Raw genomic sequence first — 57,671 nt, forward strand, 5'->3', positions numbered from 1 at the left:
AGCTCGGCACCGAACTGCGCGAGGTGCCGACCGAGCGGATCACCACCCTCACCGTCCCGGTGGACAGTGCCAAGAGCGATCCGGACCGGCTGGAGCTCAGGCAGCCGGACACCGACCAGATATGGAAGCTGCTGCTGGCCGACCGTCCCTTCGACGACAAGGGCCCGGCGCCCAGCGCGGCCCCGCAGAGCCCGGCCCCGCAGAGCCCGGCCCCCACCCCCACGCCCGACCCCACGCCGAGCGTCCCGGTGGCCAAGGGCGAGATCGAGCTCACCGTGCAGAACGCCTCCGGTACCGAGGGCCGGGCCAAGGAGATCAGCACCGCCCTCGGCCACCTCGGCTTCACCGGCGCCACCGCGATCGCCGGCGGCGGCACCCGGCCGGCCACCCAGCTCAGCTACCCCGCGACCCGGTCCGCCCAGGCCCACGCGGTCGCCGCCGCCCTCGGCCTGCCGGCCACCGCCCTCAAGGAGACCGGCACCGGCCGGACCCTGACCCTGGTGCTCGGCGCGGACTGGCCGACCGGCGCCACCTTCCCGGTCACGGCCGCTCCGACCCAACTGCCCAAGTCCGCCGAGGCGGTCACCGCCGACGACGACAAGTCCTGCATGACCGTGAATCCCCAGGGCCGCATCTACACCTACTGAGACCCTCCGTCGGTTGGGGGGGGCGGCGTCGCGTCGCCGGGGCACGCACCTCGCCGGCTTCTCGTCAGTCGCCGATGCTCCGCATGGACTCCTTCCTCGGCGCCGCCGAGGCACGCACCCCAACGCCGCTCCTTCATCCGCCCCCCAACCGACGGAGGGTCTGATCGGCGTAGGGTGCACCCCGGAGAGGTGGTGCGAGATGCCGGGCGCGGTGCGACGCTGGCGGCCGGGGTTCCCGCTGGACCTCGGGCGGACCTTGCTGCCGCTGCGGCGCGGGCCCGCCGACCCGGCGTACCGGACGGATCCGGAGGGCGGGATCTGGCGCGCCTCCCGGACGCCGGGCGGGATCGGTACGCTCCGGCTGACCGTCCGGGCCGGGGAGGTCGAGGGGCGGGCCTGGGGCCCCGGCGCGGATTGGCTGCTGGAGCGGCTGCCGACGCTGCTGGGCGAGGGTGACGACCCGTCAGGACTGGTGCTGCCGCCGGGACCGCTGCGCGAGGCACAGCGCACCCACGCGGGTGTCCGGCTGGTCAGGACCGGGCTGGTGCTGGAGTCGCTGGTCCCCTCGATCCTGGAACAGAAGGTCACCACCGACGAGGCCTACCGCGCCTGGCGCACCCTGCTGCGCGACTTCGGCACCCCGGCGCCCGGCCCGGCCCCCGGCCTGTGGGTGGCGCCGTCCGCCCGGGAGTGGGTGCTGATCCCGAGCTGGGAGTGGCACCGCGCGGGCGTCGACCCCCGGCGGTCCGCCACCGTGGTCCGTGCCGCCCGGCTGGCCCCCCGGCTGGAGGAGGCCTCGGCCCTCCCGCACGACGAGGCCTTCGCCCGCCTGACCACCGTGCCCGGCATCGGCCACTGGACCGCCGCGGAGACGCTGCAGCGCAGCAACGGCGACCCGGACGCCGTCTCGGTCGGCGACTACCACCTCCCCAACCTGGTCGGCTGGGCCCTCGCCGGCCGCCCCCGCAGCGACGACGACCAGATGCTCGCCCTGCTCGCCCCGTACGCGGGCCACCGCCACCGCGTCTGCCGCCTGCTCGCCCTGTCCGGCGCCCGAGCTCCCCGCTACGGTCCCCGCCTCACCCCCGAGGATCACCGCCGGCGCTGACCCGGCCGGGCCGCGGCCAATTGGGGGCGAATTCGCTTGACCATTCAAGAGCTGCCAGGGGGTTGCCATTCACCTGGCCCCGAGCGCAGGGTTAATGTATAGCCGCAAATCCAGGCGTGCCCTCAGGTGCGGCCAGTCCCTACTGTCATGCGATCTGAAATGCCGCACGCCTTTTTTGCGTACCGCTCTCGTCGCTGCCCGGGTTTCGCCAGGGAACCGCCGGGCGGGTAAGGGGTTGCCATGAATGTCAATGAGCTGAGATCCCTGGCGGAACAGGCCGGCTTCTCCGGTCAGGATGTCGGGATCGCCGCCGCCGTGGCCATGGCGGAGTCCGGGGGAAACCCGGACATCCTCGGTGACACTGCTCTGGTGGACGACAAGTGGGGGCCTTCCGTCGGGCTCTGGCAGATCCGCTCACTGCGGAAGCCCCAGGCCTACGGATATCCCGACACCCTCCGGGTGGAGTCCGCCTTGCACGACCCGAGGAAGAACGCTGACGCTGCCTACGCCATCTTCAAGAGCGGTGGCGGGTGGCAGCAGTGGAGCACCTTCACGAATGGCGCCTACAAGGCCCACCTCCAGCCGACAACAGGAGCATCGGGCATGTACGAGCGAGATCTCGTCATCAACAAAGCGAAATCGTACATCGGCCTCCAGGAGACCGACGACAATCGGACGGAGTTCGGCAAGGAATTCGGCGAGGACGGTGTCGCCTGGTGCGACATCTTCGTCTGGTGCATCTTCAACCGGGTCGGCTTGGTGGGCCTGCTCCCCGGGAAGTTCGACAACTGCGCCAGGTCCACCGAGGCATGGAAGAGCGAGGGTCGCTTCTCGGAGTACCCGGGCCTGGGGGCACAGGTGGTCTTCGGCCCGGGCGGCGGTGAACACACCGGCATCGTCGTGAGCTACACCGAGACCACCGTCACCTCCGTGGAGGGCAACTGGAACGACCAGGTCTCCCTGGTCACCCGTCAGCGCAGGGACGACTACGTCTACGGGTACGGATATCCCAGGTTCGCGGAGGGCATTCGCAGTGCGGACCCCGCCTACCAGCCCCAGGACGGCCAAGGGGGCAGTGCCGAGGAGCCGCTGCCCGACGTGCTGTACGTCGGCCAGGTCAACCACGCGGCGTCCTGGGACCCGCCCGCCGAGCAGGGCCACCGCTCCTACTCCTGGCCGCAGGTGCTCCGCCTGGAGAAGGCGCTGGAGTCCGAGGGGCTGCTGGACCATCCGTACGTGGACGGCTCCTACGGGACGGTGACCATCGACGCGTACCGGCAGCTCCAGCTCAACCTCGGATACAGCGGCCCGGACGACGCCAACGGCAAGCCGGGCATCGAGTCGCTGTCCTGGCTCGGCCGCAGGCACGGCTTCCGCGTCGAACCCTGATCCGGCCGTACCGTAGTTCCCGACCCGCGCCGCTCGGACCTGACCGGACGGCGCGTCTGCCGGTCAACGTACCGTCACGAATGCTTCGGCCGAGCGGGCCTGACGTTCCTTCGGTCCCTCCGCCGGCCGCCCCACCGCGATGGCCCCCATCGGGTCCCAGCCCTCCGGCAGGTCGAGCACGTCGCGCACGGTGTCCCGGCAGAACATCGTGGAGGAGACCCACGCGGAGCCGTAGCCCTCCCCGGTCAGCGTGACCAGCAGGTTCTGCACGGCGGCGCCGATCGCGACGGTGAACATCTCCCGTTCGGCGGCGGCCCGGCGGGCGTCCGGGTAGTCGTGCGAGCCGTCCATCACCAGGCAGGGGACCACCAGGTACGGGGCGTCCCGCAGGACGTCGCCCCGGGCGGTGCGGCGGGCCACCTTGGCGTCGTCCCAGCCGTCCAGCTCGCGCAGGTCGCGCTGCCAGGCGGCGAGCATCGCGTCGAGCAGCCGGGTCCGTACCTCGGGGGTCTCCAGCAGCACGAACCGCCAGGGCGTGGTGTGGTGCGGGGCCGGGGCGGTGACGGCGGCGGCGACCGCGCGGCGGACGGCGGCCGGGTCGACCGGCTCGGGGGTGAAGGAGCGGATGGTGCGCCGCAGCGTGACGGCCTGACGGAGCGCCTCGGAGGTGCCGAGCCGGAACATGTCGTCCGCGGCCGGCCGGATCAACGGGCGGATCCCCTCGCCGTCCTCGGCCGTCACCAGCTCACCCAGGCCGCGGACCACGGCGACCGGTACGCCGCTGGTCTTGCCCTTCACCAGGTCACCGGCGGCGGCCAGTTCGTCGGCGGTGGCGGTGACCGTGAGGGCCAGCTCGTTGCCGTGGCTGTCCTGACGGCCCCGGTGGTCGTCGAGGACGGCCAGCCCGGCGGCGCCGATCGCCACGTCGGTCAGGCCGTTGCGCCAGGGGCGGCCGAAGGTGTCGGTGACCAGCACGGCCAGCCGACGGCCGGTCAGCTGCTGGAGCCCGGCCCGCAGGGCGCGCGCCGAGGCGTCGGGGTCGAGCGGCAGCAGCAGGACGGTGCCGGGGGCGGTGTTGGAGGCGTCCACGCCCGCCGCCGCCATCACCAGCCCGTTCCGGTTCTCGACGATCCGGGCCGGGCCGCGCCGGGCGACCACCCGGACGGTCTCGGCGTCGATCGCCGCCTCCCGGTCGGCGGCCCGCAGCAGCCGGCCCTCGGCCTTGCTGACGATCTTCGAGGTGACCAGCAGGATGTCACCGTCCTCGAACGTCCCGGCCTTGGCGATCAGTTCGGCCAGGTCGGCGTCGGCGGTGATCTCCGGCAGTCCCGCCACCGGCAGGACCGAGATCACGACCGGACCTGCTCGGCCAGCTCCAGCGCGGCGCGGGCCATCTCGGCGGTGGCCGGGACGTCGGTCATCAGCAGCGGGATCGCCCGGCAGCTGATCCCGGCGGCCTCGACCGCGGCCACGGCCTCGGCGTCGGCGGTGTCCACCAGCCACCCGTCGAGCAGTCCGGAGCCGTAGTGCAGCGCCACCGCCTCGGCGGTGGCCTCGACGCCGACCGCCGCCAGCACCTTGTCGGCCATGCCGCGCACCGGCGCCCCGCCGATGATCGGGGAGAGCCCGACCACGGGGGCGGCGGCGTCGCTGACGGCCTGTCGGATGCCGGGGACGGCCAGGATGGTGCCGATGGAGACCACCGGGTTGGACGGCGGGAGCAGGATCACGTCCGCCGCGGCGATCGCCTCCAGCACGCCGGGGGCGGGCTTGGCGGTCTCGGCGCCGACCGGGACGATCGCCTCGGCGGCCACGGCGGCGTGCAGCTTGACCCAGTACTCCTGGAAGTGCACCACCCGGGGCCCGGACTCATCGGTGATCTTGACGTGCGTCTCGACCCGGTCGTCGGTCATCGGCAGCAGCCGCACCCCGGGCTGCCAGCGGTCGCAGAGCGCCTCGGTGACGGCGCTCAGCGGGTAGCCCGCGCCGAGCATCTGGGTCCGCACGATGTGGGTGGCGAAGTCCCGGTCGCCGAGGCCGAACCACTCGGGCCCGACGCCGTACGCCTTCAGCTCCTCCTTGACCGACCAGGTCTCGTCGGCCCGGCCCCAGCCCTGTTCCTCGTGGATGCCACCGCCGAGGGTGTACATCACGGTGTCCAGGTCGGGGCAGACCTTGAGACCGAAGAGGTGGATGTCGTCGCCGGTGTTGCCGATGACGGTGATCTCGTCCTGAGGGCCGGTCAGCTCACGGAGTCCGCGCAGGAAACGCGCTCCACCGATCCCGCCTGCCAGTGCCACGATGCGCATGCGCTCATCCTGCCAGGCGGGCCGGTGGCTCCGGGCCGGGGCCCGGTCGTAGGGCGAGGGTCAGTGCGTCTCGACGCGGGCCTCGGGGGCGACCGCGCCGCCGTACTGGTTCATCTCGACCAGGCCGGGGGAGTACAGGTGGATCGAGACGGCGGGTTCCAGCGAGGCGTTGACCACCTCGTGCAGGTACCCGGCCGAGAACACCCGCTGGCCGCCCGGGCGGAGCGGGCGGGTGCCCTCACCGGCGTGCGTGAGGGAGCGCTCGACCAGCTCGCCCTGAAGCACCGTCATCACACCGGAGGACTGGCCGTGGTCGTGGAACCCGCTGCTCTGGCCGGGCAGCCAGCTGAGCAGCCAGACCTCGTAGCCGGGGCCGGTCTCCAGCCGGGCGTACCAGCGGGTGAGCGCGTCGTAGCGGACCAGCGGCTCCCAGCGGGAGCGGTCGGCCGCGATCTCGCGGACCAGCTGGGCGTAGCCGGCCACGGTGCTGGGGTGCTGCGGCAGGTCGGTGCGGGCCAGGTGCGGGAAGGCCAGCGGGTCGCCGGCGATGGAGACGTCGCTCAGCCCGTCGGTCCACCGGGGGGCCGGTACGGCCACGGTGGCGAGGGCGGAGTGCTTGGCACGGTCTCGGTTGCGCTTGCGGAAGCGGGGCATTCGCATGGGAGGAATCCTCGGAGCGGCTGGTCGGCGGGAGATTCAGCCGAACCGCGGGATTCAGGGGGGACTGTCGCGCGGGCGGCCTCGATGTTCCTGGGCGGCGCGCGGTGGGACGCGAGCGCCTAGATACAGGAACAGAGGCGACAACAGAGCGAGCTCGCGGCAGCACCGAGCAGCGCCTGGCGGCGGCTCCGGGTGATGGCGAACTCTGACATGCGTGCAAGGAGACCGCACGAGGGGTCCGAGTGTCAAGCCAACTCTGGGACATTCAGGGCAGATCACTCCTGAACTACCGGATGGGGTGATAAATCACCCTTGATGTTTCGATGTGAAGATCGCCGGGAAGGCAGCCGGTGACCAGGCAACCAGCGCGATCCGTTCCGGCGTCCCCCCGTTCGGGGGGTGGTCGGGGCGACGGTGTGTCAGGTTGACTGCCTGTCAGGCGGTGGGTGGTTCCGGATGATTGAGGCCCATCAGGGCGGGAAATCCTGGATGTCCGGATATGTACACTTATCGTAGTGCCTTGGTTCCGGGGAGTGAATCCTCGGCCCAATACCAGAGCTCGGCTTGACTGGGCCAGAGTGACGCACATGTAATTTCACTCGTGTCGTTCCGCCGCTCCAGGCAACGGCAACACCACGGGGACGCCAAAAGGGGCAGAGGAGGCGCGCCAGATGAGCGAGCTCTTTGAGCTGTTGATCGGTGAGGGCATCGAAGAGGACGAAGAGGAACTCGGTTGGCAGGAGCGCGCGCTGTGCGCTCAGACCGACCCGGAGTCCTTCTTCCCGGAGAAGGGCGGCTCCACCCGCGAGGCGAAGAAGGTCTGCCTCGCCTGCGAGGTCCGGTCCGAGTGCCTCGAGTACGCGCTGAACAACGACGAGCGTTTCGGTATCTGGGGTGGCCTCTCCGAGCGCGAGCGCCGTCGGCTCAAGAAGAGCGCGGTCTGACCGGGCCGTCATCCACTGGTCCCACACCAGTTCTGTGCAGCGCCTCACCGACGACGGTGGGGCGCTTTCGCATTCTCCCGAGCCGTCTCCACACACTCCGGGCGCGAGCCCGCCACCTGGAGCCGTTAGTGTGGTGCGCCACCTGACTTCGCCGTTCTCGGCCGCGTCCACTGAGAAGCTTGGGGCCCACGCACTCGATGACCGTCTACAGCCACCAGAGCGGCTTCTCCGCAACCCGGCCGCCCGCGTACCCGCGCCACCTGGTCACCGCCGTGATCGTCTCGCACGACGGCGCCCGCTGGCTCCCGCAGGCCCTCGCCGGGCTGCTCGGCCAGGACCGGCAGGTGCAGCGGATCCTCGCCGTGGACACCGGCTCCACCGACACCTCGCCGCAGCTGCTCCAGGACACCCTCGGTGACTGGCTGCCCGAGAGCGGGCCGCTGATCCTCGGCCGCCGCTCCGGCTTCGGCAACGCCGTCGGCCAGGCCGTCTTCAACAGCCCGCCGCTGCGCCCCGAGGACCTCCCGTACAGCCTCGACCCGTCCGGCTACGACCCGGTCACCGGTGGCTGGGACGACTTCGGCGACCCGCTCGGCGCCGAGGACGACCTCGGCCGGGGCGGCCCGCGCGAGACCCAGCCGGTCGAGTGGCTCTGGCTGCTGCACGACGACTGCGAGCCGCAGACCGACGCCCTGCGCCGGCTGCTCCAGGTCGCCGACTCCACCCCGACCGCCGCGGTGGTCGGCCCCAAGCTGCGCAGCTGGTACGACCGCCGGCAGCTGCTCGAAGTGGGCGTCACCATCGCCCGCTCCGGCCGCCGTTGGACCGGCCTGGACCGCCGCGAGCAGGACCAGGGCCAGCACGACCAGGTCCGTCCGGTGCTCGCCGTCTCCACCGCGGGCATGCTGGTCCGGCGCGACGTCTTCGAGGAGCTCGGCGGCTTCGACAAGGCGCTGCCGCTGATGCGCGACGACACCGACTTCTGCTGGCGGGTCAACGCGGCCGGCCACCGGGTGGTGGTCGCCCCCGACGCGGTGCTCCGGCACGCCGAGGCGGCCAGCCGCGAGCGCCGCGCGATCGACTGCGGCGCCGCCCACCCGCACCGGGTCGACAAGGCCGGCGCGGTCTACACCCTGCTGGCCAACTCCAAGGGCCTGCTGTTCCCGTACGTCCTGCTCCGGCTGGTGCTCGGCACGCTGTTCCGGGTGCTGGTCAACGTGGTCGGCAAGGACCCCAAGCAGGCCTTCGACGAACTCGCCGGGCTCAGCCACGAACTGGTCCGACTGCCCCGCCTGCTGCTGGCCCGCAAACGCCGGGCCAGGACCAGGGTCGGGGACGCGCTGGACGACCGCACCCTCTTCCCGGCCCCCGGCGCGACCGCCAGGCTCGCCATCGAGGGCCTGATCGGCTCGCTCGGCATCGGCGGCGGCGACGACTCCGGCGCCGGCCGGCACGGCTCGGTCGAGTCGGGCCCCGGTGACGAGGACGCCGACGACCTGGTGGTCGAGCAGTTCACCCTGCTCAAGAAGCTCGCCAAGCGCCCCGCTCCGCTGCTCTTCACCGCCCTGCTGATCTTCGCCCTGATCGCCTGCCGCGACCTGCTCGGCAGCGGCAACCTGCTCGGCGGCGCGCTGCTGCCCGCCTCCGACGGGGCGTCAGGTCTCTGGTCGATGTACGCCGACGGCTGGCACCCGGTCGGCAGCGGCTCCACCGCCACCGCACCGCCGTACCTGGCCGTGCTCGCCGTGCTGTCCGGACTGACCTTCGGCAACGCCGACCTCGCGGTCGGCCTGCTGCTGGTGCTGGCCATCCCGCTCGCCGCGGTCAGCGCGTACCTGGTCTCCCGCCCGCTGATCGAGTCCAAGCTGGTCCGCGCCTGGGCCAGCGCCGGGTACGCGCTGCTGCCCGCCGCCACCGGTGCGCTCGCCCAGGGCCGGATCGGCACCGCCGTACTCGCCGTACTGCTGCCGCCGCTGGCCCGGGCCGCCGCGATCAGCGCCGGGCTCGGCATCCGCGCCGAGACCGCCGCCAAGGGCGCCCGCCCCGGCTGGCGGTCCAGCTGGATGGCCGTGCTGATGCTCACGGTCTGCACCGCCTTCGTCCCGCTCACCTGGGCCATCGCCGTCCCGCTCTGCCTGGCCGCGCTCACCCACGCGGTGCTCCGCGGCGGGGCGTACGGCTCCGGTGCCGAGGCGCTGCGCCTGCTCGGTCTGCGCGTCCTGGTGATCCTCGGCGCCCCCGTGCTGGTGCTCGCCCCCTGGTCGCTGCACGTGCTCGCGCACCCGTCCCGGCTGCTGCTCGAAGCGGGCCTGCCCGGTCTCAACGGCGCCGCTCCCGAGCCGCTTGGCCTGATCCTGGTCAACCCCGGCGGCGCCGGGGTCCCGCCGGTCTGGCTCTCCGCCGGTGTGGTGCTCGCCGCGCTCGCCGCGCTGCTCCGGGCCGACCGCCGACGCGCCGTGCTGGCCGCCTGGGGTGCCGCCTTCGCCGGTCTGCTGTTCACCGTCGTGGTGGCCGGCACCGCCGTCACCCCCGCCTCCGGCGGCGCCCCGGTGGCCGCCTGGGCCGGGCCCGCCACCCTGCTGACCGGTGTCGCCCTGCTGGCCGCCGCCGCGATCGGCGCCGACGGCGCCAACACCCGGGTCGCCGGGATCGCCTTCGGCTGGCGTCAGCCGGTCGCCGCCCTGGTGGTCGCCACCGCGGTGCTCGCCCCGGTGGGCACCGCCGTCTGGTGGGCCGCCACTGGCGCCCAGGGTCCGCTCCGCCGGACCGAGACGGACCAGGTCCCCGCCTTCATCGCGGAGGAGTCCGGCACCACCGACCGCTCCCGCACCCTGGTGATCAGCGGTGACGCCCAGGCCGCCACCGTCCACTACGCGCTGGTCCGCGGCGCGGGCCTGACCCTCGGTCAGGCCGAGGGCACGGTGGCCGCCGCCGACGACCCGCAGGGCCGGCTGACCGGCCTGGTCGGCCGGCTGCTGGCCGGCTCCGGCGGCGAACAGGCCAAGGAGCTGGCCGGCCAGGGCATCGGCTACGTCGAGGTCAAGGACCCGCTGACCCCCAAGGTCAAGGACGTCCTGGACACCACCCCCGGCCTGACCAAGCTCAGCCAGGAGAACGGCATCGCGCTCTGGCAGGTCACCGGCGCCCCCGCCACCCGGGCCGTGATCATCGACGCCCAGGGCACCGCCACCCCGCTCCCGTCCGGCGTGCACGACATCTACCGCGAGCTCCCGGCCGGCCCAGCCGGACGGGTCCTGCGACTGGCCGAACAGGCCGACCCCCAGTGGACCGCCACCCTGGACGGCACCGCCCTGGAGCCGGTCACCCTGGACGGCTGGGCACAGGGCTTCAAGCTCCCCGCCACCGCCGGCCGACTGGACGTCACCCACGAGTCCGGCCTGCTGCACACCGGCTGGATCTGGGTCCAGCTCCTGCTCGGCGCCACCGTCCTGGTGCTCGCCCTGCCCGGCCGGCGCAACCACAACGACGACGACCTGCCCGAGGAGGTGGTGGCCGCCGCCGCGCTGGCCGCCGCCGCCCAGGCCCAGGCACCCGTCCCCGGCAGCCGCCGGGCCCGCCGCCTGGCCGAACGCGGCGAGGGCGAGACCGAAGGGACCGAGCAGGAGAACGGCGTCTACGCCGCCATCCCGCAGCAGTCCGTCACCGAACCGGACCCGGCGCCCGAGCCCCCGGCCGAGCAGTACCAGGACCCGTACCAGCAGGCCGACCCCTACAGCTGGGACCAGTACGCCGTCCAGCAGCAGCCCGCCGCCCCGTACGGCTACGAGCAGCAGCCGCAGTACGGCTACGACCAGTACGCCGGCTACGACCAGCAGCAGTACCAGGGGTACGAGCAGCAGCCGCAGGCCCAGCAGACCGACCAGCAGGTCTGGATGCCGGAGCAGCCGCAGCAGGAGCCGTACTACGACCCCAATGACCCGTACGGCCAGCCGTACCGGCCCGGATCGGGGAGCTGACCCACCGTCATGAAGAAGCCCACGCTCAAGACCCCCAGCTTCAAGGCCCCCGAGCTCAAGGCGCCCGCCCTCAAGGCGCTCGGCGGCAGCCGTACCGGCACCTCCCTGCTCGCCGGGGCCGTCGTGCTCGGCGTGGTGTTCGGCATCGCCGAGCTGCGCCCGCCGGTGGACCCGGCCGGCGCGGTGACCGGCGGCGCGACCTCCGCCCAGGTCGAACGGACCGTCAAGGTCTGCCCGCAGCCGCTGCACGGCCTCACCGGCACCACCCAGCTCTCGCTGTTCACCCCGACGGGCGGCACCGCCACCGGCGGGTACGGCGCGCTGCTGGACGTCGCCCCGCGCACCCCGGCCGCCGCCCCGGCGCCCGCCGCGCCCGCGAGCCCGTCGGCCGGCCCGAGCGCCAACCCCGCCAACGTCGCCCCCAGCGATGCCAAGGTCGCGCTGGCCAAGGTCGGCACGCCGGTCTTCGGCCCGGCCCAGAACGGTGACATCGCCCCCGGCACCACCGCGACCGGCACCGGCGGGTACGCCCCCGGCTTCGCGGTCGGCCAGACCACCACGGTCACCGACCAGCAGGGCCTCGGCCTCTCCGGCATCGACTGCACCCCCTCGGACACCAGCTTCTGGTTCTCCGGGGCCAGCACGGCGGGGGACCGGGTCGACTACGTCAGCCTGGTCAACGCCGAGTCGATCGGGGCCGTGGTCGACCTCAAGTTCTACGGCGACAAGGGCCCGATCGCGGTCGAGGCCGCCGACGGCATCGCGCTCGCCCCCGGCACCTCACAGGCCCTCCGGCTGCCGTCCCTGATCAAGGATCAGAAGGACCTGGCCATCCACGTGGTGGCCCGCAGCGGCCGGGTCGGCGCCGGGCTGCACGCGGCCGACGGCAACAAGGGCGCCGACTGGGTGCCCGCCTCCGCCGACCCCGCACCCACCCAGGTGCTCCCCGGCCTGATGCTCGGCGAGGGCAACACCGCCCGCCTGGTGGTGGCCGCCCCGGGCGAGGACGACGCCGACCTCAAGGTCCAGGTCTCCGGCAAGAACGGCTGGTTCACCCCGGCCGGGTTCGAGACCGTCCACGTCAAGGCGGGCATGGTCACCGCACTCGACCTCGACAAGATCACCCGCGGCGAGCCCGGCGCACTTCGGCTCAGCCCCTCCGACCCCGCCCACCCGACCCCGGTGATCGCCACCGTCCGGGTCGACAAGAGTCAGAACGGCAAGTCCGACGCCGCCTGGATCACCGGCGCGACCCCGATCGGCAAGCGCGGCAGCCTCGCCGACAACCGCGGCGGCGGCGCCACCACCCTCTTCCTGACCTCCACCGGCGACGCCGCCAAGGTCAAGGTCACCAGCTCGGCCGGCAGCGCCGCCGGCACCCCCGCCACCAAGGACGTCGACATCCCGGCCGGCGCCACCGTCGCCCTCCCCGCCCCTGAACCGGCCGGCCTCAACGGCATCTTCGGCCTCACCGTGGAAACCGTCTCCGGCGGCCCCGTGGCAGCGGCCCGCATGCTCGTGCTCCCGCACAAGGACGTCCCGATGTTCACCATCCAGTCCATCCACGACGACCACAACACCGTCAGCGTCCCCCACGCCGACCCCGACCCGGCAGTCCTGCTCCGCTAGGCCCTCCGGGGCTCGGGGCTCTGCGCTCCGGGCATCAGCCATCAGGGGCTCGGGCACTGTGCTCCGGGCATCAGCCACAGGGGCTCGGGGAACTGCGACGCCGACCTCGTAAAAGGTGATCCGTGCGTGGGCGGTCAGGCACTTTCGCAGTGACCCGAACGCCAGACCTCCTCGCAGTTCCCCGAGCCCCTGGACCGTAAGACCAAGCGCCCTGCAAAAAAGCTGAGCCCCTACTCCTCGTCGTACCGAGGATCGATCGCGTCCGGCGAAAGCCCCAACAGATCCGCGACCTGCTCGATCAGGATCTCGTGCACCAACGCGGCCCGGTCGTCCCGAGTCTTCACCCGGATCTCCACCGGCCGCCGGTACACGATGATGCGACTCTTCCGCCCCTGCGCAGCCGCGATCACCCGCCCGAGCGGCACCGCCTCCGGCTCCGGCGCCCCCGCGTCGGCGAGCGGCACCTCCTGCACGGCGAACTCCACGTCGATCAGCTGCGGCCACCGCCGTTCCAGCCGTTCCACCGACTCGCGCACGTAGTCGTCGAACAGCTCGGACCTGGTGAGCGAGATGGGCACCTGAGGAGGCGCCAGCGGTCCTCGCAGGCCGCGGCCGTGGCGGTCCCGATGCCTGCGGCGCCGAGGCTGCTCGGCCGGTGATTGGGGTGCGGAGCTGTCCATATCAGTGTCGAGCGTAGCCCTTGGCAGCCCGGAAGTGGACCACCCCGGCCGGGCCCATGTCGGCGACACGTGACACTCGGTGGGGGAGGGTCTTCGCGGCCTGGTCAGGAGTGCGGTACCGTCCACCCTCGTGAGCTCTGTACGTCGTTGTTCGCGGACCGCGTGCGGCCGACCGGCCGTCGCGACGCTGACGTACGTCTACGCGGACTCCACCGCCGTCCTCGGCCCGCTCGCGACGTACGCCGAGCCGCACTGTTACGACCTGTGCGCCGAGCACGCCGAGCGCCTGACCGCCCCGCGCGGCTGGGAGGTGGTCCGGCTGGCGGCCGAGGTCGGCCCGCTCCGGCGCTCCAGCGACGACCTCGAGGCCCTGGCCAACGCGGTCCGCGAGGCGGCCCGTCCCCAGACGCCCCGTCAGACCCGGATGCCCGAGCCCGACCCCACCGAGGCGGGCCGCCGCGGCCACCTGCGCGTGCTCCGCTCACCTGACAACTGACCGCACCGAACCGGTCATCACCTGCGGGTACGCTGCCCTCCTCTGAGGACCCAACAGGTGTGGAGTGGCAGTGCGGGACTTGAAGCAGCTGGTGAAGGCGTACGACGTGCGTGGTGTGGTGCCGGATCAGTGGGACGAGTCGTTGTCGTTCGCGTTGGGTGCGGCGTTCGTGCGGGTGGTGGGCGCGTCGGCGATCGTGGTGGGTCATGACATGCGGCCGTCGTCGCCGTCGCTGTCGCGGGCGTTCGCGCAGGGTGCTGCGGCTTCGGGTGCGGATGTGGTGGAGATCGGGCTGTGCTCCACCGACCAGCTGTACTACGCGTCGGGGTCGCTGGATCTGCCGGGTGCGATGTTCACGGCTTCCCACAATCCGGCGCAGTACAACGGCATCAAGCTGTGCCGTGCGGGCGCCTCACCGGTGGGGCAGGACACCGGGCTGGCGGAGATCCGTGAGCTGGTGGAGTCCTGGACCGGGCCGGACGACAGCGTGACCGTGCCGGCGCTGGACGTAACCCCGGGCACGCTGTCGGCGAAGGACACCCTGGGTGGGTACGTGGGGCATCTGCTGGGGCTGGTGGACCTGGGCGGGATCCGGCCGCTGAAGGTCGTCGTCGACGCGGGCAACGGGATGGGCGGGCACACGGTGCCGACCGTCTTCGCGGGGCTGCCCATCGACCTGGTGGAGCTGTACTTCGAGCTGGACGGCACGTTCCCCAACCACGAGGCGAACCCGCTGGACCCGGCCAACCTGGTCGACCTGCAGGCCAAGGTCACCGAGTGCGGCGCCGACCTGGGCCTTGCGTTCGACGGCGACGCGGACCGCTGCTTCGTCATCGACGAGCGCGGCCAGGCGGTGTCGCCGTCGGCGATCACCGCGCTGGTCGCCGCCCGCGAGATCACCCGCGCACAAGCGAACGGTGAGGCCAACCCGGTGGTGATCCACAACCTCATCACCTCCCACACCGTCCCCGAGGTCGTCCGCGAACTCGGCGCCACCCCCGTGCGCACCCGCGTCGGCCACTCCTTCATCAAGCAGGAAATGGCCACCACAAACGCGGTATTCGGCGGCGAACACTCCGCCCACTACTACTTCCGCGACTTCTGGCGCGCCGACACCGGCATGCTCGCCGCCCTCCACGTCCTGGCCGCCCTCGGCCACCAGAGCCAGCCTCTCTCCACCCTCACCACCCAGTACGACCGCTACGCCGCCTCCGGTGAGATCAACTCCACCGTCACCGACCAGCAGGCGGCCACCGACAAGGTCCGCACCCACTACGCCACCTTTGAGGGCGCCACCACCGACACCCTCGACGGGTTGACCATCACCACCCCCACCTGGTGGCTCAACCTCCGCGCCTCCAACACCGAACCCCTGCTGCGCCTCAACGTCGAAGCCGACGACCCCGCCACCATGGCCACCGTCCGCGACACCGTCCTCACCCTCATCCGCGCCTGACACCCGCACTCGTATCCCCGGCCGGTAGGGTGGCCACCGGCCGGGGCACCGTTGTACCGGCGCACCGCGTACCGACTTCTGGAGCCTGACGACCCATGAGCAGCCTGCCGTCCTTCCTGCTGGAGATCCTGGTCTGCCCCGAGTGCCACTCCGCGCTCGCCGAGGAGAGCAAGGGCGAGGAGCGCGAGCTGCGCTGCACCGGCGAGAGCTGCGGCCTGGTCTACCCGGTCCGCGACGGCATCCCGGTGCTCCTGGTGGACGAGGCCCGCCGCCCCTCCTGATCTTGGCCGGAGGCCAGCCGCATGATCGACGACAGCCTGCTCGACGACCCGGCCGCCCTCCAGCGCGCCGACCGGGACCACGCCCTGCTCGCCCTGGCGGGTGCCGGGGCCCGGGTGCGGACCGCACTGCGGCTCGCCGACGACGCCGGGCTCGCGGCGCTGCGGCCGGACGGCCGCCCGCGCACCCTGCTGGTCGCGGGCCACGGCAGCGTGCTGGCCGCCGGCGGTGCGCTGGCCGTGCTGGCCGCCGGGACCACCCAGGTGCTCCCGCTGCCGCCGACCGACGCCGAGCCGGTGCGACGTGACCGGACGGCCGCCGACCCGGTCTTCTCGGCCGGGATGAGCTGGCAACTGCCGGGCTGGGTCGGCCCGATCGACCTGCTGGTGATCGCCTCCATCGACGGCACCGAGCAGGGCCTGATCGGCCTCGCCCAGCAGGCGTACGCGCGCGGCTGCTCGGTGGTGGTGATCGCCCCGACGACGAGCCCGCTGACCGAGGCCGCGCACCAGGTCCGCGGCCTGCCGCTGCCGTACGCGCCGTCCGCGGTGGACCCGGCCGATCAGGCCGCCGACGCCGAGCCCGACCTGCCCGCGCTGGACCCGGGCGCGCTCTGGGCGCTGCTGGCCCCGCTGCTGGCGCTCACCGAGAAGCTCGGGGTGACCCAACTGCCGCCGGGATCGCTGCAGGCCACCGCCGACCGGCTGGACGAGGCCGCGGTCCGCTGCCGCCCGGACGCCGGCGCGTACGTGAACCCGGCCAAGGACCTGGCGGCCAAGCTCTCCGGCACCGTGCCGCTGCTCTGGGCCGAGGGCCCGGTGGCGACGGCGGTGGCGGAGCGGTTCGCCACCATGCTGGCCGACCGGGCCGGCCGTCCGGCACTGGCTGGGGCGCTGCCGCAGGTGCTGACCGCCCATCGGGGCATGTTCGTCGGCCAGCTCGGCTCGGGCGCCGACCCCGACGACTTCTTCCGGGACCGGGTGGACGAGCCCGACCCGCTGCTGCTCCAGGTGCTGCTGCTCCGTCAGACCCCGGGCCGCGCCGCCGAACCGGCCGAGGAGGACCAGGCCGAGGTGCCGGAGCCGAGCTACCCGGTCCGCCGCGCGCACCGGCTGGCCGAGGCGCACGAGGTCCGGCTGACCGAGTACCGCAGCGCGCTGGCCGATCCGCTCCAGGCCCTGGCCGAGCTCACCGCGCTCACCGACTTCGCCGCCGTCTACCTCGGACTGGCCGCCACGCGGGACTGACCGGCGCTCAGCCTCCGTACCCCACCGGGATACTGTGTGCGGTCGGCAAGCTGAGCGTCGGCCGGTGCGGTGCACCGGCCCAGTCGGAGGGACACCACCCCAGCATGAGCACCGAAGGCGGCACCAAGGCACTGGTTGCGGCGCTGTCCGCGAACCTGGCGATCGCCGCGAGCAAGTTCACGGCCTTCGCCTTCACCGGCTCGTCCTCGATGCTGGCCGAAGGCGTGCACTCGGTGGCGGACTCGGGCAACCAGGTGCTGCTGCTGGTGGGCAGCAAGCGGGCGGCCCGCGAGGCCGACGAGGAGCACCCGTTCGGGTACGGCCGCGAGCGGTACATCTACGCCTTCGTGGTCTCCATCGTGCTGTTCAGTGTCGGTGGCCTGTTCGCGGTGTACGAGGGCGTGGAGAAGATCCGCCACCCGCACGAGCTGCACGGCTGGTACTGGGCGGTCGGTGTGCTGGCCTTCGCGATCATCGCCGAGAGCTGGTCCTTCTACACGGCGATCACCGAGGGCAGGAAGGCCAAGGGAACCCTCGGCTGGGTGGAGTACATCCGCCGGGCCAAGGCGCCCGAACTGCCGGTGGTCCTGCTGGAGGACTTCGGCGCGCTGATCGGTCTGGTGCTCGCGCTGCTCGGCGTCGGGCTCACCGTCATCACGGGTGACGGGGTGTGGGACGGCGTCGGCACCCTCTCCATCGGCGTGCTGCTGGTGGCCATCGCGGTGGTGCTCGCACTGGAGACCCGCAGCCTGCTGATCGGCGAGTCCGCCGACAAGAACGACGTCCAGAAGATCCGCGCGGCGCTGGTCGACCACGACTCGGTGACCCGGATCATCCACATGCGCACCCTGCACCTCGGCCCGGAGGAGCTGCTGGTCGCCGCGAAGATCGGCGTCAACGCGGAGGACAGCGCCGTTCAGGTGGCCGAGGCGATCGACCTGGCCGAGGCCCGGGTCCGCAAGGCGGTCCCGATCGCCCGGGTGATCTACCTGGAGCCGGACATCTACAGCGCCGAGAAGGAGGCCCAGGGCCTCGACCCGGCGGCCACCCCCGGCGGCCCCACGCACTGACGCACCGTCGGATCGGGGCACGGATCTCGGCCGAAACCACCCGTACGAATCCCGTGCGATTACGCCGTCGGTGTAGATTCGTCAGCAGTGCCAAACGTCGCTGCTGATGGCGGTCGATCGACGGCGTCCGGTAGACCCGGGCGCGGGCGGTCGAGGGAGAGAGGTCCTCCGACGGATTGTGCCGCAGGAGCAGTACGCCGTGCAGTCGGGCGTCCTGCCACTGAGCACACCCGTAAGACAGGCCAGCACCACCCCACGCAGCTGAGGAGCACTACCGCATGTCGACCAACCTCAACGGTGACTTCAAGGTCGCCGACCTCTCGCTTGCCGCCTTCGGTCGCAAGGAGATCCAGCTCGCCGAGCACGAGATGCCGGGTCTGATGTCGATCCGCAAGGAGTTCTCGGCCACCAAGCCGCTGGCCGGCGCCCGGATCACCGGTTCGCTGCACATGACCGTGCAGACCGCCGTCCTGATCGAGACCCTGGTCGCCCTCGGCGCCGAGGTCCGCTGGTGCTCCTGCAACATCTTCTCCACCCAGGACCACGCGGCCGCCGCCATCGCGGTCGGCCCGGAGGGCACCCCCGAGAACCCGTCCGGTGTCCCGGTGTACGCCTGGAAGGGCGAGACGCTGGAGGAGTACTGGTGGTGCACCGAGCAGGCGCTGACCTGGCCGAACGGTCAGACCCCGAACATGATCCTGGACGACGGCGGCGACGCGACGCTCCTGATCCACAAGGGCGTCGAGTTCGAGAAGGCCGGTGCCGCTCCGGACCCGTCCACCGCGGACAACGACGAGTACCGCCTCATCCTCGAGGTGCTCAACCGCACCCTCAAGGACGCCCCCGGCAAGTGGACCGAGATGGCCGCCACGATCAAGGGCGTCACCGAGGAGACCACCACCGGTGTCCACCGTCTCTACGAGATGCACCGTGACGGCAACCTGCTGTTCCCGGCGATCAACGTCAACGACGCCGTCACCAAGTCGAAGTTCGACAACAAGTACGGCTGCCGGCACTCGCTGATCGACGGCATCAACCGCGCCACCGACGTGCTGATCGGCGGCAAGGTCGCGGTGGTCTGCGGCTACGGCGACGTGGGCAAGGGCTCGGCGGAGTCGCTGCGCGGCCAGGGCGCCCGCGTGATCATCACCGAGATCGACCCGATCTGCGCGCTGCAGGCGGCGATGGACGGCTACCAGGTGACCACCCTGGAGGAGGTCGTCTCCATCGCGGACATCTTCATCACCACCACGGGCAACAAGGACATCATCCTTGCCAAGCACATGGAGCAGATGAAGCACCAGGCGATCGTCGGCAACATCGGCCACTTCGACAACGAGATCGACATCGCCGGTCTGTCGAAGCTGCCGGGCATCGTGCGGACCGAGGTCAAGCCGCAGGTCCACGAGTGGCGCTTCGCCGACGGCCACACGATCATCATGCTGTCCGAGGGCCGTCTGCTGAACCTCGGCAACGCGACCGGTCACCCGTCGTTCGTGATGTCGAACTCCTTCGCGAACCAGACGATCGCGCAGATCGAGCTGTTCACCAAGACCGAGGAGTACCCGGTCGGCGTCTACGTGCTGCCCAAGCACCTGGACGAGAAGGTGGCCCGCCTCCACCTGGACGCCCTGGGCGTCAAGCTCACCGTCCTGAGCCAGGAGCAGGCCGACTACATCGGCGTCCCGGTCGAGGGCCCGTACAAGGCCGAGCAGTACCGCTACTGATCGCGCCTCAGTAACGAACCGTGCGGCCGGTGCCCCCGTGGCACCGGCCGCACGGCCGTTCCCGCTACTTGAAGTCGGGGTTCACCGTGACCCCGTCCAGCACCTTCAGGATCAGTGCTCGCTCGTCAGGCGTCAGTTCCCTGGATACGCCCGCGTCCGAGCTGAGGCAGAGTTCGACGCTGTCCTTCCACAGGCACTCGCCGTTGGCCGGCACGATCCGGTCGAGGGAGGGCTGCCCCTTCGAGATCGTCACGGTCGGCGCGGTGGCGCGCCAGTCGGCGCTGAGTGACATCCGCTGCCCCTCGACCTCGACCGCGATCCCCAGCCGCCAGTTGTGGCTCTTCCCGACGACGGCCAAGTCGCTCAGGCTCACGCCGATGGGCCGGACCGGTCCGGGGGTGTCGGCGAAGCGCACCGGAAGTGGCACCTCTACGGCCCCGAAGGTCACGCCCTCCGCGACGCGCAGCATCGCCTGCTCGGCCTCCGCGCTCCTCGGCGGGGACGTCGTGGTGAGTTCGGCCCACCGGCCGCCCGGGACCTGCCAGCGCAGATGGGAGCCACGCGTCGAGAGCGGGGCGCCGCCGCTGTTGTCGAGCAGCCAGTACGCGGGGCGGCCGTGCACCTTCGGAGCGTCCTCCAGCTCGTAGTCCCCGCGGGGGAACCGAGCTCCCGGCTTCGACCCGGGCGGGGTCAGGACCACGGTGTAGAGAGGTTGCGGTTCGTGGTTCACGATGACGCTCGCCGTCGCTCGGCCGTCCTCGATGAGGTACTCCAGACCGGAGTTCGCAGGGTCGGGCAGCCAGCCGAACCGCACGTTCGCGGTGAGCGAGGTCGGCCCCACGGTCGGACTGACCGCCGGTCCCGGCGCCCCGTCGTACCGGTCCCGGAGCCCGGAACCCAGCAGACCGACCGCCACCAGGACCGCCGCCGCCCCACCGAGCGCTGCCAGCCTGCGCCTCCGCATCCGACCCCGCCCCTCCCGCCGGGCCCGTTCCACGTCCGGCATCCTCCCCGCCCCGGCGTTCTCGGCGAGTTCGGTCAACTGCGCCGCCAGCTGCGGCATCTCGTCGTTCATCACGCCACACCTCCAGGTGCGCTGAAGGGATCGCCCGCCAGGCTGCGCCGGAGCGCGTCGAGGCCGCGCGAGGTCTGACTCTTGACGTTGCCGGCCGAGCACCCCATCGCCTCGGCGGTCTGTTCCACCGTCAGGTCGCAGTAGTAGCGGAGCACCACGGTGGCCCGCTGCCGGGACGGCAGCGCGGCGAGCGCCCGTCGTAGGTCCAGGGATGTCTCCAGCTCGCGGCCGAGTTCCGCGACGCCGTCCACCACCGCCTCCCCCCGGGCGGTCCGCCGCCACCACGCGGTGCGCTGCTCGGCGAGGAACGTGTTCACCAGCACCACCCTGGCGTAGCCATCCAGGTTGTCCGCCCGTTGGGCCCGGTGCCAGTTCACGTAGAGCTTGGTGACGCTCTCCTGCACCAGGTCGTCCGCCCGGTGCGAGTCCGCGCAGAGCAGGTACGCCACCTTGCGGAGCCACCCGCTTCTCGAGGTGACGAATGCCGTGAACTCGGCGTCGCGCGACAGCTTCGCCATTGAGATCCCCCCATCCGGGCGGCACACGGGCACACCCTTGCCCCCCTGATGTGGCCGGGCGTCCCAAAGGTTGCACGTGAACCGAACCCCGTTCCCGGCGGCCCTGCCCGCACCGAGCACAGTGGGGGACGCCCGGCACCGGGCGTCCCCCACTCGTCGACCACGCGCCGTCAGTTGAGCACGTCGGTCGTCCAGTTGGCCGGGTCGGCGCCGAGCAGGGTGACCTTGGCCAGCCAGCCCTCCGCGCCGCCCAGGTCGGCGAGCGCGTTCGCCATGTCCATCCCCACGCAGGCCGACACCCCGCCCGAAGACTTGCACCCCGCGCCGCCGCCCGGCGTCACCACGGTGCTGAAGTACTTGCCGGGAGTCGAGGAGTAGATCAGCTCCACCCGCCACGATTCCGGGCCGGAGCCGTTCCGCCGCTCGAAGGACGCCGAACTGAGCACGAAGCCCGGCGGGATCCCGTCCAACCGGAGCGGCAACGGGATCGACCGGCGCTCCACCACCGCCGTTTCGGCGATCCGCAGCGGCAGCTGCTGCCGGTCCGCCGCCGACAGGTGGTCACTGGTCAGCTCCAGCCACCGCCCGTCCGGGCTCTTCCAGCGCAGGATGTTCAGCGCCTGCGCATAGCCGGGGTCGTCGGAGGAGACCCAGTAGGCCTCCTGCCCGTTCACCGGAGGTGCGGGGACCTTGAGTGCGTGGGATCCGCCCGGGAAGTCCGACATCGGGGGCGTCGTCCCGGCCGGGAAGGCCTGGAGCGAGAAGCGTGTCGGTGAGTCGCCCGCGTCGTCGGTCTCCGCGATCATCGTCAGGCCCATCGGGGAGAGCTGGTAGCGGACCGTCCGCACCCGCTCCGGCAGCCAGCCGAACTCGGCTTCCGCCGTGAGCGGTGACCGCCCCGTGTAAGGCGCCGTGGTCTGGGTGGCCGCCCCCGAAGGGAGGGCGCTGGGCAGCCGGGTGGGCGAGGGCGTGGACAGCGGACTCCGCGAGAACGAGGGCACCGCGCTCGGCGAACCCGGTCCGGCCGGGCCGAGCGACTGCCCGCCACCACCGGGCAGCGTCAGCGACAGCGTCGCGGCCACCACCACGGCCACCCCGACTGCCGCGACGGCGCCCCGCCGACGACGGCGCAGCCGCGCCTCCCCGTCCCGCTGCGCCCGGTACGCGTCCACCGTGCTGACCGGTCCAGGAACATCCACGAGCGCCTCCAACTCCGCGGCGAGCGAAGGAAGTTCTTCAGCCATTACGCCGGTCCCTCCGAAAACGTCAGCCGCCCCGGGGCGAGCGAGCGCCGCAGCGCCTCAAGCCCCCGGGCACTCTGGCTCTTCACATTGCCGGACGAGCAGCCCAGCGCGTCCGCGGTCTGATCCACGCTCAGATCGCAGTAGTACCGAAGCACCACCGCCGCCCGCTGCCGGGGCGGCAGCGCCATCAGCGCCCGCCGCAGGTCCAGCGCGGCGTCCAGATCGCCCGCGAGCGGCAGCGCCCCGTCGGCCGGCACCTCGGTCCGGTCGGTCCGCCGCCACCAGGCGGTGCGCTGCTCGGCCAGGAAGGTGTTCAGCAGGACCTTCCTGGCGTACCCGTCGACGTTCTCCGCCCGGCTCACCCGCGGCCACTGCACGTAGAGCTTGGTGATGCTCTCCTGCACCAGGTCGTCCGCCCGGTGCCAGTCCGCGCAGAGCAGGTACGCCACCTTCCGTAACCAGCCGCCCCTGGAAGCCACGTAAGCGGTGAACTCGTCGGCGTGCGCCTGTTTCGCCATCGCGAGGCCCCTCCCTCCTGGGCGGCGCGTCGGCGCACCCCCCGACAGGCTGATGCCGCCGGGCCCGGGAAAGGTTGCACGTAGGCTTCGGGCCATGCCCAACGGTCGCTACCTGCACCACCCAGCCACACTTCTCGAGGGTCACGCCCACCTGCCACCCAGCGAGGAACGCTTCAGCTGCGCCCCCGGCCCGGCCGGCTGGCGCTACGTCTCCAAGACGTACGCCCCCGACGGCGCCGTGCTGGCCACCACCGACCTCACCCTGGACTCCCGGGCCCGCCCGCTCAGGCTCGAACTGCGCTCCGGCGGCTGGCTGGTGCGCGGCGGCGCGGTCGACGGCGTCACCTGGGTCCGTACGGCGGCCGACGGCAACCCCGAGCACGCGGCCGAGGCGGCCGAGGGGTACGACCGGGCGCACGCCTTCACCGGCTCGTCCCCGGCTTTCCTGATCGCCACCGCCCGGCTGCTCCGGCTCCAGCCGGGCAGCAGCTCCCGGGTCCGGCTGGTCGCCTTCACCGACCCGGTGCTGGCGCCGCGCACCCTCGACCAGGGCTGGCTGCTGGAGTCCGTGCAGACCCATGAGACCGACTCGGGCCCGCTCCAGGTCGAGCAGTACCAGGTCGCCGACCTGGAGACCGGCGAGCAGCAGATCGTCCACCTGGCCGGGGACGTGGTGCTCGCCGCCTCGGGCATCGAGCTGGAGGAGCTGGAGTCCCCGCCCAACCAGTGGCCGACCGAGTACTACGCCTGACCCCGCCTCAGGCCGGCGGCGCGAAACCGGTCGACGGAGCGGACGGACCCGGCGGCGTCACCGGGGGAGTCGGCGCCGGAACGGGCGGTGCGTACGGCGGTGCCTGGGACGCCTGCTGCTGCGCCTGGTGGCCCAACGACCGCTCCCAGTCACGCCGTTGGCGCTCCGCGAGCACCGCACCGAGGTACGCCGCCGGGGGCACCCCGTACGGTGCGGCCTGACCGGTGCGGGCCACCAGGTCACCGACCAGCCGCAGTGCCATGCCGTGCCCGACCGCCGGGTCCAGCTGCCCGATCCGCCCCAGGTACTGCCGGATCGCCAGCCACAGCCCCTCCGGGACCGCCGACAGGTCCAGCGCCACCAGCCCGCCGCCCAGCCCCTGCATCAGCTCCGGGGACAGCGGCGGCAGCGCGGCCCGCCCGGCACCCGCCCCGGGCACCCGCTCCCGGACCACCAGGGTCCCGGCGAAGACGTCCCCGAGCCGGCGGCCCTCCGGCGAGACCAGCGAGCAGACGACCGCCGGTACGCCCATGAACATCAGCAGCTCGGCGAAACCCACCAGGCCGCGCACCAGAGCGTGCCGGAACCGCACCGGCCCGCCGTCGGTCCGCACCACTCGCAGACCCAGCGCCAGCTTCCCGAGCGACCGCCCGCGGGTCAGGGTCTCCACCAGCACCGGTACGCCCACCAGGCAGAACACCATCAGCCCGAGCGCGATCGCCGCCGCGGCGGCGGAGTCCACCGCGTTGAGGGTCGAGTCCAGCAGGTAGAGCACGCCGATCAGCACCGCGAACTCGGCGAACAGATCCAGCCAGATCGCCAGCGCCCGACTCGGCAGCTTGGCCGACCGCAGCCCGAGGACCACCGCCTCGCCCGTCACCAACTGACTCATGGTCCGCCACCCCGCCCGTCCGATCCGGCGGGGTCCACCCCGCGATCTCCAGCCGCCAACATACGGCGCTGTCCGGCCCCCGCGTAGCGCAGCCCTCCCCTCTGGCATGCTGAGCCGGACTCGTAGCCCTTCACCCGCAGGAGACCGCCGTATGGACCTCGACGTCTTCGTCACCGCCCACCAGGCGGAGTGGCACCGTCTGGAGGTCCTGAGCAAGCGGCGCCGCCTCAGCGGGGAGGAGGCCGACGAACTCGTCACGCTCTACCAACGCGCCACCAGCCACCTGGCCCAGATCCAGTCCGCCGCCCCCGACCCCACCCTGGTCGGCCGGCTCACCACCCTGGTGGCCCGGGCCCGCAGCGCGGTGACCGGCGCCCGCACCGCCTCCTGGCGCGACGCCGTCCGGTACTTCACCGTCAGCTTCCCCGCCGCGCTCTACCGCTCCCGCCGCTGGTGGATACCGATCGCGGTGCTCTCGATCCTGTTCTCCGCCCTGATCGGCTGGTGGATCGCCGCCCACCCCGAAATCCGCGACAGCCTGGCCGCCCCCGACCAGATCCGCGAGATGACCAAGCCCGGCGGCCAGTACGAGACGTACTACTCCGACCACCCCGCCAGCTCGTTCGCCGCCCAGGTGTGGACCAACAACGCCTGGGTCGCCGCCCAGTGCCTGATCTTCGGCGTCCTGCTGGGCCTCCCGGTCATCTGGGTCCTGATCAGCAACGTGATGAACCTCGGCGTCGCCCTCGGCCTGATGAGCTCGGCCGGCCGCCTGGACTTCTTCCTCGGCCTGCTGCTCCCGCACGGCCTGCTCGAACTCACCGCCGTCTTCGTCGCCGCCGGCCTGGGCCTCCGCCTCGGCTGGACCGTCATCGACCCCGGCCCCCGCCCCCGAGCCACCGCCCTCGCCGAGGAGGGCCGCTCGGTGATCGGCATGGCGATCGGCCTCACCGTCGTCCTGTTCGTCAGCGGACTGCTCGAAGCCTTCGTCACCCCCTCCGGACTCCCCACCTGGGCCCGGATCGGCATCGGCGCGCTCGCCGAGCTGCTCTTCCTTCTCTACGCCCTGGTCCTCGGCCGCCGAGCCGCCGCGACCGGCGACGCCGGCGACCTCGAATCCGCCGATCGGGCGGACCTCAATCCGGTGGCGGCGTAGGGGTCGTCGGTGGTCGGGACAGGGCCGCTGACCTGGTAGTCTTCTCATCAGCGCACAAAAACCATTGACGTGGCCCACATGCGCTAGTAGGTTTGAACGGTTGAGACGGACTGGACAACAGTCGCCTTGAAGGTTTAGAGTCTACGACGTAGCCAGGACGAAGCAGTGAGCATCTACGGATGCCCGCCATTGAGTCCAGGCGAATCCCTCCCAGCGGGAATTCAGAATGAATGAAGCCGGTAAAACGGCCGAAATTGTTCTGCTAAGCTGGGAAACACGAAAGAACGAACGAAGCGCCCGGAGGGTCCGCCTGATAAGCGGCTCGAAGGAAGTGTCCGTTCCTTGAGAACTCAACAGCGTGCCAAAAGTCAACGCCAGATATGTTGACATCCCCGGCCTCACCGTTTGGTGGGGTTGGAGATTCCTTTATGAAGTAAAACACTAGCGAGGACGCAGTGCGCGGGGCCGCCTATTCCGGTGGTTGCCGTGCCGCTCTTCCGAAGTGGTTACCCGATTACGGGTAGACATTCACGGAGAGTTTGATCCTGGCTCAGGACGAACGCTGGCGGCGTGCTTAACACATGCAAGTCGAACGATGAAGCTCTTCGGAGTGGATTAGTGGCGAACGGGTGAGTAACACGTGGGAAATCTGCCCTGCACTCTGGGACAAGCCTTGGAAACGAGGTCTAATACCGGATATGACCTTCCTCTGCATGGGGGTTGGTGGAAAGCTCCGGCGGTGCAGGATGATCCCGCGGCCTATCAGCTTGTTGGTGGGGTAATGGCCTACCAAGGCGACGACGGGTAGCCGGCCTGAGAGGGCGACCGGCCACACTGGGACTGAGACACGGCCCAGACTCCTACGGGAGGCAGCAGTGGGGAATATTGCACAATGGGCGAAAGCCTGATGCAGCGACGCCGCGTGAGGGATGACGGCCTTCGGGTTGTAAACCTCTTTCAGCAGGGAAGAAGCGCAAGTGACGGTACCTGCAGAAGAAGCACCGGCTAACTACGTGCCAGCAGCCGCGGTAATACGTAGGGTGCGAGCGTTGTCCGGAATTATTGGGCGTAAAGAGCTCGTAGGCGGCTTGTCGCGTCGGTTGTGAAAGCCCGGGGCTTAACCCCGGGTCTGCATTCGATACGGGCAGGCTTGAGTGTGGTAGGGGAGATCGGAATTCCTGGTGTAGCGGTGAAATGCGCAGATATCAGGAGGAACACCGGTGGCGAAGGCGGATCTCTGGGCCATTACTGACGCTGAGGAGCGAAAGCGTGGGGAGCGAACAGGATTAGATACCCTGGTAGTCCACGCCGTAAACGTTGGGAACTAGGTGTTGGCGACATTCCACGTCGTCGGTGCCGCAGCTAACGCATTAAGTTCCCCGCCTGGGGAGTACGGCCGCAAGGCTAAAACTCAAAGGAATTGACGGGGGCCCGCACAAGCAGCGGAGCATGTGGCTTAATTCGACGCAACGCGAAGAACCTTACCAAGGCTTGACATATACCGGAAACGGCTAGAGATAGTCGCCCCCTTGTGGTCGGTATACAGGTGGTGCATGGTTGTCGTCAGCTCGTGTCGTGAGATGTTGGGTTAAGTCCCGCAACGAGCGCAACCCTTGTTCTGTGTTGCCAGCATGCCTTTCGGGGTGATGGGGACTCACAGGAGACTGCCGGGGTCAACTCGGAGGAAGGTGGGGACGACGTCAAATCATCATGCCCCTTATGTCTTGGGCTGCACACGTGCTACAATGGTCGGTACAAAGGGCTGCGATGCCGCGAGGCGGAGCGAATCCCAAAAAGCCGGCCTCAGTTCGGATTGGGGTCTGCAACTCGACCCCATGAAGTTGGAGTTGCTAGTAATCGCAGATCAGCATGCTGCGGTGAATACGTTCCCGGGCCTTGTACACACCGCCCGTCACGTCACGAAAGTCGGTAACACCCGAAGCCGGTGGCCTAACCCGTAAGGGGAGGAGCCGTCGAAGGTGGGACCAGCGATTGGGACGAAGTCGTAACAAGGTAGCCGTACCGGAAGGTGCGGCTGGATCACCTCCTTTCTAAGGAGCACATAGCCGGATGTGAGCGAATGTCTCACACGGTTGCTCATGGGTGGAACGTTGACTATTCGGCACACACGGTCTGTTGGCCTCACAAGTACTGCTTCGGCGTGGAAAGTGAGACCAAGCAAGGTCGGGTGTGTCGGGCACGTTGTTGGGTCCTGAGGGAACGGCCGTCATGGTCGTTGCTTCAGTGCCGGTCCTACTTGATGACATCTTCATGGTGTCTGAGGGTGGGTGTCTGGTCGTTGTTTGAGAACTGCACAGTGGACGCGAGCATCTGTGGCCAAGTTTTTAAGGGCGCACGGTGGATGCCTTGGCACTAGGAACCGATGAAGGACGTGGGAGGCCACGATAGTCCCCGGGGAGCCGTCAACCAGGCTTTGATCCGGGGGTTTCCGAATGGGGAAACCCGGCAGTCGTCATGGGCTGTCACCCGCACCTGAACACATAGGGTGTGTGGAGGGAACGAGGGGAAGTGAAACATCTCAGTACCCTCAGGAAGAGAAAACAACCGTGATTCCGGGAGTAGTGGCGAGCGAAACCGGATGAGGCTAAACCGTTTTGGTGTGAGACCCGGCAGGGGTTGCCAGAGCGGGGTCGTGGGAAAGTTCTTGATTGGTCTGCCGGCCGGTCGGTGAGTCAGAAACCGTATGGATAGTCGAAGGACATGCGAAAGGTCCGGCGTAGAGGGTAAGACCCCCGTAGACGAAATCTGTGCGGCTCACTTGAGCTTCTCCCAAGTAGCACGGAGCCCGAGAAATTCCGTGTGAATCTGGCGGGACCACCCGCTAAGCCTAAATATTCCCTAGTGACCGATAGCGGATAGTACCGTGAGGGAATGGTGAAAAGTACCGCGGGAGCGGAGTGAAATAGTACCTGAAACCGTGTGCCTACAAGCCGTGGGAGCGTCGGATGTGAGGCTTGCCTTACGTCTCGTGACTGCGTGCCTTTTGAAGAATGAGCCTGCGAGTTTGCGGTGTGTAGCGAGGTTAACCCGTGTGGGGTAGCCGTAGCGAAAGCGAGTCCGAATAGGGCGTCTGAGTTGCATGCCCAAGACCCGAAGCGGAGTGATCTAGCCATGGGCAGGTTGAAGCGGAGGTAAGACTTCGTGGAGGACCGAACCCACCAGGGTTGAAAACCTGGGGGATGACCTGTGGTTAGGGGTGAAAGGCCAATCAAACTCCGTGATAGCTGGTTCTCCCCGAAATGCATTTAGGTGCAGCGTCACGTGTTTCTTGCCGGAGGTAGAGCACTGGATAGGCGATGGGCCTCACCGGGTTACTGACCTTAGCCAAACTCCGAATGCCGGTAAGTGAGAGCGTGGCAGTGAGACTGTGGGGGATAAGCTCCATGGTCGAGAGGGAAACAGCCCAGAACACCGACTAAGGTCCCTAAGCGTGTGCTAAGTGGGAAAGGATGTGGAGTCGCAGAGACAACCAGGAGGTTGGCTTAGAAGCAGCCACCCTTGAAAGAGTGCGTAATAGCTCACTGGTCAAGTGATTCCGCGCCGACAATGTAGCGGGGCTCAAGTACACCACCGAAGTCGTGTCATTGCAGCTATAGGGCCAACGCCCGCTGTGATGGGTAGGGGAGCGTCGTGTGCCGGGTGAAGCAGCGGAGGAATCCAGTTGTGGACGGTTCACGAGTGAGAATGCAGGCATGAGTAGCGATACAAGAGTGGGAAACTCTTGCGCCGATTGACCAAGGGTTCCTGGGTCAAGCTGATCTGCCCAGGGTAAGTCGGGACCTAAGGCGAGGCCGACAGGCGTAGTCGATGGACAACGGGTTGATATTCCCGTACCCGCTTTGAAGCGCCAACGTCGAACCAGGTGATGCTAAGGCCGCGAAGCCGGCCCGGAGTCTTCGGACAATGGGACGTGGTGGAGCCGCTGAACCAAGTCTGTAGTAGGTGAGCGATGGGGTGACGCAGGAAGGTAGTCCAGCCCGGGCGGTGGTTGTCCCGGGGTAAGGGTGTAGGCCGAGTGATAGGCAAATCCGTCACTCATTAAGGCTGAGACCTGATGCCGAGCCGATTGTGGTGAAGTGGATGATCCTATGCTGTCGAGAAAAGCCTCTAGCGAGTTTCATGGCGGCCCGTACCCCAAACCGACTCAGGTGGTCAGGTAGAGAATACCGAGGCGTTCGGGTGAACTATGGTTAAGGAACTCGGCAAAATGCCCCCGTAACTTCGGGAGAAGGGGGGCCGGAACTGGTGATGAGTCTTGCACTCTGAGCTGGGGCCGGCCGCAGAGACCAGCGAGAAGCGACTGTTTACTAAAAACACAGGTCCGTGCGAAGCCGTAAGGCGATGTATACGGACTGACGCCTGCCCGGTGCTGGAACGTTAAGGGGACCGGTTAGTCAATCTTCGGGTTGGCGAAGCTGAGAACTTAAGCGCCAGTAAACGGCGGTGGTAACTATAACCATCCTAAGGTAGCGAAATTCCTTGTCGGGTAAGTTCCGACCTGCACGAATGGCGTAACGACTTCTCGACTGTCTCAACCATAGGCCCGGTGAAATTGCATTACGAGTAAAGATGCTCGTTTCGCGCAGCAGGACGGAAAGACCCCGGGACCTTTACTATAGCTTGATATTGGTGTTCGGTTCGGCTTGTGTAGGATAGGTGGGAGACTTTGAAGCAGCAACGCCAGTTGTTGTGGAGTCGTCGTTGAAATACCACTCTGGTCGTGCTGGATGTCTAACCTGGGTCCGTGATCCGGATCAGGGACAGTGTCTGGTGGGTAGTTTAACTGGGGCGGTTGCCTCCTAAAGAGTAACGGAGGCGCCCAAAGGTTCCCTCAGCCTGGTTGGCAATCAGGTGTTGAGTGTAAGTGCACAAGGGAGCTTGACTGTGAGACCGACGGGTCGAGCAGGGACGAAAGTCGGGACTAGTGATCCGGCGGTGGCTTGTGGAAGCGCCGTCGCTCAACGGATAAAAGGTACCCCGGGGATAACAGGCTGATCTTCCCCAAGAGTCCATATCGACGGGATGGTTTGGCACCTCGATGTCGGCTCGTCGCATCCTGGGGCTGGAGTAGGTCCCAAGGGTTGGGCTGTTCGCCCATTAAAGCGGTACGCGAGCTGGGTTTAGAACGTCGTGAGACAGTTCGGTCCCTATCCGCTGTGCGCGTAGGAATATTGAGAAGGGCTGTCCCTAGTACGAGAGGACCGGGACGGACGAACCTCTGGTGTGCCAGTTGTTCTGCCAAGGGCATGGCTGGTTGGCTACGTTCGGGAGGGATAACCGCTGAAAGCATCTAAGCGGGAAGCCTGCTTCGAGATGAATATTCCCACCTCCTTGAGAGGGTAAGGCTCCCAGTAGACGACTGGGTTGATAGGCCGGATGTGGAAGCCCTGTAAGGGGTGGAGCTGACCGGTACTAATAGGCCGAGGGCTTGTCCTCAGTTGCTCGCGTCCACTGTGTTGTTCTGAAACAACGACCCCACACCGTTTGGTCACGGGTGTGGTGCGGTCATACAGTTTCATAGTGTTTCGGTGGTCATAGCGTGAGGGAAACGCCCGGTTACATTCCGAACCCGGAAGCTAAGCCTCATAGCGCCGATGGTACTGCAGGGGGGACCCTGTGGGAGAGTAGGACGCCGCCGAACAATCTTTAGTCAGAAAGCCCCTCCGGGTCTCCCGGAGGGGCTTTCTGCATTTCCGGACCCGGAAGTCCTAATGACTCGACACGGGCGTTCGGGATCGTGTTACCTTCCCGCCCATGTCAAAGAGTGAGATCGATCAGCTGACCGCCGAGTTCTTCGGATCCTTCGACAACCGCGGTGGCAAGGCCGCCGACGTGGGCCGGATCCGGCGGCTGATGCTGCCGGGTGGGGTGATCGTCAAGACCGGTGGAGGGCTGGTCACCTACACCGTGGAGGAGTTCGTCGAGCCTCGGGAGCGGCTGTTGGCCGATGGCCGGCTGACCGAGTTCAACGAGTGGGAGACCTCGGAGCGGACGGACATCGTGGGGGACATCGCGTGCCGGTTCGGGGAGTACCGGAAGTCCGGGATCTTGAACGGCGAGCCGTTCGAGGGCAGCGGGACCAAGACGATCCAGTTCGTCCGCACCGATGAGGGCTGGCGGATCGTGGCGTTCTCCTGGTACGACCAGCCCTGATCGCGGCAGTCCGGCTCACCCCGGCCGCCGGTGTGCGGTGCCCGAGAAAATCTTCGCGGCCGGGGCAACCTTTCCGAGGGCGGTGACAACTGGGTGGTGTCCGGACAGGCGGTCTGGTCAGAGACACCGGCTGAAAGAGAGCATCGACATGTTCCCTCGCCCATCCACGTCGCCGGAGGCGTCGCCCGTTCCGGGGCGGCGGCAGACGCATCGTGCCCGTCGGTTGTACCAGCGTCGGAGTTTCTGGGCGGCCGTCGGCCTGGCGGTCGTGGGCAGCTCCGTGGTCGTGGTCAACACGGCCTCAGCGGGAGCCGTGGACACGAACGCCTGGTACGTGCTGGTCAACCGCAACACCGGCGAGGCGCTGGACGGCCTCGACTACGCCACGTACGACGGTGCTCCGCTGGGGCAGTGGAGCCGTAGCGGCGGGACCAACCAGCAGTGGAAGTTCGTCGACTCGGGTGACGGGAACTACCGGCTGCAGAATCGGCACTCCGGCAAGGTGCTGGACGACTACGGCTGGTCGAAGACCGAAGGTTCCGGGCTGGTGCAGTGGCGCGACCTGAACGGCGCCAATCAGCAGTTCCACCTGGAGAAGTCGTCGGACGGCTACGTGCGTCTGATCAACCGTTTCAGCGGCATGGCCGTCGAGGTGCCGCTCGGCTCCAAGGCTGACGGGGGCCGCCTCGCCCAGTACCACGACTGGAACGGCGCCAACCAGCAGTGGCAGCTCGTCCCGGCCGGCAGCGTCAGCGGCGGCGGGAACACAGGGAGCTCCGGCAGCAGCGCCACCCCCAGCAAGCCCACCACGCCCGCCACTTCGGGCAGCAGCGTTCCGGCGAGCCAGGCTCCGAGTACCCGCCCGGCATCGGCGTCGCCGTCGGCGTCGCCGACCGCAGCCGGTGGCAGCTCGGCGAAGCGTTTCATGGGCAGCAGCACGATGCTCCTCGGCGGCATGATGGATGACTCCACGGCGAACGCCGCGCCGTTCGACGTGCGGTACGCCTACATCCACAGCCAGCCCGCGCCCTCCTCCGACGCCTACACGGCCTCGCGCTGCAAGTCCGAGTGGTCGGGCTGGTGGGGCTGCTGGACCGGCGACACCACGGCGCCCGGCACCCAGGTGACCGTGTACAAGGACCGCGCGGCCAAGGCGACGTACCAGGGCAAGGCGCGCCCGCAGAAGACCCTCTTCACCTGGTACTCGCTGCGCGACCTCGGAGACGCGGCGGGCCAGGGCGACGGTCCGGGCGAGGTCGTCGCCATCAACCGGGCCGACCTGCTCACCAAGTACCTGAACGACTACCGCTTCTTCCTGCAGAAGATCGGCACCTCGCCGGACATGATCGACCTCGAGCCCGACTTCTGGGGCTTCGCCCGGTCGCTCGGCAACCTGCACCAGGTGCCCGCGCAGGTCAAGGCGGCGAACCCGACGGACTGCGGGTCGCAGGAGAACAGCGCCTCCGGCCTGGCCCAGTGCCTGATCTCGATGGCGCACAAGTACGCGCCGAACGCCGGCGTGGGGCTGCACCTGTCCTGCTTCGACTGGCAGCAGAACACGCCGCAGTGCGCCAAGGATTACGCGGACCTCGGGGCGAAGAACGCCGACTTCCTGGTCTCCGACGTGACGGACCGCGACGCGGGCTGGTACGCGCTGCCCGCGCACGGCAGCAAGGACACCTACTGGAACGACCAGAAGGCCAATGCCGCGCTCGGGTTCTACAAGACGATGGCCGAGGCGGTGGGCAAGCCGGTGGTCCTGTGGCAGGTCCCCCTGGGCAACATGGCGCAGAACAACACGCCCGGCCACTACAAGGACGACAAGGTCGACTGGTTCTTCTCGCACCTGAACCAGGTGGCGGACGCGCACGTCGCCGCTCTCCTGTTCGGCGCCGGCTGGTCGGAACAGACCACGCCCGAGACCGACGGCGGAAACCTGGTCAACAAGACGATCGCGTACCGCAACTCGGGTGGCACGCCGCTCAAGTAGGCACCCGCAGCCGGTCGGTCGGCCGCCTCTGAGACGGAGCCACGCCCCGTCTCAGAGGCGGCCGGCTGCTTTGAGGGCGAGGTAGGTGTCGGCGAGAGCCGGGGGGAGGGCGGCTGGCGGGGCGTCCAGGACGGTGATGCCGCGGCGGGTGAGGCGGGCGGCGGTGCGGGTCCGGTCGGCGCGGGTCTGTTCGGCGGCGGCGGCGCCGTAGATGTCCTGGACGGTGCCGCGGGTGGCGGCGAGTTCGTCCAGGCGGGGGTCGGCGACCGAGGCCAGGACGACCTCGTGGCGCTTGGTGAGCAGCGGGAGTTGGGGGAGCAGTCCCTCCTCGATCGGGTCGGCGTCGAGGCCGGTGAGCAGCACGATCAGGGAACGGTGCGGGGCCAGCCGGAGGGTGGCCGAGGTGAGGGCGCGCAGGTCGGTCTGGACCAGGGCGGGTTCGAGGGTGGCCATCGCGTTGGTGAACGCGGGCAGCACCTCGGATGCCGACCGGCCGAGGACGGTGCGGCGGGCGTGCAGGTCGTGGGCGAGCAGGTCCACCCGGTCGCCCGCCTTGGTGGCGAGGGCCGCCAGCAGCAGGGCGGCGTCCAGGGCAGCGTCCAGCCGGGGGGCGTCGCCGACCCGGCCGGCCGAGGTGCGGCCGGTGTCGAGGACAATCAGTACGTGCCGGTCGCGTTCCGGGCGCCAGGTGCGGACGGCGACGGTGTTGCGGCGGGCGCTGGCGCGCCAGTCGATGGAGCGGACGTCGTCGCCGGGCAGGTACTCGCGCAGGGAGTCGAACTCGGTGCCCTGACCCCGGCTCAGCAGTGAGGTCCGGCCGTCCAGTTCGCGCAGCCTGGCCAGTCGGGACGGCAGGTGCTTGCGGCTGGTGAACGGGGGCAACGCCCGTACGGTCCAGGGGACTTGGTGAGATCCCTGGCGGGCGGCCAGGCCGAGCGGGCCGAGCGAGCGGACGGTGACCCGGTGGGCGTGGTGGTCGCCGCGGCGGGTGGGGGCGAGCGAGGTGGTGAGGCGGCGGCGTTCGCCGGCCGGGACGGTGAGGGTGTGCCGGGAGCCGGGTACGGCGGTGCCGGGGGCCCAGGCGGACGGGGCCCAGGCGTCGCGGAGCCGGGCCCGCAGGGGCCGCCGGGACGGGTTGGTGACGGACAGTTCGACGTCCACCGGGTCGCCGAGCCGGACCGTCGTGGCGCCGCCCCGTTCGAACCGCAGGGCGCGGACCGGGGCGGCGAGCACGAGATCGGTCAGCACGGCGAGCAGGAGCGGGAGGCCGACCGCGCCGATCCCGGCCCAGGAGGGCAGCAGGAGGCCCACGACCAGCGCGCCGAGCGCGGCGATGAGGGCGGTTCGGCCGGTCAGGGCCATCGGGGTGCTCCTAGGGCAGTGCGACGGGGCCGGGTGTCAGGGGCCGGGTGACGGTGGGTCAGCGCGGGGCCGGGGTCTGGGTCAGGACGGCCTGGATCACCGAGTCGGCGGTGACGCCCTCCATCTCGGCCTCGGCGCGGAGCTGGACCCGGTGCCGCAGGGTGGGCAGGGCGAGGGCCTTGACGTCGTCGGGGGTGACGTAGTCGCGGCCGGCCAGCCAGGCCCAGGCGCGGGAGGTGCCGAGCAGGGCGGTGGCACCGCGTGGGGAGACGCCGATGGAGAGCGACGGGGACTGCCGGGTGGCCCGGCAGAGGTCGACGATGTAGGCGAGCACCTCGGGGGAGACGGTGAGCTTGGCGATCTCGGCGCGGGCGGCGGCCAGGTCGGCCGGTCCGGCCACCGGGCGGACCCCGGCGGCGGCCAGGTCGCGCGGGTCGAAGCCGGCGGCGTGCCGGGCGAGCACCTGGAACTCCTGCTCGCGGGTCGGCAGCGGGAGGATCAACTTGAGCAGGAAGCGGTCGAGTTGGGCCTCGGGGAGCGGGTAGGTGCCCTCGTACTCGACCGGGTTCTGGGTGGCGGCGACCAGGAACGGGTCGGGCAGCTTGCGGGGCTCGCCGTCGACGGTGACCTGGCGCTCCTCCATCGCCTCCAGCAGCGAGGCCTGGGTCTTCGGAGGGGTGCGGTTGATCTCGTCGGCGAGCAGCAGGTTGGTGAAGACCGGTCCTGGCTGGAAGGAGAACTCGGCGGTCCTGGCGTCGTAGACCAGCGAGCCTGTGACGTCACCGGGCATCAGGTCCGGGGTGAACTGGATGCGCTTGGTCTCCAGGCTGAGTGCGGCGGAGAGGGTGCGGACCAGCAGGGTCTTGGCGACGCCGGGAACGCCTTCGAGCAGCACGTGGCCGCCGCAGAGCAGGGCGACCACCAGGCCGGTGACGGCGGCGTCCTGGCCGACCACGGCCTTGGCGATCTCGGTGCGCAGCGCGGTGAGCGCGGCCCGGGCGTCGGAGGCGGGAATGTCGGCAACCTCCGCGGCGGGTGCGTCAACCGGGGCATCCGCGACCGGGGTCGCGTCGGTCTTGGTGAGGGGAGTGGGGGCGGCCTGCTCGGTCACGGCTGTCGTACCTGCCTTTCCAGGGCATCGAGTTGGTCGGTCAGCCGCAGCAGCGCGGCGTCGTCGGTGGGTGCGGCGCCGTACAGCAGCGCGTGCAGGTCGGTGGCGGGCTGCTGGACGCGGTCGGCGACGGCGGCGCACAGGGCGGCCGGGTCGGGTTCGCCGGTGCTGAGCGGGATGCCCAGGGCGGTGGCGATCCGGTGCCGGGCGGCCCGGCGCAGGGCGTCGGCGGCCCGGCCGCGGGCCTTCGACCGGTGGTAGAGCCTGGCCCTGCCCTCGGTGGTCTCGGCGGCGCGGACCACGACGGGCAGCTCCTCGGTGACCACCGGGCCCAGTCGGCGGGCCCGCCAGAGGGCGGTGAGCAGGGCGGCGATGCCGAGTTGCAGTGCGGCCCAGTTCCAGCCGGCCGGGATGAAGTCGGCCAGGCTCTTGGACTGCTCGACGGTCGACATGTTGCTGTAGTCCGGGAGGTACCAGACCAGTTGGCGGCGGGAGCCGAGCAGGCCGAGGGCGAGCGAGGCGTTGCCCTCCTCGTCCAGCCGGTCGTTGGTGAGAGCCCAGGCGCTGCCGAGCACGACGATCTCGCGGGAGCCCGGGTCGGTGTGTCGGACCAACGACGGGTGGCCGTCGACGGCGTAGCAGCCGACGTCGCCGTTGCCGGGTTCGTAGAGCGTGCCGCCGAGTTCGGCCCGGCCGGCCCGGGTGGCTTCGGGGAGCGAGCAGCCGGGGTCGACGGCGATCGGGTCCTCGTACAGCGGGCCACGGGCGGTGTCGGGGACTCGCTTGATGTCGGGGGTGATCGCGGCGAGCGCGTTGTTGTCCGGGCCGATCAGCACCAACCGGCTGTCGCTGCCTCGGTGTTGACGGCCGAGCAGGACGAGCTGACGGGACGGCATCGGGGCGGTGAAGGGGACGACCACGGTGCTGCCGGGCTCGGCGAGGGCGGCAGTGAGCTCGTCCTCGGTGGAGACCGTACGGGTCGTCAGGCCGCGTTCCTCCAGCAGGTGGAGGGCGGCCCGGGTGCCCTGCGGGTCGGTGTCGCGCGGGTCCAGCGGCGGGTACTCACGGTGTCCGCCGAGGCCGGAGATCAGCAGGGCGACCAGCAGGACGAAGGCCGCGGCGGCCAGGAACCACCGGCTGCGGCGCCAGAGTTGGGCCCAGCCGGGGAAGACGTCGACCGGGGTGGGGGCCGGGGTGGAGGTGGTCATCCGGCGGCTCCGGTCAGGGTCGGCCGGGCAGTGCCGACCGCCCGGTCGAGGTCCAGCAGCGAGTGGTACGCCGCCTGGTCGGCGGCGTGCTCGCCGTAGACCACGTCGTCGAAGGTGCGGGCGGCCCGGCGGAGCGCGTCGGCGTGCTCGGGCAGCACCCGTCCGGCTTCGGCGGCGGCCTCGTCGGCGGTCCGGCCGGGGCGGACGTCCAGCAGTGTGCGCTCCTCCAACCCCCGGATCAGGGCGCGTAGTTGCTCGCGTACGGCGTCGTCCCAGGCGCCCGCCGCGGCGTGCGCGGCGGCAGCTGCGCGGTGGTCCGCGGCGGTGGCGGGGCCCGCGCTGTCGAAGAGGGTGGCGGCGGTTCTGACGGTCCGTCGGGGCAGGCCGAACCGCCACCACAGGGCGGCCGCCAGCAGTGCGGCGACCAGCAGGAAGAGCACGGTGGCGGTCATCCCGCCGCCGTGCAGGCCGATCGTGCCGAAGGCCCGGTCGATCTGTTCGAAGATCCAGTCCTTGATGCGCTGCAGCAGGCTCGGGTCGTGCCGGTGGTAGGCCGGGTTCAGCAGTTCGGCACGGGCGGCGTCCCGGGCCGGGTCACGCCCGTCGGTGACCGGAGCTCCGTCGAGCGGGACCCATTCCCCCCAGTTGGGCATGCGGTCAGGTCCCCTGCGGCCCGTACTGGGCGGGGATGCCGGCGGCCCGGGTGAGCTCGATGTCCAGGCCCTCGCGGCGGATCCGGCGGTCGACGTAGAGCAGCACGTTGACGGCGGCCAGCACCGGGACGGTGAGGGTGGAGGCCAGGATCGCGCCGATCGAGACGATGACGATCATCGCGGGCGGCGCGGCGGCGGTCAGACCGGCGAACGGGCTGTCGGCGTCGTCCCCGGCGGCCCCGATGCCGAAGATGGCGGCCACGATGGTGAACGGGGTCATCAGGATCATGGCGAAGAAGAAGGCCAGCAGCTGCATCAGCAGCGTCACCAGGAAGGTGCGCCACCAGGCGTCCTTGACGAGCCGTCGGGAGCGGGCCAGCGCGGTGAACACGCCCTGCTTCTCCAGCATCAGCGCGGGCGCGGCCAGGCTCAGCTGGACGCCGATCCAGACCGCCGCCGCGACGCCGGGCAGCAGGAAGGTGCCGGCCAGCAGCAGGGTGCCGGGGGTGGGGTCGCCGACGGCGATGGCGATGATCAGCGGCAGCGCGGCGGCCGCCATGATCACCGCCACGATCAGCCCGGTGAGCAGGCTCAGCCCGGTCACCTTGAGCAGCTGCGGCCTCGCGGCGGCCCAGGCGGCGCCGATCGACACCGGGTGCCCGAGGATCGCCTTGCTGACCACCATGGTGAGCAGCGCGGTGGCCACGATGCCGAGCAGCGGGCCGAGCAGGTAGCCGAAGGCCAGCATGATCAGCGGGCCGACCGCGTCCGGCTGCTCGTACTGCCACCACTGGGCGACGGCCATCAGGCTCTGTTCGAGGGCGGCGACGCCGAGGCTGAGGCCGAGCGTGGTCCGCCAGTACGTGCGGACGGTGGTGAACGCGCCGTCCAGGATCTCGCCGACGCCGAGCGGCCGGAGCGGGATCACGCCGGGCTTGGGGCTGGGCGGCGGTCCCCATCCGGGCTGACCCCAGCCGGGCTGTGGTCCACCGGCCTGCTGACCCCAGCCGGGCTGCGGGCCGGTCTGGCCGTACGCTCCCTGGCCGTAGGCTGCGTCGTACGGGCCGGGGCCCGGGGTCGGGGGCACTGCTGCCGACGGGCCGGCGTCCTCTCGGGGCGGCTCGGGCGAGCTGGGCGAGGCCCAGCCCGGGGTGTCGGTCATCACGGCTCCCTGGCGGAATCGGTACTCTGTGCCGCCCATCGTGCCATGGTGGCGTTGGGCGATCGCAGGTCGGTCCGGGCGTGCATCGTGGACGTTCGGCCACCGGGACGAGAGCTGTGAACTTTGCTACTAAATGACCGACTTGGTGAGCCAAGGCGCGCCGGAATGGCACGGCTGTGCGGCAGGTCACAATCCGGTAATGAGAGGATGGACCCATGAAGGGACGCGTCCTTGTCGTCGATGACGACACCGCACTGGCCGAGATGTTGGGCATCGTGCTGCGTGGTGAGGGTTTTGAGCCGTTTTTCGTCGCGGATGGGGACAAGGCACTAGCCGCGTTCCGGGAGACCAAGCCTGATCTGGTTCTCCTCGACCTGATGTTGCCGGGGCGGGACGGTATCGACGTCTGCCGGCAGATCAGGTCCGAGTCCGGCGTGCCCATCGTGATGCTGACGGCGAAGACCGACACCGTCGACATCGTGGTGGGCCTGGAGTCCGGTGCCGACGACTACGTCGTCAAGCCGTTCAAGCCCAAGGAGCTGGTGGCCCGGGTTCGCGCCCGGCTGCGCCGCGCCGAGGAGCCGACTCCGGAGCAGCTGACCATCGGCGATCTGGTGATCGACGTGGCGGGGCACTCGGTGAAGCGGGACGGGCGGGGCATCCCGCTGACCCCGCTCGAGTTCGACCTGCTGGTCGCGCTGGCCCGCAAGCCCTGGCAGGTGTTCACCCGTGAGGTGCTGCTGGAGCAGGTCTGGGGTTACCGGCACGCCGCCGACACCCGGCTGGTCAACGTGCACGTCCAGCGGCTCCGCTCGAAGATCGAGAAGGACCCGGAGCGCCCCGAGATCGTCGTGACGGTCCGCGGCGTCGGATACAAGGCCGGGCCCAGCTGACGTGACGCACCAGACTGACGACTCCCCGTCGGGCACCGCCGCCGACGGGGAGTCCGCCGTGCGCGGGGACGTGCTGAGCTCGACCACCGAGGGCCACCGGCCCCGGAGCGGTCTGCGGGCACTGCTCGCGTCGGTGGTCCGTCAGTTCCGGCGGCCGGTCCACCGGCTGCTGGCGCTCTACCGGCGGTCGATCCAGGTCCGGGTGGTGGCGGCGACCCTGCTGCTGTCGCTCGCCGTGGTGCTGGTGCTGGGCGTGGTGGTGGTGGCCCAGGTCCGTACCGGGCTGCTGGACGCCAAGAAGCACGCGGCCCAGGGCCAGGCCAGGGGCGGCTTCGAGATCGAGCAGGAGAAGATCAACGACGCGATCAACCTGCAGGCCAGGGTCGGGGCGAACAACGACCCGACCCGCGAGGAGAGCAGCACCTGGCTGATCAAGCAGGTCTCCGACCTGGCCACCGGCGGTACCGGGGTCTACTCGGTGATCGCCCTGGTGCCGGGCAAGGGCACCGAGGCGAGCGCGGCCAGCGCGGGCCTGCGCGGCGCGTACTACTCCGGTGACATCCTGCCCAGTTCGATCTCCCCCGAGCTGCGCGCGCGGGTCGCGGCGGAGCAGTCGGTCTCGCACGAGCAGACCACGATGATCAAGCGTGACAGCCCGCCCTACGAGGAGCCGGGGCTGGTCATCGGCAAGCACTTCTCCGGTCCTGACAACGCCAACTACCAGCTCTACTACGTCTTCTCCTTCGGCCAGGAGAGCAAGACCCTCGACCTGGTCACCGGCACCCTGGCGACCGCCGGGCTGTTCGTGGTGATGCTGCTCGGCGGCATCGCCTGGCTGGTGGTCCGTCAGGTGGTGACCCCGGTCCGGATGGCCGCCGGGATCTCCGAGCGGCTCGCCGCCGGGCACCTGGAGGAGCGGATGAAGGTCACCGGGACCGACGACATCGCCCGCCTCGGCGAATCGTTCAACCGGATGGCCAACGCGCTGCAGGCGCAGATCCGGCAGCTGGAGGAACTCTCCCGGGTGCAGCGCCGGTTCGTCTCGGACGTCTCGCACGAGCTGCGCACCCCGCTGACCACGGTGCGGATGGCGGCCGACCTGATCTACGACAGCCGGGACGACCTGGACCCGATGGCGGCCCGTTCGGCCGAGCTGTTGCAGGGTCAGCTGGACCGGTTCGAGTCGCTGCTGGCCGACCTGCTGGAGATCAGCCGGTTCGACGCGGGCGCGGCGATCCTGGACGCCGAGCCGGTGGACCTGCGGGAGGTGGTCGGCCGGGTGGTCGAGGCGGCCGACCCGTTGGCGCAGGCCAAGGGCAGTGCGGTGATCATCCGCGGCGGCGAGGAGCCGGTGCTCGCCGAGGTGGACTCCCGCCGGATCGAGCGCATCCTGCGCAACCTGGTGGTCAACGCGCTGGAGCACGGCGAGGGCCGGGACGTGGTGATCCGGCTCGGTTCGGCCGGCGGCGCGGTCGCGGTCGGCGTCCGGGACTACGGCATCGGGCTGAAGCCCGGCGAGGCGTCCCGGGTGTTCCACCGGTTCTGGCGGGCCGACCCGTCCCGGGTGCGGACCACCGGCGGCACCGGCCTCGGGCTGTCGATCGCGGTCGAGGACGCCCATCTGCACGGCGGCTGGCTGCAGGCCTGGGGCGAGCCCGGTGGCGGCTCGCACTTCCGGCTCACCCTGCCGCGTACCCGGGGCGGCGAGATCAGCCGGGCCCCGTTCCGGCTGGAGCCGGAGGACTCCCGGCACAACCGCGGCCTGAGCTCCACCGGTGCGCCGTACCGGCGGGCCCGCCCGGCCGGGGCGACCGCGCTGACCGCGTCGGGCGAGCCCGGTGGCGAGGTCCCGGAGACCCCGGAGACGCCCAACGGTGGCTTCGGCAGCGGGCTCGGCGGGGTGCTGAGCATCGGCCCCGGCCTGGGCAAGGCGCCGACCGCACCGGTCTCCGACCCTTCGGACGTCCGGACCGCGGCGGCGGGGTACGGTGCGACCGGTGCCCAGGTGGTGGTGGACCGTTCGGCGGTCCGGCCGTCCGCCGCGCCGAAGGCGTCCGAGCACGACGCCGACCAGAGCGAGACGGAGGGGGCCGAGCGTGCCGAGGACGGACAGGACTGACCGGCGGGCCGTGGGCGCGCTCGGCATGGTGATCGTCTCGACGCTCACCGCGGGCTGCGTCGCGATGCCCTCCGACGGGTCGCCGGAGCGGGTCGAGCTCGCGCAGGCGGGCGGCTCGGAGAACCTCCAGGTCCGGGTCTTCCCGGTCGCCCCGCAGGCGGGCGACGGGCCGAAGAGCCTGCTGGAAGGCTTCCTGGGCGCCGCCAACGCGGACGAGCCCGACTACGTGACGGCCAAGGAGTACCTGACCGTGGCGGCCGCCAAGCGGTGGAACCCGGACGCCGGCGTGGCGGTGCTGGGCAGCACCTCGGTGAAGGACTCCGTCGACGGCGCGGACGAGACCCGGACCGAGATCCGGGTGACGGGTGATCAGGTCGCCTCGCTCGACGGCAAGCACACCTACCGGACGGTCCAGGGCGCCCAGTTCGAGCGGCAGTTCACCTTCGTCAAGGAGACCGAGGGCAAGAACAAGGGCCAGTGGCGGATCGACCAGCTGCCGGACGGTCTGATCATCGATCAGACCAAGTTCAAGAACGGCTACCGCGCCGTGCACCTCTACTACCCGTCCGCCGAGGACCCGTGGACCGACCGGCAGAACCCGGTGCTGGTGCCGGACCCGGTCTACCTGCGGGGCCGAATAGACCCGTTCACCTCCGCCGCCAAGGCGCTGGTCGAGGGTCCGTCCGGCTGGCTGGGCAAGGTGGTCGACCCGGTCTTCGACAAGACCACCAGGATCCGGGACACCGTCACGGTGAACGAGAGCGGTGTCGCCACCGTGCGGATCACCGTGCCGGACTTCGGCGGCATCCAGCCGCGCTGCCAGCAGATGGCCGCCCAGCTCTTCCACACCCTCTCCGGCCTGCAGGGCAAGTCCCAGCTGGTGCGGCTGGAGCTGCTCGGTGACCGGGGCGGCTGCCAGACCGACGCGGGTCGCACCGCGCAGATCGCGCCCGGCGCGCTGGCCGGCGGGACGGCCGGCACCCGGCAGTACTACCTGATGGGCAACGGGCAGCTGGCCCAGACCTCGGACGACTCGGCCAACAGCGTGCCGATGACCGGCGACCTCGGGCAGGAGAAGACGCCGCGGCCCGCCGAGTTCGCGGTCCGCCGGGACGGCACCGAGGCCGCCGTGGTCAGTGCAGGACACGACCGGCTGCAGGTGACCGAGGGCGGCAAGCTCGGCGAATCGGTGCTGCGCAGCACCCCCGCCGGGCCTGACGGCGGGCTGACCTCGCCGAGCTGGGACGGGCGCGGCTCGCTCTGGGTGGTGGACCGGGCCAAGGACGGCTCCGAGGTGAAGGTGATCCGCGGCAAGGCCGTCGTACCGGTCCGGATCGACGGCCTGGGCGCGCGCAGCGTGTACTCGCTCAAGGTGGCCTCGGACGGGACCAGGATCGCGCTGGTGGTGGCGGAGCCGGGCCACCCGAAGAGCCTGCTGATCGGGCGGGTCGAGCACTTCGGCACCCCGGCCGCGCCGAAGGCCGCGGTGACCGAGCTGCGGCCGGTCGGCACCGTGCTCAGTGAGGTGGTCTCGGTCTCCTGGGCCGACACCGACCAGCTGTTGGTGCTCGGCAAGGAGGACGGCAAGCTCCAGCAGCTGCACTACTTCGGCACCGACGGCTCGGTGAACTCCGACTTCGTGCTCCAGGGCGGCGACTCGATGTCCTCGGTCTCCGCCACCGAGGCGCGCGACGACCAGTCGGAGAAGGTGCCCCCGGTGCTCGCCACCTCCTCGGCCAAGCAGCAGATCTACCGGCTGGTCGGCAACCAGTGGCGCGAGATCCCGGACAAGTCCGGGTCCTGGATGTTCAGCTACCCCGGCTGACGCCTGCGGACCGCCGCCGCGACCGTGGCGGCGCCCCGGGGCGGGTGCCCGAGCGCGGTGAGCGCCCGGGCCGCCTCGGCCAGGGTGGCGCCGGTGGTCACCAGGTCGTCCACCAGCACCGGCTGACGGCCGGTCAGCAGCCTCGCCGCGCCCGGCCGGGGAGCGAGCGCGCCGTGCAGATTGGTACGGCGCTGCGCGGCGCTCAGCCCGGACTGGTCGGCCACCGCGCGGCCGTGCCGCAGCACCGGCGCGGCCCGGACCGGATGACCGCCCCGGCGCAGCTCCCGGGCGGCGGCCCGGGCCAGCCGCAGCGTCGGGTCGTGCCCGCGGGCCCGGACCGAGCGCCGGGTCGAGGGCATCGGCACCAGCAGCACGGGCCGGCCGTCCAGCAGCGGGTGGACGGCCCGGGCCAGCGCCTGCCCGAGCGGCCCGGCCAGCCGCAGCGCACCGCGCTCCTTGTGGGCGATCAGCAGCTGCCGGACCGGGTCCGCGTACGGGCCTGCGGCGTGCACCGGGGGCAGCCCGGGCGGGGCCGGCCGCGGCCCGGCGGGGCGTGCCTCGGCGGCGGTCAGGGCGGTGCGGCAGGCGGGGCAGAGCTGGGTGCGGCCGGTGCGGCAGCCCGCGCAGCCGGTGGGCAGCAGCAGGTCGAGCAGTTCGAACAGGAGGTGGACGGCCATCGCGGCCTCCTCGGGAGCGGCTGGGCCAAACGGTGGTCCGCCCTGGGGGTGTTGTCCAGGGGTTTACCGATGTTTCACCCCCAGGAGGGTAAACAGGGTGGAACAGCTGTATCGCCAGCGCTGCGCCACTACGTTGTTCGACCGGCACAAGACTGGGGAGGCGAAATCCCGGTGTGAGGTGTTCGATAAGGCTCCAAGGGGTTTCAAGCGTTCCTGGTGGGGAGGAAGTGAGGTGAGGGCCAGTCGCGCTCGCCGCTCCCGGCGAACCGCGGGGTAGGTGGCAGAGAGGTTGGTCCGGCTGGGTCTCAGTCCGGTCCGGTGAGCACTCCGGGTCGGCGTCAGCAACAAGGGATCGGAGTTCTGCGTGGACATCGTCGTCAAGGGCCGCAAGACCGAGGTGCCCAAGAGGTTCCGCGAGCACGTGGCCGAGAAGCTGGAGAAGGTCCAGAAGTTCGACGACAAGGTGATCAGCCTCGACGTCGAGGTGTCCAAGGAACACAACCCGCGTCAGGCCGACCGCTCCGAGCGGGTCGAGATCACCCTCCGTACCCGTGGCCCGGTGATCCGGGCCGAGGCCGCCGCCGCAGACCCCTATGCGGCGCTCGACCTGGCCTCGGCGAAGCTCGACGCGCAGCTGCGCAAGTCGGCCGACCGGCGCCGGGTGCACAAGGGCGGCAACGGCCGTACCCCGATCAGCGTCGCCGAGGCGACGGCCGCGCTCGCCAGGCTCCCCGAGGCGGAGCAGCCGAGCGCCGGGGCCAACGGGGCCGTTCGCAAGACCATGATGGGATCCCTGGAGGTGGAGGGCGACGGGCCGCTCGTCGTCCGCGAGAAGACCCATGGCGCCGCGCCGATGGCGCTGGACCAGGCGCTGTTCGAGATGGAGCTGGTCGGTCACGACTTCTATCTCTTCGTCGAGAAGGACAGCGGCCTGCCGAGCGTGGTCTACCGGCGGCACGGTTACCACTACGGCGTGATCCACCTGACCACGGACGGTTCGACCGTCGGTGAGGTGGGCGGCGCCGGTGGTGCGATCGGCGGGCCCGACGACGACTGAGCGGACCCCGCTGCGACAACCGAACAGCAGTCGATGAACGGGTGACCCCCGGCGGCCTCGGCCACCGGGGGTCACCCAGCTGGGCGGACCGACGGCGGAGGGTGATCAGGAGCGGCGCTTCGTGGAATGATGGCCGGACACTGACCGGTGACGGGGAGGCACGGATGGGGGAGCGATTCGGTCTGACGACCGAACAGGCCCGGGAGGCGGACTATCCGCCGCGCCGGGCCGAACCGATCCGGGTGCTGGTGGTGGACGACCACGCCCTGTTCCGCCGAGGCCTGGAGATCGTGCTGGCCGAGGAGGAGGACATCCGGGTCGTCGGCGAGGCGGGGGACGGTGCCGAGGCGCTGGTCAAGGCGGCGGACCTGCTGCCGGACATCATCCTGATGGACGTCCGGATGCCGCGGCGGAGCGGGATCGAGGCCTGCACCGCGATCAAGGACGTGGTGCCCAGCACCAAGATCATCATGCTGACGATAAGCGACGAGGAAGCCGACCTCTACGAGGCGATCAAGGCGGGGGCCACCGGCTACCTGCTCAAGGAGATCTCCACCGACGAGGTGGCCACCGCGATCCGGGCGGTCGCCGACGGGCAGTCGCAGATCAGTCCGGCGATGGCCTCCAAGCTGCTCACCGAGTTCAAGTCGATGATCCAACGGCGGTCGGACGACCGGGAGTTGGTGCCCGCGCCGCGGTTGACCGACCGCGAGCTCGAGGTGCTCAAGCTGGTCGCCACCGGGATGAACAACCGGGAGATCGCCAAGGAGCTCTTCATCAGCGAGAACACGGTGAAGAACCACGTCCGGAACATCCTGGAGAAGCTCCAGCTGCACTCCCGGATGGAGGCCGTGGTCTACGCGATGCGGGAGAAGATCCTGGAGATCGGCTGACCGGTCCCCAGGATCCGACGGGCCGTCAGCGGGCGTTGACCTCCAGGAAGGTGCGGACGGCGGACTCCAGCGCGCCCTCGATCCAGGCCGGCTTCAGGCTGGTGTGCTCGCCGGCGAAGTGCACCCGGCCCTCGGGGAGCCGGGCGGCCGGGTGGAGCTCGTGCAGCTGGCCCGGGGTCGGGATGACCGCCTCGCCGAGCGCGTAGCGGGCCCGGGCCCAGGACTGGGTGACCCCGACGCCGGTGAACTCGCGGCGGACCTGCGGCCCGAACAGCCGCTCCAGGTCGTTCAGCGCGAAGGCGTACCGCTCGCCCGGGGTCAGCGAGTCCCAGCGCATCGCGTCGTCAGCCCAGGTGTACGCGGCCAGCACCACGCCACCAGGGGCGCCGTCCGGGGCGTGCGAGGGGAAGTAGGTGAACCGGCTCGCGCTGTCCGAGACGCAGCCGCCGCCCGCGAAGCCGTGCGGGCCGTGCTCCCAGAAGCGGGTGCGGAACTCCAGCAGCACCTTGGTCGCCGAGTCGTAGTGCAGCTCGGCCACCGCGCGCCGCTTCGGGTAGGACATCAGCGGTTCGATCCGGCAGAACCGCAGCGCGCTGAACGGGATCGTGACGATCGCGTAGTCGCCCTCGAAGACCTCGGCCTGGCCGGTCGGCGCGCCGTCGCAGGACTCCTCGTCGCCGGTCTCGGCCGTGGTCTCGATCCGTACCCCGCCCGGCTGTTGGGTCAGCCGGGTCATCCGGCGGCCCATCCGGAGCTCGGCCGCCAGCGGCTCGGCCAGCTTGGTGGTGAGCGTGTCGGTGCCGCCCTCCAGCTCCCAGTACCGGTTGGTCGGGCTGATCACCGCGTGGTCGATCAGGGTCGGGATCAGCGAGTAGTGCAGCCGGGAGGTCATGTTCTCCAGCGTCCCGGCGGCCTGCACCGAGACCGGGTCCCAGCCGGCCTCCTCGCGCAGGAACTGCCGGGTGGAGTGGTAGCCGTACCGCTGGAAGATCCCGGTCCAGCCGTCCAGGCGCTGCCGGATGTCGCCGGGCCCCACGGTGACCCTGGCGAAGGCCTCGTCGACGGCCTTGGCGGCGGTGGTCTCGAACCGGGCACCGAAGGAACGATTCACCTCGGCGGGGGACTGCGCGTACGCGGCCCTGGTGGTCTGCAGGCCGTTGACCGCGAGGAAGCTGCGGAAGTTGGGGGTCGGCGGCTGGAACGGCCGCTCCGGCCCGTTGGACCAGGTCTCGCCGGTGAACGAGCGGTACGTCACCGCGGGCACCGCACCGGCGGCCCGGGTGCCCGGGGTGATGTCGGCGTTGTAGAACAACTGCCGCTTCAGGCCCAGCTTGTCGGCCAGTGCGAGCACCAGCGGGTGGAAGTCCGGCAGTCGCATCGCGCCGGCCTCGGCGTACTGCCGGGAGTCGGTGAACATGCCGCGGAAGGTCTTGATCCGGCCGCCGACCCGGCTGCCGTTGGCCTCGATGATCACGACCTCGTGCCCGGCCCGCTTGAGCAGGGTGGCCGCGGTCAGCCCGGCGACGCCCGCCCCGACCACCAGGACGCGTTTGCGCCTGGTGCCGGTGGTGGCGGGGCCGGGCGGGAGCTGACCGTCGATCAGGATCTTCAGGTACTCCAGGGTGAGGTCGGTCCGCTCGTCGTCGGCGACCATCAGCATCTCCCTGGCCAGCCCCCGGCTGACCGCCTCGTCGGCCAGGGGACGCGGCGCGGCCACCGAGCGAAGGGCGAACCCGGCGGTGCCCGCCGCGGTCGCGGCGGCGGCGGTGCCGAGCAGGGCGCGGCGGCTCAGCCAGGCCCGGGCGGTGGTGGTTGGACTCATCGTTGCTCCAAATGGTCGTGGTGCGGACACCACGGGGCAACGGTTCTTGATCGCCGACGACACGCCTGGTCGACGAAGATCACCCGAACTGACCAGCCGTCAGGCGAGCAGCTTCTCCACCGCCGGGCGCAGCGACTCGTCGTGCAGCGCCTCCACCCGGACGTCGGTGCAGCCGACCCAGGAGGCGGCCTCGCGCAGCGCCTCGGCCAGCGCCCCGACGTGCCGGGGCGAGGTCAGCGAGACCTGACGGGCCACCAGGGTGCGGCCCTCGCGGGCCGGGTCGACCCGGCCGACCAGGCGGCCGCCGGCCAGCAGCGGCATCGCGAAGTAGCCGTGCACCCGCTTGTGCTTGGGGGTGTACGCCTCCAGCCGGTGCGCCATGTCGAAGATCCGCTCGGTGCGGGGGCGGTCCCAGACCAGCGAGTCGAAGGGTGAGAGCAGCGTGGTGCGGTGCCGCCCGCGCGGTGCGGTCGCCAGCGCCGCCGGGTCGGCCCAGGCCGGGGCGGCCCAGCCGGCCACCGTCACCGGGACCAGACCGGTCTCGGGCAGCGCGGCGTCGAAGTGCTTGGCCTTGAGCCGGTGATAGTCCATCAGGTCGGCCCGGGTGGCCACCCCGAGCGCGGCCCCGGCCTGGGCGATCAGCTGCCGGACGCACTCCTGATCGGTCGGGTCCTGCTCGAACAGCTCGGTGGGGATGGCCTGTTCGGCCAGTGCGTAGACCCGCTTCCAGCTCCGCCGCTCGGTGCAGACCACGTCGCCGAAGGCGAGCGCCCGCTCCACCGCGATCTTGGTGTCGGACCAGTCCCACCACTCCGAGGTCCTCTTCGCGCCACCCAGCTCGGTGGAGGTCAGCGGCCCCTCCGCGCGCAGCTGGTCGAGCACCCGCAGGTAGGTCTCCTCGGTGACGTCGGCGCCCCAGAGGTGGCCGCGGCTGCGGTAGCCGCGGCGGCGGAAGGCGAACAGCGGCCACTCCTCGATCGGCAGGATGCAGGCCGCGTGCGACCAGTACTCGAAGGTGGCCGCCGAGCCCCAGTACGCCGACTCGACCGCCGGGCGGCCGACCGCGCCGAGCCGGGCGTACGGGATCAGCTCGTGCGAGCGGGCCAGCACCGAGATGGTGTCCAGCTGGACCGCGCCGAGGTGGCGCAGCACGCCCCGGACGCCGGCCCGGCGGTCGGGGGCGCCGAGCAGGCCCTGGGCGCGCAGCGCGATCCGGCGGGCGTCGTCGGCGGAGAGTTCGACGGTCGGGGCGGGAGAGCTCGGGGCGGTCATGCCCAGCAGCGTAGAGCCGGGGTCCGACAACCCGGGTCCGGGAACCAAGGACTCGTTCTGTACGTAACAACGAGCGCGAGGGGCAAGGACGGTGGCCCGTTTTGTCCGGACCAGGATGCTTTCGGGGGTTGTGCTCCCGCGAGTGACACGGTATTACCGTGCTGACGCACCTCCCGGCGCGCTGGCCTCCTCGCATACGATGGCCCGTGCGGTGGGGTCGACCCATCGTGCAGTCGTCCAGAGCCGACAGGCAAGGAGCCCGCCCAAGTGTCCGTCTTCGACAAGATCCTGCGCGCCGGCGAGGGTAAGACCCTTCGCAAGCTGCAGCGGATTGCCGCCCAGGTCAACTCCATCGAAGAGGACTTCGTCAACCTCACGGACGACGAGCTGCGCGCCCTGACCGACGAGTACAAGCAGCGGCTGGCCGACGGCGAGACGCTCGACGACATCCTCCCCGAGGCGTTCGCCACCGTCCGCGAGGCGGCCAAGCGTGTGCTCGGCCAGCGCCACTACGACGTCCAGCTGATGGGTGGCGCTGCGCTGCACATGGGCTTCGTCGCCGAGATGCGCACCGGCGAGGGCAAGACCCTGGTCGGCACGCTGCCCGCGTACCTGAACGCGCTGACCGGCAAGGGCGTCCACCTGATCACGGTGAACGACTACCTCGCCGAGCGTGACTCGGAGTGGATGGGCCGGGTGCACCGCTTCCTCGGCCTCGAGGTCGGCGTGATCCTCGGCAACATGTCGCCGGCCGAGCGCAAGCGCCAGTACGCGATGGACATCACGTACGGCACCAACAACGAGTTCGGCTTCGACTACCTGCGCGACAACATGGCGTGGTCGCAGGACGAGCTGGTGCAGCGCGGCCACAACTTCGCGGTGGTCGACGAGGTCGACTCGATCCTGATCGACGAGGCCCGTACGCCGCTGATCATCTCCGGCCCGGCCGACCAGGCGACCAAGTGGTACGCCGACTTCGCCAAGCTGGTGCAGCGCCTCAAGCGCGACCGCGACTACGAGGTGGACGAGAAGAAGCGCACCGTCGGTGTGCTGGAGGAGGGCGTCGGCCGGGTCGAGGACTACCTCGGCATCGACAACCTCTACGAGTCGGTCAACACCCCGCTGGTCGGCTTCCTGAACAACGCGATCAAGGCCAAGGAGCTCTACAAGAACGACAAGGACTACGTCGTGATGAACGGCGAGGTCATGATCGTTGACGAGCACACCGGCCGCATGCTCGCGGGCCGCCGCTACAACGAGGGCATGCACCAGGCGATCGAGGCCAAGGAGGGGGTGGAGGTCCAGAACGAGAACCAGACGCTGGCCACCGTCACCCTGCAGAACTTCTTCCGGCTGTACGACAAGCTCGGTGGCATGACCGGTACCGCCACCACCGAGGCGGCCGAGTTCCACCAGATCTACAAGCTCGGCGTGGTCCCGATCCCGACCAACAAGACCCCGCTGCGGATCGACCAGCCCGACCTGATCTACAAGTCCGAGCCGGCCAAGTTCGCCGCCGTGGTCGAGGACATCGTCGAGAAGCACGAGAAGGGCCAGCCGATCCTGGTCGGCACCGTCTCGGTGGAGAAGTCCGAGTACCTCTCCCAGGAGCTGCGCAAGCGCGGCGTCCCGCACGAGGTGCTGAACGCCAAGCACCACGAGCGCGAGGCGCAGATCGTCGCCCAGGCGGGCCGCAAGGGCGCCGTCACGGTGGCCACCAACATGGCCGGCCGTGGCACCGACATCATGCTCGGCGGCAACGCCGAGCACCTCGCGGCGGCCGAGCTGGCCCAGCGCGGCCTGACCGAGCTGGACACCCCGGACGAGTACGAGGCCGCCTTCCCGGCCGCGCTGGAGAAGGCCAAGGCCGCGGTCAAGGCGGAGCAGGAGGAGGTCCAGAGCATCGGTGGCCTCTACGTGCTCGGCACCGAGCGCCACGAGTCCCGCCGGATCGACAACCAGCTCCGCGGCCGCTCCGGCCGTCAGGGCGACCCGGGCGAGTCCCGGTTCTACCTCTCGCTCGGCGACGACCTGATGCGGCTCTTCAAGGCCGGCATGGTCGAGCGCGTGCTCGCGATGGCCAACGTCCCGGAGGACGTGCCGATCGAGTCCAAGATGGTCACCCGCGCCATCGCCTCGGCGCAGACCCAGGTCGAGCAGCAGAACTTCGAGATCCGCAAGAACGTCCTCAAGTACGACGAGGTGCTGAACCGTCAGCGCGAGGTCATCTACGGCGAGCGCCGCCGCGTCCTGGAGGGCGAGGACCTGCAGGAGCAGGTCGGCCACTTCATGGACGACACCGTCGCCGCGTACGTCGGTGCCGCGACCGGCGAGGGCTTCGAGGACGACTGGGACCTCGACAAGCTGTGGACCGCGCTCAAGCAGCTCTACCCGCTCACCCTGGACCTGGAGGAGCTGGAGGAGGAGGCCGGCGGTCCGGCCGGCCTGACCTCGGACTTCCTCACCAAGGTGCTCCAGGAGGACATCCAGGCCCAGTACGGCGCCCGCGAGGACCAGCTCGGCTCGGAGATCATGCGTGAGCTGGAGCGCCGCGTGGTGCTCTCGGTGCTGGACCGCCGCTGGCGCGAGCACCTGTACGAGATGGACTACCTGCAGGAGGGCATCGGCCTCCGGGCGATGGCCCAGCGCGACCCGCTGGTCGAGTACCAGCGCGAGGGCTTCGACATGTTCGGCGCCATGATGGAGGGCATCAAGGAGGAGTCCGTCGGCTACCTGTTCAACCTGGAGGTCCAGGTCGAGCAGCAGGTCGAGGAGGTTCCGCTGGCGGACGCCGAGGAGACCCTGGCCAAGCTGGAGAAGGACGCCGCCGCCCGCCCGGAGATCAAGGCCAAGGGCCTGGAGGCCCCGAAGCCGCAGCGTCTGCACTACACCGCCCCGTCGGTGGACGGCGACGAGACGGTCGTCGAGGGCGACTTCGAGGACACCCTCGGCGACGAGGGCGACGGGCTGACCCGGGCCGAGCGCCGCAAGGCCGCGCGGGCCGCCAAGGGTCGTCGTCGGAAGTAGTCGCACCGGTTGTACCCGGGAGGCGCGGAGCTCGCTGCTCCGCGCCTCTCGGCGTTCTCTCAGCGGGCCTCCACGGCGGTGCACTGCCACTGCTCGGTCCGGCGGTGGCGTTCCAGCCGGAAGGCCACCATGTGGTGCCGGGGCCCGAACTCGACCCGGACGCAGACCTCCAGGGCCCGGGCGGTCGGCGCGGAGTCGTAGACCCGGCCCAGCCGGTGCGCGGTCAGCCGGCCGCGCGGGCGGAGCGGTCCGGTCCGTACCAGGGCGGTGAGCTGCTGGTAGCCCGGCAGGCTGGTGTGCCGCTGGAGCTGCCCGGCCGGCCGGTGGCCGGTGAGTACCTCGACCAGCCGGTGGGCGAACCGCGCGGCCAGCACGCCCTGCCCGGTCCTGGCCGGGGCGCAGGCGCCGCGCGGGTGACGCGGGGTCAGCTCGCCGACCGGGTGCGGGCGGCGGGGCACCCGGTCGGCGCGGCGCCGGTGCGGCTGGTGCGGGCCGACCGGGTGGACCAGGGCGCGGACGTGCGGTGCGGGAACGGTCACGGTGGGCGCCCTTCGTTCGCGGATGCGGTCGGGTCCCTTGGTACCGGTGGGCCGGGGACCGGGCAACGAAGCCTCGGAGCGTGTCGGCGGCGGCCGCTGGTGTCACCTATCCGGGTGAGGTTCGGGGCGGGAGTTGGACCCGTACGGCCCGGGGTGGCGCGTCCGGCTGACGGAGCGACGGGTACGGCGGGGCCCGAAGGGGGACGTTCCTCGTGGCGCGCGGGCCCGGTGGCGGCCGCGGACGGCAGGATCGGGGTGGAGGTGGGCATGGTGCGACGAGGACTGGTGCTCGGCGGGGGCGGGATGCTCGGCGCCGCCTGGACGATCGGGGCGCTCTGCGCGGTGGAGGAGGCGACCGGCTGGCAGCCGGGCTCGGCCGAGATCGTGCTCGGCACCTCGGCCGGCTCGATCCTGGGCGCCCTGCTGGCCACCGGCGTGCAGGCGGCCGACCTGCGGGACCACCAACGCGGACTGGAGATCGTCACCGGCCCGCTGGCGGGCATCGACTTCGACTACGACACCGTGCTGGGCGGCGCACTGCCGCCCCGCCCCCGGCCCGGGATCGGCTCGCCCGGCCTGCTGCGGGACGTCGTCCGGCACCCGGGGGAGTACCCCTTCCTGACCATGGTCTCGGCCGTGGTGCCGACCGGGCGGGGCTCGATGGCGCCGGTCGGCGAGCTGGTACGGGGCCTGGCCGGGGACACCATGGGTGCCGCGCTGCGGGTGGCGGCGGTGGACCACCGGACCGGGCGGCGGGTGGTCTTCGGCGACCCCGGCGCACCGGTGGCGGCGGTGGACCGGGCGGTGATGGCCTCGTGCGCGATCCCCGGCTGGTTCGCGCCGGTCGAGGTGAACGGCAGCCGGTACGTGGACGGGGGCTGCTGGTCGGCCACCAACGCGGACCTGATGGCGGGGCGGGGGCTGGACGAGGTGTACGTGCTGGCGCCGATGGCCCTGCGGCCGTCCTGGCCGGACGGGCGGGGGGAGCGGCCGAGGGGGGTGCTGGTGCACCTGGTGAGCCGGTACCGGCGGGCGGTGACCCGTCAGTTGATGCGGGAGGCCCGGCAGTTGCGGGCGGAGGGGGTGCGGGTGCAGCTGCTCGCGCCGACGCCGGCGGATCTGGCGGCGATGGGGCCGAACATGATGGACCCGGCGCGGCGGGGGGAGGTGCTGGAGACGGCGTTGCACAGCGTGGCCCGTGCGCTGAGCTGAGCCGTGTACGGCCAGGGGCTCGGGGAACTGCGACGCCGACCTCGAGAAACGTTGCAGGCACGTGGGTGGTCAGGCACTTTCGCAGTGACCCGCACGCCAGATCTCCTCGCAGTTCCCCGAGCCCCTGGATAGTGCAACCTTGCGGAGCTGCCAGAGGCACGGCGCGTATTGTTTGAGCCTCTGCTTGGCGACGAACCCGGAGTGCTCTCGATGCGCGTGTACGTGCCCACGACCCTGGCCGGCCTGGCGGCGGCGTACCCCGGCGGGGCGCTGGACCAGTCGGTGGCGTATGCGGTGACGCCCGCGCTGCGTGAGTGGTATGTCAGCGACGACCTGGAGGAGTTGGAGTACGCGGCGCTGAACCGGGCCGCGCAGGCCGCGTTGCGGCTACTCGCCGCCGACCCCGGGGCGCCGCGGCGCCGGGTGGTGGTGGCGGTCGAGGTGGCGGACTCCGGGGTCGGGGCGTTCGTCGGCGACGAGTACCAGGACCAGGCGTCGTTGGGGCGGGTGGTGCTGAAGGGCCCGCTGCCGCTGGCGAAGGCGGCCGCCGTGCACGCGGACGTGGCCGACGCCGAGGTGGTGGCGGACATCGCGGCCGCCGCCGCGGTGATCGAGGCGGCGGACAAGGGCGACGACGACGCGCAGTTCACCGTGGACGGTGCGGAGGACCACGAGCTGCTCTGGTTCGCGACCCAGGAGATCCCCGCGCTGCTGGCCTGACGATCGCTCAGGGAGTGACGATCGCGAAGTTCGGGTCCGGCTTGTCGAGCACCCCCAGCAGCTTGGTCAGCAGGGTGGTGTCGCCGGTGACGGTGACGCCGTCCAGGCCCTTGCCGCCGAGCAGGCCGAGCAGTTGGGGCTTGGTCAGGGTGAGGCTGACGCCGGCGTCGGCGGCCGGAGCGGTGCTGCTGCGGTGGGTCAGTACGCCGTTGGCCAGCCGGAGGTGCCAGACCCGGCCGAGGGCGGGCAGGTTCCAGTCCATGGTGAGGGTGAGGTCCCAGGCCCGGGGGCCGTTGACCCGGATCGCCACCGAGTCGATCAGTTGCTCGACGGTGAGGGCCATCAGCATGTCGGCGCCGGTGGTGGAGGCGGTGGCGGGCTTCACGCCCTCGCGCAGCTCCATCGCGCCGGTGAGGTAGAAGTTCCGCCAGACCGCGTTCTCGGTGGCGTGGCCGAGGGTGTCGTAGACCTTGGCGAGCTCGGCCTTGGCCCGGCGGTCGGCCGGGTCGGCGAAGACGCAGTGGTTGAGCAGGGTGGCCGCGAACCGCAGGTCGCCGTCGTGGACGAAGCGCAGGGCGGTGGCGAGGGCGGGCCGTTGGCCCCCCATCGCCCGGACGTACCGCTTGGACTCCTCCACCGGCGGGTGCTCCCACAGGTGCGCCGGGTTGCCGTCGAACCAGCCCAGGTAGCGCTGGTAGATGCCCTTGACGTTGTGGCTGAGCGAGCCGTAGTAGCCCCGGTTCGCCCAGACCGCGTTGAGCGCGGGCGGCAGCTGGATCTGCTCGGCGATCTCACGGCCCGTCAGGCCCTGGTTGATCATCCGCAGGGTCTGGTCGTGCAGGTACGCGTACAGGTCGCGCTGGTGCTCCAGCAGGGTGGTGATCTGCTCGCCGCCCCAGGTCGGCCAGTGGTGCGAGGCGAAGGCCACGTCCACCTTGTCCCGGAACAGCTCGGCCGACTCGCCGAGGTAGAGCGCCCACTGCCGGGCGTCCCGGACCTGGGCGCCGCGCAGGGTGATGATGTTGTGCATGGTGTGGGTGGCGTTCTCCGCCATGCAGACGGCCCGCAGGTCCGGGAAGAGGAAGTTCATCTCGGCGTGCGCCTCGGTGCCGGGCGTCAGCTGGAACTCGATCCGGACGCCGTCCAGGGTCTCGGTCTGCCCGGTCCGCGCGACGTACCTGGTCGGCGGGATCAGGCCGATGGTGCCGGTCGAGACGTTCTGCCCGAGGCCGCAGCCGATCTGCGCGGCGGCGCCCTTGGGCAGCTGCGCGCCGTACATGTAGCCGGCCCGCCGGGTCATCGCGGTGCCCGCGTAGACGTTCTCCGAGACGGCGTGCTCCATGAAGCCCTCGGGGGCCAGGATCGGTACGCCGCCCGCGCCGTTCGGCAGGACGCCCCGGCAGCCGCCGAAGTGGTCGACGTGCGGGTGGGTGTAGATCAGCCCGGTCACCTTCCGGTCGCCCCGGTGGGCGCGGTAGAGGCCGAGCGCGGCGGCGGCGGTCTCGGCCGAGATCAGCGGGTCGATCACCAGGATGCCGGTGTCGCCCTCGACGATCGTCATGTTCGACAGGTCGAGGCCGCGGACCTGGTAGATCCGCTCGGTGACCTTGAACAGGCCCTGCTTGGCGGTGAGTTGGCTCTGCCGCCAGAGGCCGGCGTTGGCGGTCTTCGGGGCCTTGCCGTTGCCGTTCAGGAAGGCGTACGCGTCGTTGTCCCAGATCACCTGGCCCGCCGCGTTCTTCACCACGCCGGGGGTGAGCGCCGCGACGAAACCCCGCTCGGCGTCGGCGAAGTCGGCCCGGTCGTCGTACGGCAGCCCGCCGGTGGCGGTCGCGCTCCCGCCACCGGTCGGGTTGCTGCCGTCGGACTGCCCGATCGCCGCCGCGCTCAGCGGGTTCAGGGCGAGGGCCGCGGCGGCGGCACCGGTGGCGGCGACGAAACCGCGACGGTCGAGGGGGCTCATGAACTACCTCACAGCACGAGGGGGACCGGGTGGTGACGCCGACCCTGCTGCCCGGCCCGGTGCGGGTCAATGGCGCGGGGCGGATTTGGGAAGGCTCCCTGCCGGGGCCGGTCCGGGGCTGTGAGCGGTCCTATTGCGTGAGCGGTTCCCTCGGGCATCAGGAGCCGGGCGGTCACGGCGCGGGCAGGAAGCCGCTGCGGGCGATCCGGCCGAGCCAGCG

43 protein-coding genes, 3 rRNA genes and 1 pseudogene (2 of these 47 running past the window's edge) are annotated in these 57,671 nt (G+C 70.7%); 27 read left to right on the forward strand and 20 right to left on the reverse strand.

Annotated features, from left to right (window positions below; translation table 11 throughout):
* From F4556_RS22465 to F4556_RS22475, 3 genes are all read left to right on the forward strand, one after another.
* A protein-coding gene (locus F4556_RS22465) for an LCP family protein (RefSeq protein ID WP_184918923.1) crosses the window boundary here: on the forward strand, positions 1–647 show its 3' portion. 931 nt of this gene lie to the left of the window's left edge; 647 of the gene's 1,578 nt are visible here — the last part of the coding sequence; its start codon lies off the left edge, out of view; it ends in the stop codon at positions 645–647.
* Between the two features lie 199 nt (positions 648–846).
* Positions 847–1,755 (forward strand): DNA-3-methyladenine glycosylase family protein, encoded by a 909-nt coding sequence (locus F4556_RS22470; RefSeq protein WP_184918925.1) that lies wholly within the window; start codon positions 847–849, stop codon positions 1,753–1,755.
* 240 nt (positions 1,756–1,995) lie between these two features.
* A complete protein-coding gene (locus F4556_RS22475; protein ID WP_184918928.1) occupies positions 1,996–3,144 on the forward strand; it encodes a transglycosylase SLT domain-containing protein in 1,149 nt (382 codons plus the stop codon).
* A gap of 63 nt (positions 3,145–3,207) precedes the next feature.
* Here F4556_RS22475 and F4556_RS22480 read toward each other — a convergent pair whose 3' ends face one another.
* The 3 genes from F4556_RS22480 to F4556_RS22490 are packed head-to-tail and all read right to left on the reverse strand — an operon-like array spanning position 3,208 to position 6,107.
* Positions 3,208–4,497 (reverse strand): coenzyme F420-0:L-glutamate ligase, encoded by a 1,290-nt coding sequence (locus F4556_RS22480; protein WP_184918930.1) that lies wholly within the window; start codon positions 4,495–4,497, stop codon positions 3,208–3,210.
* Positions 4,494–5,453: a 2-phospho-L-lactate transferase gene (gene cofD / locus F4556_RS22485; RefSeq protein WP_184918932.1), complete on the reverse strand. Its 960-nt coding sequence runs from the start codon at positions 5,451–5,453 to the stop codon at positions 4,494–4,496. Before cofD ends, F4556_RS22480 begins: the two co-directional genes overlap by 4 nt.
* Before the next feature lie 60 nt (positions 5,454–5,513).
* Entirely contained in the window at positions 5,514–6,107 is a 594-nt protein-coding gene (locus F4556_RS22490) for a cysteine dioxygenase (RefSeq protein ID WP_184924975.1), read from the reverse strand.
* A gap of 677 nt (positions 6,108–6,784) precedes the next feature.
* Between F4556_RS22490 and F4556_RS22495 the strand changes: the two genes are divergently transcribed.
* The 3 genes from F4556_RS22495 to F4556_RS22505 all read left to right on the forward strand — a co-directional run bounded on the left by F4556_RS22495 (position 6,785) and on the right by F4556_RS22505 (position 12,663).
* A complete protein-coding gene (locus F4556_RS22495) occupies positions 6,785–7,057 on the forward strand; it encodes a WhiB family transcriptional regulator (protein ID WP_184918935.1) in 273 nt (90 codons plus the stop codon).
* A gap of 179 nt (positions 7,058–7,236) precedes the next feature.
* Entirely contained in the window at positions 7,237–11,034 is a 3,798-nt protein-coding gene (locus tag F4556_RS22500) for a glycosyltransferase family 2 protein (RefSeq protein WP_246511066.1), read from the forward strand.
* 9 nt (positions 11,035–11,043) lie between these two features.
* Entirely contained in the window at positions 11,044–12,663 is a 1,620-nt protein-coding gene (locus F4556_RS22505) for a DUF5719 family protein (RefSeq protein WP_184918937.1), read from the forward strand.
* A gap of 230 nt (positions 12,664–12,893) precedes the next feature.
* Here F4556_RS22505 and F4556_RS22510 read toward each other — a convergent pair whose 3' ends face one another.
* A complete protein-coding gene (locus tag F4556_RS22510; RefSeq protein ID WP_184918939.1) occupies positions 12,894–13,343 on the reverse strand; it encodes a metallopeptidase family protein in 450 nt (149 codons plus the stop codon).
* Positions 13,344–13,422: 79 nt separating this feature from the next.
* Between F4556_RS22510 and F4556_RS22515 the strand changes: the two genes are divergently transcribed.
* From F4556_RS22515 to ahcY, 6 genes are all read left to right on the forward strand, one after another.
* Positions 13,423–13,839 carry a DUF3499 domain-containing protein gene (locus F4556_RS22515; protein WP_184918940.1) on the forward strand — a complete coding sequence of 139 codons (417 nt, stop codon included), beginning with the start codon at positions 13,423–13,425 and terminating at the stop codon, positions 13,837–13,839.
* A gap of 70 nt (positions 13,840–13,909) precedes the next feature.
* Positions 13,910–15,295: a phosphomannomutase/phosphoglucomutase gene (locus tag F4556_RS22520; RefSeq protein WP_184918942.1), complete on the forward strand. Its 1,386-nt coding sequence runs from the start codon at positions 13,910–13,912 to the stop codon at positions 15,293–15,295.
* 95 nt (positions 15,296–15,390) lie between these two features.
* On the forward strand, positions 15,391–15,576 hold the full coding sequence (locus F4556_RS22525) for a Trm112 family protein (protein WP_184918944.1): 186 nt from the start codon (positions 15,391–15,393) through the stop codon (positions 15,574–15,576).
* 21 nt (positions 15,577–15,597) lie between these two features.
* On the forward strand, positions 15,598–16,821 hold the full coding sequence (locus tag F4556_RS22530; protein WP_184918946.1) for an SIS domain-containing protein: 1,224 nt from the start codon (positions 15,598–15,600) through the stop codon (positions 16,819–16,821).
* A gap of 104 nt (positions 16,822–16,925) precedes the next feature.
* Positions 16,926–17,891, forward strand: coding sequence for a cation diffusion facilitator family transporter (locus F4556_RS22535; protein ID WP_184918948.1), 966 nt, complete (start codon positions 16,926–16,928; stop codon positions 17,889–17,891).
* 278 nt (positions 17,892–18,169) lie between these two features.
* Positions 18,170–19,618, forward strand: coding sequence for an adenosylhomocysteinase (gene ahcY / locus F4556_RS22540; protein ID WP_184918950.1), 1,449 nt, complete (start codon positions 18,170–18,172; stop codon positions 19,616–19,618).
* Positions 19,619–19,682: 64 nt separating this feature from the next.
* On the opposite strand, the gene F4556_RS22545 is transcribed toward ahcY, so the two are convergent.
* From F4556_RS22545 to F4556_RS22560, 4 genes are all read right to left on the reverse strand, one after another.
* Positions 19,683–20,693 (reverse strand): hypothetical protein, encoded by a 1,011-nt coding sequence (locus tag F4556_RS22545; protein WP_184918952.1) that lies wholly within the window; start codon positions 20,691–20,693, stop codon positions 19,683–19,685.
* Positions 20,693–21,211, reverse strand: a complete 519-nt coding sequence (locus tag F4556_RS22550; RefSeq protein WP_184918954.1) for a SigE family RNA polymerase sigma factor — start codon at positions 21,209–21,211, stop codon at positions 20,693–20,695. The genes F4556_RS22545 and F4556_RS22550 overlap by 1 nt, the downstream gene beginning before the upstream one ends.
* A gap of 170 nt (positions 21,212–21,381) precedes the next feature.
* The gene (locus F4556_RS22555) at positions 21,382–22,455 is read right to left on the reverse strand and encodes a hypothetical protein (protein WP_184918956.1); all 1,074 of its coding nucleotides are present in this window, start codon (positions 22,453–22,455) and stop codon (positions 21,382–21,384) included.
* Positions 22,455–22,973: a SigE family RNA polymerase sigma factor gene (locus F4556_RS22560; RefSeq protein ID WP_184918958.1), complete on the reverse strand. Its 519-nt coding sequence runs from the start codon at positions 22,971–22,973 to the stop codon at positions 22,455–22,457. Before F4556_RS22560 ends, F4556_RS22555 begins: the two co-directional genes overlap by 1 nt.
* A 94-nt stretch (positions 22,974–23,067) precedes the next feature.
* On the opposite strand from F4556_RS22560, the gene F4556_RS22565 reads away from it, so the two are divergent.
* A complete protein-coding gene (locus F4556_RS22565; protein ID WP_184918961.1) occupies positions 23,068–23,724 on the forward strand; it encodes a hypothetical protein in 657 nt (218 codons plus the stop codon).
* A 7-nt stretch (positions 23,725–23,731) separates the two neighbouring features.
* Here the strand turns inward: F4556_RS22565 and F4556_RS22570 are convergent, their stop codons facing one another.
* Positions 23,732–24,616, reverse strand: coding sequence for an RDD family protein (locus tag F4556_RS22570; protein ID WP_184918963.1), 885 nt, complete (start codon positions 24,614–24,616; stop codon positions 23,732–23,734).
* Positions 24,617–24,767: 151 nt separating this feature from the next.
* Between F4556_RS22570 and F4556_RS22575 the strand changes: the two genes are divergently transcribed.
* The 6 genes from F4556_RS22575 to F4556_RS22600 all read left to right on the forward strand — a co-directional run bounded on the left by F4556_RS22575 (position 24,768) and on the right by F4556_RS22600 (position 33,936).
* Entirely contained in the window at positions 24,768–25,772 is a 1,005-nt protein-coding gene (locus F4556_RS22575) for a stage II sporulation protein M (RefSeq protein WP_184918965.1), read from the forward strand.
* Positions 25,773–26,299: 527 nt separating this feature from the next.
* Positions 26,300–27,823, forward strand: a 16S ribosomal RNA gene (locus F4556_RS22580).
* A 284-nt stretch (positions 27,824–28,107) separates the two neighbouring features.
* Positions 28,108–31,229: ribosomal RNA gene (locus F4556_RS22585) — 23S ribosomal RNA — on the forward strand.
* 88 nt (positions 31,230–31,317) lie between these two features.
* Positions 31,318–31,434, forward strand: a 5S ribosomal RNA gene (rrf, locus tag F4556_RS22590).
* Together the 16S, 23S and 5S rRNA genes form the textbook arrangement of a ribosomal RNA operon.
* Positions 31,435–31,547: 113 nt before the next feature.
* A complete protein-coding gene (locus F4556_RS22595; RefSeq protein ID WP_184918967.1) occupies positions 31,548–31,946 on the forward strand; it encodes a nuclear transport factor 2 family protein in 399 nt (132 codons plus the stop codon).
* Positions 31,947–32,259: 313 nt separating this feature from the next.
* The gene (locus tag F4556_RS22600; RefSeq protein ID WP_376775738.1) at positions 32,260–33,936 is read left to right on the forward strand and encodes an RICIN domain-containing protein; all 1,677 of its coding nucleotides are present in this window, start codon (positions 32,260–32,262) and stop codon (positions 33,934–33,936) included.
* A gap of 51 nt (positions 33,937–33,987) precedes the next feature.
* Here F4556_RS22600 and F4556_RS22605 read toward each other — a convergent pair whose 3' ends face one another.
* The 5 genes from F4556_RS22605 to F4556_RS22625 all read right to left on the reverse strand — a co-directional run bounded on the left by F4556_RS22605 (position 33,988) and on the right by F4556_RS22625 (position 39,432).
* The gene (locus tag F4556_RS22605; RefSeq protein ID WP_184918972.1) at positions 33,988–35,298 is read right to left on the reverse strand and encodes a DUF58 domain-containing protein; all 1,311 of its coding nucleotides are present in this window, start codon (positions 35,296–35,298) and stop codon (positions 33,988–33,990) included.
* A gap of 58 nt (positions 35,299–35,356) precedes the next feature.
* Complete coding sequence (locus F4556_RS22610; protein ID WP_184924981.1) at positions 35,357–36,313, reverse strand: AAA family ATPase; 957 nt, start codon at positions 36,311–36,313, stop codon at positions 35,357–35,359.
* Between the two features lie 92 nt (positions 36,314–36,405).
* A complete protein-coding gene (locus tag F4556_RS22615) occupies positions 36,406–37,617 on the reverse strand; it encodes a DUF4350 domain-containing protein (RefSeq protein WP_184918974.1) in 1,212 nt (403 codons plus the stop codon).
* A complete protein-coding gene (locus F4556_RS22620) occupies positions 37,614–38,270 on the reverse strand; it encodes a DUF4129 domain-containing protein (RefSeq protein ID WP_184918976.1) in 657 nt (218 codons plus the stop codon). Before F4556_RS22620 ends, F4556_RS22615 begins: the two co-directional genes overlap by 4 nt.
* Positions 38,271–38,274: 4 nt before the next feature.
* Entirely contained in the window at positions 38,275–39,432 is a 1,158-nt protein-coding gene (locus F4556_RS22625) for a hypothetical protein (protein ID WP_184918978.1), read from the reverse strand.
* A gap of 215 nt (positions 39,433–39,647) precedes the next feature.
* Between F4556_RS22625 and mtrA the strand changes: the two genes are divergently transcribed.
* Genes mtrA through F4556_RS39520 form a run of 3 tightly spaced genes read left to right on the forward strand, consistent with a single transcriptional unit; the run spans position 39,648 to position 44,269 of the window.
* Positions 39,648–40,325 (forward strand): MtrAB system response regulator MtrA, encoded by a 678-nt coding sequence (gene mtrA / locus F4556_RS22630; protein WP_057236786.1) that lies wholly within the window; start codon positions 39,648–39,650, stop codon positions 40,323–40,325.
* Position 40,326: 1 nt separating this feature from the next.
* Positions 40,327–42,444: an MtrAB system histidine kinase MtrB gene (gene mtrB / locus F4556_RS22635; RefSeq protein WP_184918980.1), complete on the forward strand. Its 2,118-nt coding sequence runs from the start codon at positions 40,327–40,329 to the stop codon at positions 42,442–42,444.
* Positions 42,422–44,269, forward strand: a complete 1,848-nt coding sequence (locus tag F4556_RS39520) for an LpqB family beta-propeller domain-containing protein (protein WP_184918982.1) — start codon at positions 42,422–42,424, stop codon at positions 44,267–44,269. The genes mtrB and F4556_RS39520 overlap by 23 nt, the downstream gene beginning before the upstream one ends.
* On the opposite strand, the gene F4556_RS22645 is transcribed toward F4556_RS39520, so the two are convergent.
* Positions 44,257–44,946 carry a ComF family protein gene (locus tag F4556_RS22645; protein WP_184918984.1) on the reverse strand — a complete coding sequence of 230 codons (690 nt, stop codon included), beginning with the start codon at positions 44,944–44,946 and terminating at the stop codon, positions 44,257–44,259. The two genes, F4556_RS39520 and F4556_RS22645, sit on opposite strands and share 13 nt — an antisense overlap.
* 364 nt (positions 44,947–45,310) lie before the next feature.
* Here F4556_RS22645 and hpf point away from each other — a divergent pair, with 364 nt between their 5' ends.
* Together hpf and F4556_RS22655 are read left to right on the forward strand one after the other, a co-directional pair.
* Entirely contained in the window at positions 45,311–46,003 is a 693-nt protein-coding gene (gene hpf / locus F4556_RS22650) for a ribosome hibernation-promoting factor, HPF/YfiA family (protein WP_184918986.1), read from the forward strand.
* A 224-nt stretch (positions 46,004–46,227) separates the two neighbouring features.
* Positions 46,228–46,896 (forward strand): annotated as a pseudogene (locus F4556_RS22655) (response regulator); the annotation flags it as partial.
* 25 nt (positions 46,897–46,921) lie between these two features.
* On the opposite strand, the gene F4556_RS22660 reads toward F4556_RS22655, so the two are convergent.
* Together F4556_RS22660 and F4556_RS22665 are read right to left on the reverse strand one after the other, a co-directional pair.
* Positions 46,922–48,718, reverse strand: a complete 1,797-nt coding sequence (locus tag F4556_RS22660; protein WP_184918990.1) for a flavin monoamine oxidase family protein — start codon at positions 48,716–48,718, stop codon at positions 46,922–46,924.
* A 99-nt stretch (positions 48,719–48,817) separates the two neighbouring features.
* A complete protein-coding gene (locus F4556_RS22665) occupies positions 48,818–49,990 on the reverse strand; it encodes a winged helix-turn-helix domain-containing protein (protein WP_184918992.1) in 1,173 nt (390 codons plus the stop codon).
* Between the two features lie 267 nt (positions 49,991–50,257).
* Here F4556_RS22665 and secA point away from each other — a divergent pair, with 267 nt between their 5' ends.
* Positions 50,258–53,017 (forward strand): preprotein translocase subunit SecA, encoded by a 2,760-nt coding sequence (gene secA, locus F4556_RS22670; protein ID WP_184918994.1) that lies wholly within the window; start codon positions 50,258–50,260, stop codon positions 53,015–53,017.
* 59 nt (positions 53,018–53,076) lie between these two features.
* Here the strand turns inward: secA and F4556_RS22675 are convergent, their stop codons facing one another.
* Positions 53,077–53,556 carry an Rv3235 family protein gene (locus F4556_RS22675; RefSeq protein ID WP_184918996.1) on the reverse strand — a complete coding sequence of 160 codons (480 nt, stop codon included), beginning with the start codon at positions 53,554–53,556 and terminating at the stop codon, positions 53,077–53,079.
* A gap of 267 nt (positions 53,557–53,823) precedes the next feature.
* Here F4556_RS22675 and F4556_RS22680 point away from each other — a divergent pair, with 267 nt between their 5' ends.
* Together F4556_RS22680 and F4556_RS22685 are read left to right on the forward strand one after the other, a co-directional pair.
* Positions 53,824–54,768: a patatin-like phospholipase family protein gene (locus F4556_RS22680; RefSeq protein ID WP_184918998.1), complete on the forward strand. Its 945-nt coding sequence runs from the start codon at positions 53,824–53,826 to the stop codon at positions 54,766–54,768.
* A 210-nt stretch (positions 54,769–54,978) separates the two neighbouring features.
* Complete coding sequence (locus F4556_RS22685; RefSeq protein ID WP_184919000.1) at positions 54,979–55,488, forward strand: DUF6912 family protein; 510 nt, start codon at positions 54,979–54,981, stop codon at positions 55,486–55,488.
* A 7-nt stretch (positions 55,489–55,495) separates the two neighbouring features.
* On the opposite strand, the gene F4556_RS22690 is transcribed toward F4556_RS22685, so the two are convergent.
* Both F4556_RS22690 and F4556_RS22695 read right to left on the reverse strand, forming a co-directional pair.
* Positions 55,496–57,451 carry an alkyl/aryl-sulfatase gene (locus F4556_RS22690; RefSeq protein ID WP_184919002.1) on the reverse strand — a complete coding sequence of 652 codons (1,956 nt, stop codon included), beginning with the start codon at positions 57,449–57,451 and terminating at the stop codon, positions 55,496–55,498.
* A 172-nt stretch (positions 57,452–57,623) separates the two neighbouring features.
* Positions 57,624–57,671, reverse strand: the end of a protein-coding gene (locus F4556_RS22695) for a family 1 glycosylhydrolase (protein WP_184919004.1). It continues 1,143 nt past the right edge of the window; only the last 48 of its 1,191 coding nucleotides appear in the window; its start codon lies off the right edge, out of view; the stop codon is at positions 57,624–57,626.

The organism is Kitasatospora gansuensis (assembly GCF_014203705.1).
Taxonomy (GTDB): Bacteria; Actinomycetota; Actinomycetes; order Streptomycetales; family Streptomycetaceae; genus Kitasatospora; species Kitasatospora gansuensis.

What these genes read in the sequence shown, in the direction of transcription:
- F4556_RS22505 (WP_184918937.1), top strand. Translation starts at nt 11,044, where the DNA reads ATGAAGAAGCCCACGCTCAAGACCCCCAGCTTCAAGGCCCCCGAGCTC.
- F4556_RS22560 (WP_184918958.1), bottom strand. Translation starts at nt 22,973, where the DNA reads ATGGCGAAACAGGCGCACGCCGACGAGTTCACCGCTTACGTGGCTTCC.
- F4556_RS22595 (WP_184918967.1), top strand. Translation starts at nt 31,548, where the DNA reads ATGTCAAAGAGTGAGATCGATCAGCTGACCGCCGAGTTCTTCGGATCC.
- F4556_RS22555 (WP_184918956.1), bottom strand. Translation starts at nt 22,455, where the DNA reads ATGGCTGAAGAACTTCCTTCGCTCGCCGCGGAGTTGGAGGCGCTCGTG.
- F4556_RS22510 (WP_184918939.1), bottom strand. Translation starts at nt 13,343, where the DNA reads ATGGACAGCTCCGCACCCCAATCACCGGCCGAGCAGCCTCGGCGCCGC.
- F4556_RS22475 (WP_184918928.1), top strand. Translation starts at nt 1,996, where the DNA reads ATGAATGTCAATGAGCTGAGATCCCTGGCGGAACAGGCCGGCTTCTCC.
- ahcY (WP_184918950.1), top strand. Translation starts at nt 18,170, where the DNA reads ATGTCGACCAACCTCAACGGTGACTTCAAGGTCGCCGACCTCTCGCTT.
- cofD (WP_184918932.1), bottom strand. Translation starts at nt 5,453, where the DNA reads ATGCGCATCGTGGCACTGGCAGGCGGGATCGGTGGAGCGCGTTTCCTG.
- F4556_RS22620 (WP_184918976.1), bottom strand. Translation starts at nt 38,270, where the DNA reads ATGCCCAACTGGGGGGAATGGGTCCCGCTCGACGGAGCTCCGGTCACC.
- F4556_RS22615 (WP_184918974.1), bottom strand. Translation starts at nt 37,617, where the DNA reads ATGACCACCTCCACCCCGGCCCCCACCCCGGTCGACGTCTTCCCCGGC.
- F4556_RS22685 (WP_184919000.1), top strand. Translation starts at nt 54,979, where the DNA reads ATGCGCGTGTACGTGCCCACGACCCTGGCCGGCCTGGCGGCGGCGTAC.
- F4556_RS22625 (WP_184918978.1), bottom strand. Translation starts at nt 39,432, where the DNA reads ATGACCGACACCCCGGGCTGGGCCTCGCCCAGCTCGCCCGAGCCGCCC.
- F4556_RS22535 (WP_184918948.1), top strand. Translation starts at nt 16,926, where the DNA reads ATGAGCACCGAAGGCGGCACCAAGGCACTGGTTGCGGCGCTGTCCGCG.
- F4556_RS22545 (WP_184918952.1), bottom strand. Translation starts at nt 20,693, where the DNA reads ATGAACGACGAGATGCCGCAGCTGGCGGCGCAGTTGACCGAACTCGCC.
- F4556_RS22690 (WP_184919002.1), bottom strand. Translation starts at nt 57,451, where the DNA reads ATGAGCCCCCTCGACCGTCGCGGTTTCGTCGCCGCCACCGGTGCCGCC.
- F4556_RS22495 (WP_184918935.1), top strand. Translation starts at nt 6,785, where the DNA reads ATGAGCGAGCTCTTTGAGCTGTTGATCGGTGAGGGCATCGAAGAGGAC.
- F4556_RS22645 (WP_184918984.1), bottom strand. Translation starts at nt 44,946, where the DNA reads ATGGCCGTCCACCTCCTGTTCGAACTGCTCGACCTGCTGCTGCCCACC.
- mtrA (WP_057236786.1), top strand. Translation starts at nt 39,648, where the DNA reads ATGAAGGGACGCGTCCTTGTCGTCGATGACGACACCGCACTGGCCGAG.
- F4556_RS22470 (WP_184918925.1), top strand. Translation starts at nt 847, where the DNA reads ATGCCGGGCGCGGTGCGACGCTGGCGGCCGGGGTTCCCGCTGGACCTC.
- F4556_RS22525 (WP_184918944.1), top strand. Translation starts at nt 15,391, where the DNA reads ATGAGCAGCCTGCCGTCCTTCCTGCTGGAGATCCTGGTCTGCCCCGAG.
- F4556_RS22550 (WP_184918954.1), bottom strand. Translation starts at nt 21,211, where the DNA reads ATGGCGAAGCTGTCGCGCGACGCCGAGTTCACGGCATTCGTCACCTCG.
- F4556_RS22490 (WP_184924975.1), bottom strand. Translation starts at nt 6,107, where the DNA reads ATGCCCCGCTTCCGCAAGCGCAACCGAGACCGTGCCAAGCACTCCGCC.
- F4556_RS22605 (WP_184918972.1), bottom strand. Translation starts at nt 35,298, where the DNA reads ATGGCCCTGACCGGCCGAACCGCCCTCATCGCCGCGCTCGGCGCGCTG.
- F4556_RS22680 (WP_184918998.1), top strand. Translation starts at nt 53,824, where the DNA reads ATGGTGCGACGAGGACTGGTGCTCGGCGGGGGCGGGATGCTCGGCGCC.
- F4556_RS22565 (WP_184918961.1), top strand. Translation starts at nt 23,068, where the DNA reads ATGCCCAACGGTCGCTACCTGCACCACCCAGCCACACTTCTCGAGGGT.
- F4556_RS22665 (WP_184918992.1), bottom strand. Translation starts at nt 49,990, where the DNA reads ATGACCGCCCCGAGCTCTCCCGCCCCGACCGTCGAACTCTCCGCCGAC.
- F4556_RS22575 (WP_184918965.1), top strand. Translation starts at nt 24,768, where the DNA reads ATGGACCTCGACGTCTTCGTCACCGCCCACCAGGCGGAGTGGCACCGT.
- F4556_RS22660 (WP_184918990.1), bottom strand. Translation starts at nt 48,718, where the DNA reads ATGAGTCCAACCACCACCGCCCGGGCCTGGCTGAGCCGCCGCGCCCTG.
- F4556_RS22530 (WP_184918946.1), top strand. Translation starts at nt 15,598, where the DNA reads ATGATCGACGACAGCCTGCTCGACGACCCGGCCGCCCTCCAGCGCGCC.
- F4556_RS22570 (WP_184918963.1), bottom strand. Translation starts at nt 24,616, where the DNA reads ATGAGTCAGTTGGTGACGGGCGAGGCGGTGGTCCTCGGGCTGCGGTCG.